This window comes from Aeribacillus sp. FSL k6-2211, from assembly GCF_037966125.1.
Classification (GTDB): Bacteria; Bacillota; Bacilli; order Bacillales; family Aeribacillaceae; genus Aeribacillus; species Aeribacillus composti.
On sequence record NZ_CP150190.1, the window covers coordinates 2,694,865 to 2,752,535 of the forward strand.

Sequence of the window (57,671 nt, forward strand, 5' to 3'; positions counted from 1 at the left end):
TCTTCTTTCGGCAAATGCACCTCTTTTTTCGGCTGTTCTAAAGATTCAGCAGCTGGCTGCTTTGGCAAAGCTTGAATTTCAGAAGCATTGTTATAGACAACATGCTGATTAGCGCGAGCCGCAGTTTTTTTTAATTGGACCTTTGCCCCTTCGCTTTCATATGTAAATTCATCAATGGATGAATCATCGATCAATTTGATGATTTCCTTTATTTCCTTAAAATTTAACATGAAAAAACACTCCTTAAAATGAATTCCAATTTGCTAGATATTATCATCAAGTATTAAAAGTAACTATCATTTATGATACGATAACTTTTTGCTAAAATTCAATAACTATTAAAAATATGAGCAAACAATTCAAAGCAGCTTTTTCTTCACATGAAAAAATCCCCGATTTTTCTCGGGGAGTCATGTTACTTTGCTATTTCAAATGTTACGGCAACATCCTGCATGGACTGGATTTCATCCTTCACCAATTGAATCAGTTCGTTTGCTTGCTGCGGGGAGTGTTCTTTCGCTTTTACGGTAATTCTCACCTTGTCTCCATCAGCGCGAACTAATGCATCTTCGTAGCCTTTTGTTTTGATAAGTGTTTCTAATACCTTCTCTTTCTCTGACAGCTTGGATAATTCGCGCATCTCCTCATATGCATTGTTTTTTTCCTCAGATGAGACATCATTGGACCCAATAATTGTCTCCAGCTCCTGCTTGCGTTCACTTCTTTCATCTTCCACTTCCATTCTCAGCGCAGTAAATAAATCATTGTCCGTTATTGTGGAGACTACCGATCCATCTTCTGAGCTGGACTGCTTGCTCGATTGTTCTTTTTCTTGCTGCTTCGCATCAGTTTTTTGTTGCTCTGTTTGTTCTTTATTATTGTCATTTCCGCTTTCTTTTTCATTCGAATTCGTCTCTGTATCCGTCAACACCACATCAGGGGAAGATCCTCCTTCAGGAGATGTAATGTAATAAACGGACAGCACAACAACTAAACTTAACATGGTTAATAACCAAACAGTTTGTTTTTTTAACATGTCAAGCATCCTCCTTTACTTTTTTGGCAATACGGCTACTCTATGACTATCGACATCAAGCACCCTTGTAACTGCATCGGTGATCATTTTTTTTATTTGAACGTTTTCAGCACCTTTTGCTACTACTAACACTCCGCGTATTTTCGGCTTTTCGGTTTTTACAACGATGGGTGATTCTTGATCCCCTTTTCGAATGATTACCACTTGTTCTTCAACAGATTTATCTTCCACCTGCCGCTTTCCGCCTTCACGGTCCGTCTCATCTGTCGTTTGGTTTTGAATCGAGCGATTTTTTTCCAACACACTTTCAGATGAAGAGTCAACATTGACAATAACTTCTACCTCACCTACGCCTGAAATGGACTGAAGCGCTCCTTTTAGCTCATTTGCATACTGCTGTTCATAACGTTCAATTGTTCCTTTTTCACTTGTTGTTTGTTTAAATGCGGGCTCAACATCCTCTTCTTCTGCAGCGGTGTTTATCGTTTCTACTGTTTTGCTTTCGCCGGATAAAAAACTGCCGATCAGCATAAAAGCGATTCCAAGCGTCAAAAGTATAAGCATGAATGGATAGGTGGCTGATTTTTTGAGCATATCTCGTCCGGGAAGAAGAGAGGCTAGTCGCTGCAAAAAATTTTTCCTATCATTCACTTAGGCCGCCTCCTTCCATTTCAATCGAAATTTTTTCTTTCGATACTCCCCATGTTTCTGCAAGCTGGGCAATTATTTCGTTTTCATTTGCGAGCATTTTTTTGTCTTCTTCGTTCATGTTGATTTCAACCGGTTTAACCGTTTCAACCGTGTGGGGAAGATCTTTTTCTTCCACGAAAACTGTAACTTGCTTTAAATCGTTTTCTGATTCAATCTTCTCTTTTGTTTCATCAACCGAAAGATGAATTTTTTGAACCTTTAAACCATAGTTTTCTACCAGCTCCTCTTCCGCTAAATTTTTCATTTGGACAGCCATTTGTTCTAAAATATATGCACGGTTGTTAGCTTGTATTTCATTTTTCTTAAATTCTATTGATTTTTTTATTGAATCTTCTTTTGCTTCCGAGTTCAGCAGCTCCTCGGATAACAAGTTCGGAAAATCATAGGAAAATATTTTTAAAATCGGCGTAAGAATGACAGACACTAATAATAAACTAACAACGACTTTTACATATTTTTGCATTGCGGATCTCGGCAGCAGCATATCTAAAATAATGGCAATAAAAATAAATAATATGATATTAGTGACCCATTCGGTGATGAATGACATATACCACCACTCCTATCGAACCATCATGGTGACATTGCTCGCTGCGATAATAACTGTAATGCTTAAAAAAAACATGAACGATACAAGGATCAGTGCCGCTAGTATATAGATGATGCTCTTGGAGATGATGTCTAAACAGGAGATAATCTCTCCCGGCCCTAAAGGCTGCAAAACGGCAGCAGCAAATTTATAGATGAAGGCAATCGCCAGTACTTTCATTGCCGGAAAAATGGTGATCAAAAAGAGAATGGCAACACCAATGACGCCAATTGTGTTTTTTAACAGCATCGATGCGCTGAAGAGCGTATCAGCCGCTTCCGTAAACATTTTTCCAAGCACAGGTATAAAGTTTCCCGTTATAAACTTTGTCGTCCGCAAGGCGATCCCGTCTGTCACAGCTGCCGTCGCCCCCTGGACAGAAATCACTCCTAAAAAAATGGTTAAGAAAATGCCTAAAAGCCAGATGCTAATGCTTCTGAACAGCTGAGCAAGCTGAGTAACTTTATATTGATCCGTCATCGTGCTGATTAAAAATAACAAAGAAGACAAAAACAGCAGAGGGAGAACAATTTTTTCAATCAACAAACCGCTTCCGTTCATCAAGAAAATGGTAATGGGGTGAAAAAATGCAGCCGAAGCAACTCCTCCAGATGACGCCATTAAAGCTATTAACATCGGAATTAAGGCTAGAAGAAAGCTTGTCATCCCTTTAATCGCATTCGTTGCATAGGAAATGGCTACGTGAAAACTGTTTAAAGCTAAAATGACAAGCACCATATAAACAATGGAGTAAGCAACTTTGCTTACATTTTTTTCTTCAAAAGCGTTTTGTAAATGCTGGAGAAGAACGCTAAATATCGTTAAAATAATAATGGTTCCAAGAAGCTTTCCGTTTGCCAAGATTTCATGTAAAAGAAATTTCAAAATGCCAACGGCCCACTCTTTTATAGAAAATTGTTTTTCACCTTTAATAAAATCCATCAAACTTCCCTTCTGGCTTTCCGGAAGAAGTCCTCCGTATGTCGTCATAATGTCATTCCAAAAATTTTTAATTTCCTCAATCCCAAGTTCGTCCATTTGTTCTGCCATATATTCTTGTTGAATCGCTTCTTCTTTTGGAGGATCTGCCGATGAATTTTGCTCTTGAGAGGCTTGTACCATGTTTGGCACAGCGAAAGCAAAAAACGCCAAAAAAAGGATGCCGCGAAAAAATGATGACTGAATCCCCATCACCCCCTTAAACTTATATATTTGGGAGAAGCTTAATCATCGTTTGTATAATCACCGTCATGATCGGAATTGCCATAGATAAGATTAAAATTTTCCCTGCCAATTCAATTTTGGATGCAATGGAGCCTTGTCCGGCATCTTTCGTAATTTGCGCACCAAATTCAGCAATATAGGCAATTCCGATGATTTTTAAAATGGTTTCGACATAAATCAAATCAATGCTTGCTTCATTCGCAATTCTTTCGACCATTCGAATCAATTCATAAATTTGATCCACTAAAAAAAGAAAAATGGAGACACCGGTAAAGACGATTAATAGAAAGGCAAAGGTCGGCTTTTGTTCTTTTATGACAAGAGCGAGCAAAGTTGCAATCAATCCTAGCCCGACAATTTGAAAAATTTCAATCTCCAAAACCTCCTATCCTTGAAAAAGAAAAACCGCTTTAATTTTTTGGAACAAATCGTTGACAATGGAAGCAACCATAAAAAGTATGTAAATAAATCCCAACAATGTAACCCATTGGGCGTACTCTTTCTTCCCCATTTGATCTAAAATGGTATGAAGAAACGCAACGATAATTCCGATTCCTGCGATTTGGAAAATTGTGTTGACGTCAACACCCATGTCCCTTTCTCCTCCCAGCTTATATCGCTACATCAAAAGAATGATAATGAGCAATCCCGCTAAAAATCCTAAGCTTTTCGTCATTTTTCCGTAATGCTCTTGATTAAACAGCGCTTCTTTTTCTTCTTTTTCCAAATGAGCCATTGTCAATTTAATATGCTTTTGCTGGCTGATTAAATCATGCTGCCCCAATGTTTCTCCAAATTGCTTTAAAACTTCCAATTCCCCTTCCTTCAGCGATGTATAAGGCCATATTTCAAGCAGACTGCTTTCCCATGCGCTTTTCACATCCATGTCGCCTTGCGATAATTTCTCAGAAAATAATGTAAATAGATTAGAAAGCGGAGGGGCTGACTGTTTGGCAATATGAAGCGATGCATCCTGCAATGGTGTGTGGCCGTACATGATCTCAGCTTCCAAGCTTTGCAAAGAAACCTTTAATTGCCGCAATTGTCTTGTCCGCTCTGTCAATCGTTTAGCCGAATCAAACCCAATCCATGTTGTTGCTAATAAGATGAATAAAGACCCTAGCAATTTCATCGCTATTTCACACCTGCTTTATACACAATCTCTTTTTCTTTTTTTCCAAATATACGGGAAACCATCCCTGGAGTACCTTTTTTCTCCAATTCCATGTATCGGTCAAAAATGCCTAATTGAATAAGTTCTCTTAAAGTCGGACGGTGCAGCAAATCTTCAAAGCATTCGCCATGAGCGCTCACAAACAGCTGAACACCGCTGTTCACAGCTTCCATTAATGCATCGGTATCTTCCTTACGCCCTATTTCATCAGCAATAATGATGTCAGGGCTCATCGAACGGATCAACATCATCATCCCTTCTGCTTTCGGGCATCCGTCCAATACATCAATGCGAAGACCAAAAGTAAATTGCGGAATTCCTTTTACACTGCCGGCTATTTCTGATCTTTCATCCACAATGCCGACCTTTTGAGGCGGGATCGTTTTAACCCCAGTACTTATGATCCGGGCAAAATCGCGCAGCAGCGTCGTTTTTCCTGATTGGGGAGGTCCAAAAACAAGCGTATTTAACCATTTTTTTTCATATACATAAGGAATATATTGCTCAGCCAGGCCTATTTTCTCCCTTGCTATCCGGATATTAAAAGATGTAACGTGCCGTATGGCTTTGACATTGCCGTTTTCTGTAATCACTTTTCCAGCAAGGCCGATCCGGTGCCCTCCTCCAATCGTAATAAAACCTCTCTTTAATTCTTCCTCCAGTGTGTAAATCGAATATTGGCTGATCTTGTTTAAAATCATCATCCCGTCTTCTTTTGTCGCCTCGTAGTGAAGAAAGTGCGGTTTGCCGAATGCGATGATTTCAATCGGCTTGTACAAACGTATGCGAATTTCTTCCATCTGTTCAAAAAAAGAAGAAGGAAGCTGCTTTAATTCATTTGCAATTGTTTCGGGAAAAATTGAGATGATTTCTTTCAATCTTCCTTCCCCCTTTAATACCTTATTTATTTTCAATGTATGCAAGCTTGGCCACTTTATGACTACCGTTTCTCTTATTCCTTTTTTTTGCATTTATCATTTCAATAGAATTTGATAGAATTTTCTGATTTTAACAGTTATAATGGAGTTAGGGGGTGGTGATTGAATGTTGGTTCAAATTTATGATGGACTTGTATGGCTTCTTGCGGCTTTTATTTATATTGTTATACCTTTTGCCGTTTTCAGTGAATTGAGGAAAAAGAAAAAAGCGTGGATGGATCATTAAAGGTGGACAAGCTGTAATTGAATCCTGTTCAAAAAAAGGCCAGGTTGGAAAGCTTGTGTATTCTGGTCTTTTATAAACGATTGCGAAAATAGCTATAACTTTCTTTTCAAAAAAAATAACCCACAGAAATCAGTTATGAATTCTGCGGGTCTTTTCGTTTTCTTTGACTTTTTTCATTATTTTTTAAGAATAATTACGCACGGGAAACATAAGAACCGTCAGAAGTATTGACGATAATAATGTCCCCTTCATTAACGAAAAACGGCACTTGCACGACAAGCCCTGTTTCAAGCGTAGCCGGTTTAGAGCCGCCTGATGCAGTGTCCCCTTTAATGCCAGGTTCTGTTTCCGTAACAGTTAATTCAACCGTGTTCGGAAGCTCAATTCCGATTGTTTCGCCTTGATACATCATGATGTATACTTCCATATTTTCTTTCAAAAACTTCAACTCATATTCAATTTGTTTTGAAGTAAGCTCAATTTGTTCATACGATTCTGTGTCCATGAAAACGTGCTGATCGCCATTTGCATACAAATATTGCATTTTCCGGGTGTCAATTTGAGCACGTGCTACTTTTTCGCCAGCCCGAAACGTTTTTTCTTGGATGGCACCTGTCCGAAGGTTGCGCAATTTTGAACGAACGAACGCCGCCCCTTTACCAGGCTTTACATGCTGGAATTCAAGAACGCGCCAAATCCCCCCATCGACTTCAATCGTTAAACCTGTACGAAAATCATTTACAGAAATCATATTTGGTCCTCCTATTACATTTTCTTTAACAACATTGATTGGGGCACTCGCTAGAGAATGATGAGCTCTTTCTTCGAATGAGTCAACACTTCATTTCCGTGCTCAGTGATCAAAATATCATCCTCAATTCTTACCCCGCCTTTTCCTGGAAGGTATATACCGGGTTCAACCGTGACCACCATGCCTGGCTGAAGAACGGTATCAGAGCGAGCGGACAGTGTCGGTCCTTCATGGATTTCAAGTCCGATTCCATGTCCAGTTGAATGACCGAAATATTCCCCGTATCCTTTATCCTCAATGTAGGTACGTGTGACAGCATCCGCTTCCCTTCCAGTCATTCCAGACTTGATTTCGCGCACGCCTTTCTTTTGCGCTTCAAGCACGATGTTATAAATTTCTTTCATTTCATCTCCAGGATCTCCAACAGCAATTGTCCGCGTCATATCTGAACAGTATCCTTTATAATAGGCGCCAAAGTCAAACGTTACAAGCTCTCCCTTTTCAATTGGTTTTTCACTTGCTACACCATGGGGAAGGGCTGACCGATAACCTGACGCGACAATCGTATCGAAAGATGAGGAAGCTGCTCCTTTTTTTCGCATAAAAAATTCGAGCTCATTCGCTAGTTCAATCTCTCTCACACCTGGACGGATCATATGTAAAATGTGTGTAAAGGCAGCATCAACGATTTCAGCGGCTTCCTTTAATATCTTAATCTCTTCATCAGTCTTTATCAAGCGCAACTTTTCCACAATATTTGAGACAGGAACGAATTCAATCCCTTTTAAAACATCCTTGTACGATGTGTATGTTGAATAAGAAAGATGATCCTGCTCAAACCCGAGCGTTTTGATCCCCATTTTCTTCGCCTGCGTAGCGACTTCTTCAAAAATCGATCCTGAATGCTGCACGATTCTAAAATGCTTTACTTGTTTTTTTGACTGTTCTACATACCGGAAATCGGTAATAAAGCATGCATCCTCTTTTGCCACCAGTGCGACCCCGGCCGTACCTGTAAATCCCGTCAAATAGCGGCGGTTATATTCGTTTGTAATGAGCATGCCGTCAATATTTAACTGTTCCATTTGTGAACGAACTTTTTCAAGCTTCATGTGTTTCCTCCCTGATCAAATGTAGTAAAGATAAAGCTGCCAATTGATAGCCGTAAAACCCTAAGCCAATTATTTGCCCTTGTGTCACCGGCGCTGTGACAGAATGATGCCGGAACGGTTCCCGTTGATTTGTATTGGAGATATGGACTTCAATTACCGGTTTTGAAATGCTGGCAATTGCATCCCGTATCGCATAGCTGTAATGAGTAAAAGCTCCTGGATTTAAAATCACTCCATCAAATTGTTGATCGGCTTCATAAAGCTTATCGATAATCTCTCCTTCATGATTCGATTGAAAAAAAGAAAATTGAACTTGTTTTTTTTCACCGAGAGATTTCAATTCATTTTCCAAATCTGCCAATGTTTTTTTTCCGTAAATATGCGGCTCCCTCACGCCTAAATAATTTAAATTCGGGCCATTGATCACAAGTATTCTCTCCATCGATTACACCTTTCTATCATGTATTAAAAAAGAATGTCCAGTATTATGAACATTCTACCATAAGATTCTTGATCTCTCATCATTTAGTTTATGATTGACGCTCCCCATATTCGTAGGAAATGGAATACCCGACAAAAACGCCAAACAGCACATACAAGCAGATGGAGGTGACAATGGTATTTGTACCAAGCCGACCGAGCGGATCGATTTTTAGAAAAGCCGGTCCCAGCCAGCAAAAAACAACGGCCCACAGCGCGACTCCGAAAACAATGCCTCCCCATATTGACCGAACTTTTTTGAACAGAACATAATATAAAAATGCAGTAAGTATAGAAATGATGCCTATGAAGGCAGCTCCCGCAAAATGCCCAGCGACTCCGTTCTTCCAATTATCAAAGGCAAATAACATGAGAGCTCGATTTGGCCCGATTTTCGTAAAGTTCAACACATACGCTAAATATCCTATCAAACTCCATAATACTCCGCCAGTAAAACCAATGACAACAATTTTCAGAAAAAAGGATCGGAATGGTTCTTTTTTCTTTTCCTTACCAGTAGAATTCTTTTTTTCGCTGTTAAGCATCCGTCCACCTCCCTTTTTTAATATGTCCACTTTTCTTTTCTTGATGAATTTTTCATGAAAAGTTTATTTTTTGTATAAAAAAATTTATTTCATTCATACTAAATAATGATAAAGTTTTTCACGCCGCCCTATTGGAAAAAAGACACATCCAACCTAGAGGTTTCATCTAATTTTTTGTAGAATAGTAATAAATAAAACTTTTCAATAGCTTTTTTATTATATAGATAGGCAGGTTGGTGCGTCATGAAAAACGAAAAGACTATGTATGGCGGGCAAGCGGTAATTGAAGGAGTTATGTTTGGAGGGAAGCATCATTTCGTCACAGCGATCAGGAGAAAAGACAATTCAATTGATTTTTTTCAATTGCCGCGAAAAAAACATCCTATATTATCCCGCTTCAAAAAAATTCCTTTTATTCGCGGAATTGCCGCCATTATTGAAGCAAGCGCAAACGGCTCCAAGCATTTAAGCTATTCTTCAGATCGATACGATGTTGATCCAGCCGATGATGAAAAATTATTGTCAGAAGAAAAAAAAGAGTCGAAGCTTTCACTCATTTTAGGAGCTGCTGCTGTCGGAGTGCTGTCATTTTTGCTTGGCAAATTTATCTTTACTTTAATTCCAGTGTTTATCGCAGAATGGTTCAGGCCGATCATCTCATCGGATGTGGGGCAAATTTTGCTCGAAGGCTTTTTTAAGCTTTTGCTGTTGCTTGCTTATATTTATTTCATCTCGATGACTCCTTTAGTAAAGCGTGTTTTTCAATACCATGGGGCTGAGCATAAAGTGATTAACGCCTATGAAAACGGGCTCGCTTTAACTGTTGAAAATGTACAAAAACAATCAAGACTTCATTATCGATGCGGTTCCAGTTTCATTTTGTTTACGGTTATTGTTGGAGTATTTGTGTATCTGCTCGTTCCGACAGACCCGCTTTGGCTTCGCGTTGTTGACCGAATCGCTCTTATACCGGTTGTTCTCGGCATTTCATTTGAAGTATTGCAGTTTACAAATAAGCTGCGGCATAAGCCTGTTTTAAAATATCTTGGTTATCCAGGACTATGGCTTCAGCTGCTGACGACAAAAGAACCTACAGACGATCAAGTGGAAGTAGCGATTGCAAGCTTTCAAAAGCTGCTTTTATTGGAAGAAGAGACGGAAAAAATGGAGCGTATTGGTTGATTTGATAAACGAGAGCTTTTCTTTTTCTTGAAAACGACTGATGGAGGTGGCCTTTAGATGAACCGTTTTCCCGTCCATCCCGTATTCGCCGTTATCGCTACTTTAGGAGGTTTAGGGCTTATTTATATGCTCTTTTTCAATCCAAAGACTTTTTTCAAATTGTTTATTTGGGCGGTTGTCATCGGGATCATCATCCTCATTTATCGCTTAGTGATGAAAAAACGTACAAATAATGAGTATTCACAGTTTTTAAAAGCTGCGAAAAGATCGAAAAAAAGATTTAAAGATAAAAAGATACATTATGCTCAAAAGCACGTACTCCACAAAAAAAACAAAACGGCTATCTCTGCTAAAAGGCGGAGAGAAAACAATCATTTGACAGTCATCGAAGGTAAAAAAGGAAAAAAGAAAAATAGAGCTCTTTTCTAATAGGACCACTTTTTTAAAAAGGTTTCCGTTTTTTCTTTGCCGAGCTGAATTAATTCCTGTTTCTTCTCATTCGTAATTTTAAATTCCGTCGTTAAAATATTTTCAACCGGAATAAAAACGATGCTGCGTTCATGCCTTGTGGCAATATGCCTTGCATCGTGCGCTTCCTTCATCGTTTCAAATAACGCATGAAACATTGATAAAGCGTTTTTTATTTCATTTTTTGGCCTTTCCTCTATATGCGCGCTAAGCTGAAAACCGAGGATCGGTCTTTTTTTTATTTTTCCATCAAAAAGCCAAATCGGGAAATTGCTGAGCACTCCTCCATCGACAACAATACTGACGCCATCCTTCGTCCATAGTTTGACAGGTTCAAAAAAATACGGGAGGCATGAGCTCATTCTGACTGCCTTTGCAACAGAAAATCTATTAGGATTGATTCCATATTTGCTTAAATCGTCCGGCAATACAACAATTTTTCCGTTCGTAAGGTCGGAGGCAATCACACGAAGCTTTCCTTTCGGCAAATCTGCAAATGTTGAAACTCCTTTTGCTTTTAATTTTTCTTCCATCCATTCTTCTAAAAATTGTCCTTTATATAGTCCCATCCGCCAATAAACACTGATCCATTTCATGAGCATAAATGACATAATTCCTTTTCTTTTATCTAAAAACTTTCGCAGCTCTAAGCTGTCCATTAAAGAAAGGATTTCATCACTTTTGTAGCCGGCTGCAATGAGAGCGGCAATGATCGAACCGGCGCTCGTGCCAGCAACCCTGGCGAATTCAAATCCTTTTTCCTCCAAGGCCTTGTATGCTCCAATAAAAGCGAAGCCTTTGATCCCTCCACCAGAAAAAACACCGTCAATTTTCAAAGCATTCCCTCCTTACTATTCCGTTACTACATTTTAAGAAGGGAAAACGATGTTTAGAAGTTTGTTTTCAATAAATCGAGTAGGAGGGAGCGATTAACTCCCGTCCTCTCACACCACCGTACGTACGGTTCCGTATACGGCGGTTCAATTAAGATAATTGACGCAAGTCTTTATAACTTCCGTGAATAGCTGTTCTCTTTATGCCAGTGGTCACTCCACCCTCCAAGAGATCTCCCACGGGATTCACCGCTTCCTCCCTCAAGTGAGGTACTACGTTTTCTGTGTTCATCATGACTCACTGAATGCCAAGGGCTATTCTCTCTTAATTGTTCGGTCCTTCTTAGTTGTTCTAGACCAACTAATACTATGACCTCTGCTGACTTCTGACTGTTCAGCTATCTATCACTAGATAGGTTACCAAGGTTACTTGGCGTGCCAGCCAGACCTCCCCGGGTAAGAGTGTAATCTTTCCTTCCATCCATCTGCTTCATTTACTCTGTATCACCTTCGGCAGAAAGGGCTTTGTTTTGTCTTGCAAACTCACCCAGTGATACCTAGCCTCATATGAAGTTCGTGTTCCTCAGACCGGAAGTTTGCCGCTCGCTTCCTTCAGATTCCGCGTCACCACGGACACCCTTGCGTTAAGCTAACTGCTACTTCTGCCTTCGCAGCTCGGGACTTTCACCCTATAGATTACACCCATGCCGGGCGCACAAGAATAAAGCAGCAGAACAAGTCTGCCGCTTTATTATAATCCACATTTCAATTGGGCACCGCATTTTGTACAAGTATTGCAGCCGCCGATTTCTTGAACCTTTCCTTCCCGGCAAACAGGACATGTATTGCCGACTTCGTTGCCATATGTGACATCAGTTGAGCGCAAATCTTGAACAGTGTTCATTAACACAACTTTGCCTTCATTTTCTTTCGTCGATTCCGGAATGTCGTCATTCAATACATTTTCTTCCGCTTTTAATGTCAGGACTTGGGTATCACGGCTTCCGTCTACATAAACAGTTCCGCCTTTTGCTCCGCCCTTCCATAGGCGCTCATATACTTTTTGCACTTGATCAACTGTATAGCCTTTCGGCGCATTTACTGTTTTGGAAAGGCTTGAATCGACCCATCGTTGAATGATGCATTGCACATCGGCATGAGCTTCAGGCGACAAGTCCATCGCTGACACAAACCAATGCGGTAAATGATTCGGATCAGCTTCCGGATGTTCGTTTAAATATTCTTGAACGATATCCGCTTTTACTTCAATAAATTTGCCAAGACGCCCGCTTCGGTAGTACGAGAAGGAGAAATATGGCTCAAGACCTGTAGAAACGCCAACCATAGTGCCAGTTGATCCTGTCGGTGCTACCGTCAGCAAATGCGAGTTGCGAATACCATATTTTAAAATGTTTTCGCGAATATCTTCCGGCATTTTTTTCATATATCCTGTATTAATGAAGGCTTGTCTTAATTTTTGCGTCTCTTCCTCCGTTTCGCCGACTAGGAACGGGAAGCTGCCTTTTTCTTTTGCCAGTTCTATTGATGCCCGGTATGCGGTCGTTGCGATTACCTTAAACACTTCATCAACAAGCTTGTTGCCGTCCTCTGCTCCATATTCTTTTTCGCAGTAGATAAGCAAGTCCGCCAAACCCATAACGCCTAAGCCGATGCGCCGTTCACCCAGCGCTTGCTTTTTGTTTTCTTCGAGAAAATAAGGCGTAGCATCAATGACATTATCTTGCATTCTGACGCCGATTTCCACAGTTCGTTTGAGCTTTTCATAGTCAACAGCTTTCTTTTCCTTGTCGACCATCTTCGCCAAGTTTACTGCTGCTAAGTTGCAGACGGAATATGGTGCAAGAGGCTGTTCACCGCACGGATTTGTTGCAACAACCTTTTGACCGTATGCTCTTGCGTTCGTCATATCATTGGCATTGTCAATGAAGAAAATACCTGGCTCCGCTGAATAGGTTGCACAAATGTTAATCAGCTTCCAAAGCTCTCTTGCGCGAATTTTGCGGTACACGCGCACGCGATGCCCCATTTTCTCCCACTCGCGCACATCGCCAACTTTATGCCATTCTTCATTGTAAATCTTCATTTCTTCATCATTGTAGCTTTCCACATCTGGGAAGCGAAGCTCATACTCCCGATCTTCTTCCACTGCTTCCATAAACTCTTTCGTCAAGCAGACAGAAATGTTAGCGCCTGTTAAAAATTCCGGATTATGAACAGTATATGTTCCTCCGACTCGAAGCTTTAATTCCGCCTCTCTAATAACAGCGTCTGAAAAGCCTCCTTTGCCCGGAACATTTTTAAAGTTGACAATTCCTTGATACATGTCGCGCTCTTGCTGTGTAAGAGGAACAAATTTGAGCTTGTCTTCAGCCGCCTTCTTAATTCCTTCATCATTTGTATTTTCAATTAAGTAGCGCAAAATGCGCGGGTTTTGCATTTTGGAAACGATAAATTCAATGATGTCAGGATGCCAGTCGGCCAGCATAATCATTTGGGCTCCTCGCCGTGAGCCACCTTGTTCAACAAGATGGGTTAATTTTGCAATGTCATCCAGCCACGACACAGATCCTGATGATTTGCCGTTTACACCACGAGCTAATGTGTTTCTTGGTCTCAATGTTGAACCGTTCGTGCCGACACCGCCTCCGCGGCTCATAATTTCCATTACTTGTTTGCGGTGTTCAGAGATCCCTTCACGGGAATCTTTTACAAAGGGCATGACATAGCAGTTAAAATACGTCACTTCGGTTCCTGCTCCTGCGCCGTAAAGAACCCGGCCAGCCGGAATAAAATGCAGATTGACGAGCTCTTGATAAAATTTTTCAAACCATTCTTTTCTTTTTTCTTCTGTTTTTTCAACAGCAGCAAGACCTGTTGCATTTCTTTTGGCAATTTGTTCATAAAAAATTTCAAGCGGTTTTTCGATGACATCTAAAGAACGAACGATGATTCCCGTCTCCCGTTCTTCAGGCTTTTCAAGAGTATGACGAAACTCTTCTTCGACCTGAACCTTTGCCTTTTTATTTTCCCAATCAATTTCTTTAATGTAGCCTAGCCCTCTTGCAGGAAATTTTGGATCTTCCTTGATCGTCAGCACTACAAAATCGCCTTCAGATAGCGTAATTTTTTCAGTGTCTTTAAATGAATACCTGTCCAGCATTACAAGGCGCGAAACACCTTTGTGCGTGATTTTCATATCTTCCGTAATCGGATGCACCTGCGGGAAAAGGCTGATATCTTTATTCAGCTTCTCCACATCAATTTTCATTTTCTCATTCAGCGCCACTGTCATATTCACAACTCCCTTAAAAATATCGTACTTGATATACGTTACCACATTTAGATGATATTATCAACGAAAAAATTACAATATATTGTGCTAAAGAACATTTGTTTGCTCTATATATTGTATGATATACGCTATATTATGAAAATGTCAAATGTAAAACTAACCAAAAAAAGAAGCAAGGAAAAGAAAATCAATGATCTTAGAATCATTCCGGCGGTATTTGAAGAAATTTGTCAGTTGCAGTTTTTGAAAACACATCGGCACCTTAATTTACAAGCAACGATCCATTTCATTTTGATCATACAAAAAACGGCATGTTCGCCGCTTTATCTTCTAAAATTCCATTCTTCTGTTTCATATTTCTCTTTAGCCAGTTTTTTCACATACTCTTCTTGTTCGCTAGACAATTGGTACGGTCTCAGCTCAATATCAAGCCCGTATTCAAACCCTTTTTTAAAGGCGCTCCATGCCTCTTCCATTGTGACGGGAGTTTCTCTAAGGTCGTTGATCGCCACCGCTTTATTTTTAAAGTTTTTCTCTAATCTTTCCCTGACTCGCTCATTAGGATATTTAAACAAGTCGAACAGCAGCTTTTCATCTAAATCTAGCAATATCGAGCCGTGCTGCAGGATAACGCCTTTCTGGCGAGTTTGGGCACTCCCGGCAACTTTTCTTCCTTCAACTACCAGCTCATACCAAGACGGTGCATCAAAGCATACAGATGACCGCGGATTTTTCAAATGCTGTTTTTCTTCATCCGTTCTTGGAATTGCAAAATGAGCGTCTAAGCCTAACAAGCGAAATCCATGCAAAATTCCTTCCGAAATTACACGATAAGCCTCTGTCACGGTTTTGGGCATTCGCGGATGATCTTCGGATACGATGACGCTATATGTAAGCTCCTTGTCATGCAGCACGCCCCTTCCGCCTGTTGGTCTTCGTACAAAGCCAAGGCGGTGCCGTCTTACAGCATCCATATCAATTTCTTTTTCAACCTTTTGAAAATAGCCGATGGATAATGTCGGCGGATTCCATCCGTAAAAACGAATCGTCGGAGCGATTTTTCCTTCACTGTGCCAGTCCAATAAAGCTTCATCAAGAGCCATATTGTAAAAAGGGGATGAAAAGCCAGAATCAATATAATTCCATATTTCTTTTCCCATATCGCAACCCTCTTTATTTTATATTTGCTTTTTTAGTCTATCAAATGAAGAGGATATTGTTAAATAAAACGCCCGAAAAGAAATGACATTTCCATTCTTGTTTTATATAATAAATGTTGTCCAACAATCGTATGTATGTTCACATGAACTTCAAACAAATAAATTCAAACAAAGAAAAAGGAGTCGAACAAGCGTGGAATGGTCATTGCTCATTCTTGCAGCTATTATCATTTATTTTTTGGCCACATTTTTATATCAAAAAAAGATTATGAAAGGATTAACGGAGGAAGAATTTAAAGCCGGCTATCGGAAAGCGCAGCTCATCGATGTGCGGGAGCCGAATGAATTTGAAGGTGGCCACATTTTAGGAGCAAGAAATATTCCCCTTTCCCAATTGAGACAGCGCTATAAAGAAATCCGCCCAGACAAACCGGTTTATTTATATTGCCAGTCAAGTGCAAGAAGCGGGCGAGCCGCACAAATGCTGAAGAAAAAAGGCTATCAGGAGCTCTATTATTTAAAGGGCGGCTTTAAAAAGTGGACTGGAAAAATTAAAAAGGGGAAATAAAATCAAGTATAAAAGATAAGGATTCGCAAAACGCGAATCCTTACTTTTTTTCATATTTTAATATCGGATTTCTTGCTGCGAGTGTTTCATCGAGCCTTTTGACGACTGTTGTATGAGGAGCTTCTTGAACGATTTCCGGTTCTTCCTCCGCTTCTTTAGCAATTTGAATCATCGCTTCGATAAAGGCATCCAATGTTTCCTTCGATTCCGTTTCAGTCGGTTCAATCATCATGCATTCTTCAACATTGAGCGGAAAATAAATTGTCGGCGGATGATACCCGAAATCGAGAAGCCTTTTTGCAATATCAAGCGCACGGACACCGAGCTTCTTTTGCCGTTTCGCAGATAAGACAAATTCGTGTTTACAAATGCGGTCATACGGCATTTCGTAATAAGGCGCTAATTTTTTCAGCATATAATTCGCATTTAATACCGCATTTTCAGAAACCGCCTTTAAACCGTCCGGACCCATGGAGCGGATGTATGTGTATGCCCGCACATTGATTCCAAAATTTCCATAAAATGATTTTACTCGTCCGATCGATTGCGGCCTGTCTTCGTCGAAACGAAATCCATTTTCATCCTTGACGAGCACAGGCTTCGGCAAAAAAGGAATTAACTCTTTTTTCACACCGACAGGTCCTGAACCGGGACCCCCTCCCCCGTGGGGGCCTGTAAACGTTTTATGAAGATTTAAATGAACGACATCAAAGCCCATATCCCCTGGTCTCGCTTTGCCTAAAATTGCATTTAAATTCGCTCCGTCATAATACAATTTTCCTCCAACTGAATGAACAATCTCCGCCATCTCTACAATATGCTCTTCAAACAAACCGAGCGTATTTGGGTTTGTTAACATAAGAGCAGCTGTATTTTCTCCTACCACTCTCTTTAAGTCGTCTAAGTCGACAAGTCCGTTTTGATCAGATCGCACCGTGACAGTTTCAAAACCGGCAACGGTCGCTGAAGCAGGATTTGTTCCATGGGCTGAATCAGGTACAATCACTTGTGTTCGATGTTTTTCTCCATTTGCCTCATGGTAGGCGCGAATCATCATGAGCCCCGTCCACTCTCCGTGCGCCCCTGCAGACGGCTGCAATGTAACAGCATCCATACCTGTAATTTCTTTTAAATGTTCTGATAAATCATACATTAATTCCATTGCTCCTTGAACCGTCGCTTCATCCTGTAATGGATGAATATAAGAAAAGCCAGTTAATCTTGCCACATTTTCATTTATTTTCGGATTATATTTCATTGTACAGGAACCAAGCGGATAAAAACCGGAATCCACACCGTGGTTCCGCTTCGACAAAGCAGTATAATGGCGCATAATGTCAAGTTCTGATACTTCCGGCAGCTCGGCATCTTCTGTCCGCAAATAGTCACTAGGAATCAGCTGATCAATATTTTCCTCCGGTACGTCTAAATCAGGCAAGCTGTATCCGATCCGTCCCGGTTTTGATATTTCAAAAATTAACGGTTGATCCTTCATTGCCATCCCTCCAACTCGTTCACAAATAAATCGATTTCTTCTTTCGAACGAAGCTCTGTTACCGCTACAAGCATATGTTTTTCAAGTTCCGGATACGTTCTGCCAAGGTCGTAGCCGCCGATGATTCCCTTTTCGAGCAGCTTTTTATTGGCCAAAGAAACTGGTTTGGACAGCTTCACGACAAACTCATTAAACATTGGACCTTGAAACGGAATGGAAAAACCTTTCTTCTCAAACATCTTTTTCGCATAGTTTGCTTTTTGGATATTTTGATAAGCCATTTCTTTTACACCTGTTTTTCCAAGAGCAGTCATGGCAACAGAAGAGGCAAGAGCATTTAACGCTTGGTTGGAGCAAATGTTTGATGTAGCTTTATCCCTTCTGATATGCTGCTCCCTTGCCTGCAGAGTGAGAACAAAGCCTCTTTTCCCCTCTTCATCTACTGTTTGACCGACGAGTCGCCCAGGAATTTTTCTCATCAGCTCTTTTTTTACGGCGAAATATCCACAAGTTGGACCGCCAAAAGACATTGGAATTCCAAACGGTTGAACATCGCCTACTACGATATCCGCACCAAATGAACCAGGCGGTGAAAGCACACCTAAAGCAAGAGGATTGCTTGAAACAATCAATAAGCTTTTCTCGGAATGGGAGATCTCTTCGATTTGGTGAAGCGGTTCAAGTTGGCCGAAAAAATTTGGATGCTGTACAATGACTGATGCTACTTCGGCGTTCATCATTTCTTTTAATGCCTCTACATCGGTCACTCCGTTTCGGTAAGGGATTTCCACTACCTCAACGTTTTGTCCTTTTGCATAAGTTTTTAGCACATCTCTCGTTTCAGGATGCACCGTTTGCGAAACGAGCACCTTTTTCTTTTTTGTTTGACCTGCAGCTAATAATGCAGCTTCTGCTAAAGCTGTCCCTCCGTCGTACATCGACGAGTTGGCGACATCCATTCCTGTCAATTCACAAATCATTGTTTGAAATTCGAATATTGCTTGGAGCTCGCCTTGAGAAATTTCTGGCTGGTATGGCGTATAAGCCGTATAAAACTCTGATCGGGAAATGACATGATCGACAATTGCCGGAATATAATGGTCATACACTCCAGCTCCTAAAAAGGAAACGTTTGTTTTTACATCTTTATTTTTGGCAGCAAGTTGAGATAGCTCGCGAAACAGCTCGGTTTCCGGTTTCGCAGCCTTTATGTTGTATTTTCCTTTAAACCGTACACTTTCTGGAATGTCGGCAAACAGGTCATCGATCGATTCGACTCCGATCGCCTCCAACATCTCTTTTCGATCAGTTTCTGTCATCGGTAAATAGCGATGCTTCATCAAAAGCTTCTCCTTTCTTTATTTTCCATTTTTTGTTGGTCGTTTATAAAATGGAGTTGGTACTACTCTTGCTTTTAATCGTTTTGTCCGAACTTCCACCTCGATTTCATTCCCGATCTCCGAAAATTCTTTCTTGACGAGAGCGATCCCGATGCTTTTATTCAAAGTAGGAGAGTGCGTCCCTGATGTAACAACTCCAATTTGTTGATTTCCAGAAAACAATTTATAGCCTAAACGGGGAATGCCTTTTTCGATCATTTCCAAGCCGACCGCCAGCCTCGATACCCCTTGTTCTTTTTGTATTTGCAATACATCTTTTCCGATAAAATTCTCTTTTTTCGTAAGCTTCACTGCAAATCCGACTCCTGCTTCTATCGGAGTAATGTCTTCCGAAAGATCTTGACCGTACAACGGCAAAGCTGCTTCCAGCCGCAAAGTATCACGAGCGCCCAATCCGCATGGAACAACTTTTTCTTTATCTCCTGCTTGCAAAATCTTCTCCCATAAATAAACGGCGTCCTCACTTTGGCAATAGATTTCAAAGCCGTCTTCCCCGGTATAACCAGTTCGGGCAATGAGCGCTTTTTTACCTGCGATCTCAGCACTTTCAATAAATTCAAAAAATTTCAACTCAGATAAGTGTACGTCTGTTAAAGTTTGCAGCACCTTTTCCGCTTTCTGGCCTTGCAATGCAAGGAGAGCACAGCTTTCAGAAATATTTTGCAATTCAACATCTCCGTGTTTTTGAGACATGAGCCATTGAAAATCTTTTTGAATATTCGCTGCATTGACTACTAAAAGATATTTTTCCTCGTTTAGCCGATAAACGATTAAATCGTCTACACAGCCTCCATCTTCATAACACATAATTGTGTATTGAGCCTTTCCATCCCGAAGCTTTGAAACATCATTAGTTAATACCTTTTGCAAAAACTGAAGACTGTCTTTCCCTTTTACAATGATTTCTCCCATATGAGAAACATCAAATAGACCTGCATTGGTGCGGACAGCGTAATGCTCCTCTTTAATGGAAGTAAATTGCACAGGTAATTCCCATCCTCCAAAATTGATCGTCTTTGCTCGATATTGTTTATACACTTCAAAAAGAGGAGTGCGTTTTAATTCATTCATCATTTCCCCTCCTGATCTATTTTTTGCATCTAATTTCTCTCAAAATTTTTCAGCTTAAAAAGCAGAAAAAAGGACAGAAAACGGCCTAGTATCGTCTTGTCTATTCCAATCGACAAGATTTTGCTACACCGTCTCTGTCCTTTCACCTGAAAGTTTACCTTATAAAGGCTTTCCCCTTTGGTGGTTTGCACAATATGCAAACACTCTCCAGAGCTGCGTCAAACAAGAGTCTTTTTGCCTGAGAGATTCACATATGCTTGCTCCTTCGGCGCCTCACAAAGGAGGTCTCTCCCCTTGCTCTCATCCGCACATATTTTCTTGTAAATTGTGAAAAAATAACAAATGACATATTCGACAAAAAGGAAAAAGATGAGTAGAAAACAAAAGAAAAAGACTTCAAACGTATTTTAATGGTATCATCTTTAAACGGTTTCAGCAATACCTTTCCCAAATAATTTTAAAAAATCATTGTTAATTGTTCGTGTTTATAAAAATTTATAATCAAAAAACGGGACGGTTTTTGAATTAGCGATAAAAAAAATGAACATTTCACTTTGAATATAAAAATAAAGGATAGGGTGTGGGCAATGAATATAAACATCCGCTATAAAACAACATGGGAAGAAGAATTTTTGCAAAGATTAAAGGAAGACGGTCCGTGGGCAAACTGGGAATTATACAAATTAGCTTATGAAGTTACGAATTATTTGACCATTCCATCATTTGAAGGTTTAGTAGCTCCTTTGCATCTTGATCATGTAACCCCTCTTCCCCACCAATTGGAGGTCGCACAAACAGTAGTAGAAAAATTAAACGGAAAAGCAATATTAGCTGATGAAGTCGGTCTCGGCAAAACAATTGAAGCCGGATTAATATTAAAAGAATATATGATTCGCGGACTTGTCAAAAAAGTGCTCATCTTAGTTCCAGCTTCACTCGTCTCCCAATGGGTGAGGGAATTAAATGAAAAATTTTACATTCCTGCCGTTGAGCAAAAGAAAAGCTATGTTTGGGAGCAATGCGATGTTGTCGTATCTTCCCTTGATACAGCAAAAAGAAGCCCCCATAAAGAAATTATTCACGGATTGGATTATGACATGGTCATCATTGATGAAGCGCATAAATTAAAAAATAACAAAACAAAAAACTATGAGTTTGTTCAAAATTTAAAGAAAAAATTTTGTTTATTATTGACGGCAACGCCTATTCAAAATCGCATTGAAGAAATTTTCAACCTTGTTTCTCTTTTAAAACCTGGACATCTCGGCAATGAACAGCTCTTTCACGATATGTTTAAGAAAAAAGGACGGAATATTCGTGACGATGAGCATTTACGAGAACTTGTCAATAAAGTTATGATACGAAACCGCCGCATTGATACAGGAATTGAATGGTCAAAAAGACATGTGGAAACGATTTGGATTCAATTTTCGAAAGCTGAACAGGCTTTATATGATGCCATCAGCCAAATTCGGTCGTCATTCTCTATTCCGACAAGCAGTTTCTCCATTTTAACGCTTCAGCGTGAAGCATGTTCGAGCAGAGAAGCAGTGTACATAACATTAAAAAAAATGCTTGATAAAAAGGATGAAGCTCCACAATTGCCTGAAAAGATCATTCGCAATCTAATGGGCTATATCGATCAAGTAACAAAAAATTCGAAAGCAGAAAAAACGGTCGAACTCATTCAAAACATTAACGATAAAGTGATTATTTTTACCGAATACCGGGCAACACAATTATATTTACAATGGTTTTTAAAACAGCACGGCATAACATCTGTTCCGTTCCGCGGCGGATTTAAACGCGGCAAAAAGGATTGGATGAAGGATTTATTTAAAAATAGAGCGCAAGTACTGATCGCGACAGAGGCAGGAGGGGAAGGGATAAATTTGCAGTTTTGCAATCATATTATTAATTATGATCTGCCTTGGAACCCGATGCGTTTGGAGCAGCGAATCGGGCGCATCCACCGTCTCGGACAAGAACGGGATGTGTTCATTTATAACATGGCGACAAAAAATACAGTAGAGGAGCATATCTTAAAGCTATTATATGAAAAAATAAATCTGTTTGAACGTGTTATTGGGGAATTGGACAGTATTTTAGCAAAACTTGACCTCCGCAATATTCATGAACATATAGAAGATATTATGATTCAGTCGAGTTCGGAAGGAGAAATGAAAATTAAAATGGAAAATTTAGCGGCTATTCTTAACTTTGGTGAACAATTACAACAGGCCGAGAATAACTGATTTCTTTATTTTCATAGCTGCTTGCAAAATTTTTAAATAGGAGGCGGAATGATGCAGCAGGCTCAAATTTCCACATTTTTAAAACGCTTTTTTCAGGCGACCAATTGTCCAATTATTGAAGAAAAAAACGGATATTTTACCGTTCAATTAACTGTTGAAATGGATAAAGAATTAATGAACCGGCCTTTTTACTGGCATTATTTAGAAAAAACCGGCGGAACTCCAAATCCGATGAAACTTACTTTCATCACGGATTCAAAGGAGGCTCCGGAAGATGTAAAAGGTGAATGGATTCATTTCGGATCGCCGAGACTGCACCAAATTTTTGCGGCAACGAAGAAAATGTCTTCTTATATTCGGTTATATGAACAGACAGCAGCTTCCAAAGCAAACGTGCCGCTGCACCCTTGGATTGGGATGAATGTAACGATTTCGTATATTTGTGACAAAAAGAAGGATCAAACTTATTCATTAGGACTGCATTTAATCAACGGAAGGATTGTTGAAAATTTTCAGGAGCAGCTAGAAAAAATTCATTTGACACCGAAAATTCCTGATTTTTGTTTTACCATTACGCCATTAATTACACCAAAAAGCGGATTAACTCGATTGAAGCATTACGTGATAAAAAAAATTGAAGAAGATGACCATCGGTGGGCGGAAGAAGCGAGAGAACGAATGAATGCCGATTTAGCATTGTTGGAGCATTTTTATGAAGATCTAGATGAAAAACCTTCTGTTTATTGGACAGAAAAGAAGGCGATTCAAGAGCTGTATGAACCGCGCATTGAAATAGAAGTCCACAATGGAGGAATTTTTTATTTATCATCGGATTCTATAATTCATTAAAATAAAATCAAGACGCAGAAAATACGCTCGAAATTGAATGATCTCATCACTTTTCAATAAAAAAGGAGCTGGTAAACGGCTCCTTTTCCTTTATTTCTTTTTCTTGATCAAAATTAAAAACGCCATCGGCAAAAATCCAAACCATCTCATTGATAATGGAAGACGATCTTTTTTCCGTTCCTCACGCCTTTGTTTCCTTGCTTCTTTTGGGGTGTCGATAAACTTTACAAACTGTTCGGTTACATATTTCACATAATCATTACCAGACATAAGTGGGCACCTCGAAATAAAATTTTTTTATATTATTTCCTAAACTCTGTTCATTTAAACAGACATTCTGGCAAATAAACGATTGGTTGAAGCTTTGATAAGGCGCTGAACGATGAAAGCTATGAATATTCATTCCAGCTCATAATCTGTTGATTGTTCAAATCATAATGAAAGTTTGCCGTATACTCGGTTCCTTTTATCGTCTTGCATGTAATGGAAATATTGACGATTCCTTTTTCTTTTTTCGTTCGTTTATACGAAATGGTTCCATTTGGGAGTTCAAGTATTTCCTGGGTATCAGAATAGTCAGCTTTTTTCAGCGAATATTGAACACCGGCAAGCATTAACGTTTCCTGCAAATAAAACTCTTTCGCATCATGCCGAAATCTTTGCTCTTGAATATATGAGGAAGCATATGCGGTAAGAATCATTATGCAAAGCAGAAATATGCCGATCGTCATTGGAAAAATATGACCATCTTCATTTTTCAATCAGGAATCACTCCTTTCACATCGCGAATGGTTCCTTCAAACCGCTTACCTTCTAAGCTTGTGATTTCAATTTTCACACCATGTGTTATTGGAATAAAATGAGAGGCTTGAACACCGCGCAGCACAATAACATGTCCTTTTCCGTCAACCTGATAGCGCAGCAAATCATTATATTGGCTGAGTGTGACTACTTCTCCTTTTTGATTTTTATATTGTAAAACATTTTGCTTCACCATTATTTGTTGAGATGTTTTGATTTCACGATGAAGCTCAATTAGAAATAAATTCCACTCGCTTGGATGTAAATCTTGCTGTCTCGTATTCAATTTGAGAAAAAATGAGAGCATGGGTGCAAAGGAAGAGATGATAATGGTTGTCGCTAGAAAGGCTATCAGCATGTTTGCTGCCGTATATCCTTTATTGTTCATAAATGTAGCCGCAAACCTTTTGTTCTGCATTTTCATCCGAAAGAACACATAATTCAGCAAATTGCCCCTCCTTTCCCCACACCAGTTCGAACATCATCCCTTGCCGCTCAACTTGGCCATTTGTTTTTTTCTTTTCAAATACAAAACGTTCAAGTTCTTCTTTGAGCAGTTGATAAGCCAGCACAGATGCTGCTGCTTCTTTTTGCTGTTTCAATAAGGCTGTTGACACAGGGACCAGCGTCAGCGAAAGCAAACACCATATGGAAAATGCTATTAATATTTCTGTGATCGTATATCCGCTATAATTTTTCCACACGGAACCTTCCTCTCCCTAAATTAAAAATGATTTTGTACGTTTTTTTATCATACGAAATGAAGATTGTTCCAGCTTGATAAAAATAGCCGGAAGGAGAGTACTCGATTGGAAATTTTATGTTTCCTGATTCGACTTTTATGTTTTGATCGTATGCTCTTTCAAACAGTTCCCCTTTAAAGCCGGATCGTTCAGCTTCGTAGTAATGTTTGTCAGGATACCAAAACAAATAAATTTTTTCTTTATTAACGAATGCGTGCTGTTGTACATATAGCAAATCTTTTTCCAGTTGAACGAAAAATTGATCGATGACTTTTTCTCTGTAAATATTTGTTGCTCCAATCCATATAAAAGAGCTGATCAATAAAAAGATCGAAAGAACAAGAAGCATCTCCAGAACAGTAAAACCACTTTGCCTAGTTGCTCTTAATGACGTTTCCATTTGCATCAATTTCAATCTCATCACCATTTGGACATTTTCCAGAATTATTCGGCAAGTACCCTTTAGTGATTAAATCATTAATTGTTGGTGTTTGATGAAACTCCATTTCATATGCGACGACTTGCCCCTGCACCATATCAATTAAACCTTCGCACCCTTTATTTTGAATATTTTTATTATGAGCCATAACATTCGGAATCGTTATAATAAGCAAAATCGAGATCACTAACAGTACAACCAGCATTTCCACCAATGTAAATCCATGTTCATTTTTCACTATTTTCATCCTCCTATACTTGACCCATCATTTGGTACATTGGAAGCAAAATCGATAAATAAATGATCAATACGAAGACCCCGATCATCAGAAAAACGACCGGCTGAATATAACTAATGATTCTCATTATTTTTTGTTCCATCCGCTCCAATACGAACCGGCTGTACATATACAACTCTTTAGACAATTGACCGACGGCTTGTCCATGTTGAACAACAGAGGAAAGTTCCTGTTCAAAAAATGGACTTTCAGCAAATATTATCTCTAGCGATTCTCCTTTCTTTAATTTCTCGATAAAGAGATTGGCCTCTTCCCTATAAAAATGGAGAAAATGTTGTTCTTGAAACAGAGTAAAGCATTCAAAAACGGACAATCCTCCCTTCAACAAATTGCTCATTTGCAAAGAAAAATAGTAGCTGTGAAATAACCGCAAACCTTTTGACACGATCGGAATTTTCATAAGCAGCTTCTGTTTTTCAAGCGGAGGCTTTTTTCGGAAAGAGACCCAATAGTAGAAAAAAAGGAGCAATAAGAAACTAAACAAAATGAAAAAAAACGTTTTGATGCCTTTAATGGTAAACATGACAAATGTCAGAAAGAAGGAGGCGTTCAAATCAACTGCTTCATACATATACGAAAATTGCGGGGTAACAACTGCTTGGATGACAAATAAAATAATTAAAAGAAGAGCAATTAAAAAGAGCGGATAGCGGAGAACTTGAATAAATTTTTCCAAATGGAGGAGTTGTTTTTCCAGCATTACTGAGCTTTCTTTTAAAGCAAAATGTATATCACCATGCTTTTCAGCAAAGAAAAGATAGCTTAGTACATCTCGATGAAATCCAAGCTTCTCAAAAGCCGTGTATAGTGAATTTCCTTTCGTCAACATCTGTATACAAGTCTCAATATCTTGTCGGTATTTTTCTTTTACATGAAAACTCATAAAGCGAATAGCTTCATTTAATGCATATCCTTCTGAAAGCAGCTCACTCACTTTCTTCAAAAATTGTGCCTGCATCTTTTTGTTCCATCGATGCCTATTCATATTCAAACACCCAACGATCATATATGTCCGGATATAAATACCCAAGAGCGATTCCTTTTTTAATTACATCTTTTAACTTCATATAATCTAACTCACTCTGCTCCTCTCCTTTTGCTTCCCGAATAGCGGCGGTTAAATTTTTGCCGTAAAGAAGTTCATAGACCCCAATTCTCCTAATTTCCTTTAATTTTTTGCAATAAGGCGGGCAATTCCCTTTGCAAAACGGGCATATTAAATGAACGAGACGCTGCGCAGCAACAGCGATCAAAGTTTGCTCAATTTCGGAAAAGGTTACACCAAATTCTAATAATCGATAAATAGCTCCCTTTGCATCCCGCGTATGCATGGTGGTCAGTACTAAATGTCCGCTAAGCCCAGCCCGGACCGCAATCCTTGCTGTCTCATGATCCCGAATTTCACCGACCATAATGACATCGGGATCGTGTCTTAATATTGCTTTTAACCCATTTGCATACGTAATTCCAGCTTTTTCATTGATCTGCACTTGAAGCATTTCATCGCTTTTCGTTTCCACAGGATCTTCAAGTGTGATGATGTTTCTTTTAAAATGTTTTTTTGCATAATGGAGAAGCGAATAAAGAGTGGTCGTTTTTCCCGAACCGGTCGGACCGGTAAGGATCAGGAGACCGTGAGAATGCTTTAAAAATGAAAGCATTTTTTTGGATTCTGACGGGAACAATGAAAGTTTTTCAGGCGATTGAATCGATTGCTCTAGCAATATTCGGATGACTAGACTTTCATCGAATACTGTAGGCAATGTCGATAAACGAAGATGCACCTCTCCGTAAATCGTATGGAAGGAGTAAGCACCGTTTTGCGGACGCCTTTTTTCGCCAATATCCATTTGGGCCATAAATTTAAAATGAGAAATTAAGCGTTCACAAATAGCTTTAGGCAGATGAAATATTTCTTTGATGTCATCGTCAATTCGAAATTGAATAACTGCTTTTTTCTTTTTCGGAACAATATGGATGTCTGAGGCACTAAATGAACACGCCAGTTCAATCAGTTTTTCGCTAAGCTTTTCAATTTCAATCATTCCATATCCCCCCTTTCTTTTCTTAGGATTCATCTTAACGAATTGAAGAGAAAAATGCGAACGTAGATAATGGATTTTTCTTTTCCCTTTCCTTTTGCAAAATTTAATTGAGCATAACCGAAAAATAACAATTGTTTGCAAAGACTGTTTAGAAAACAATTTTTTGCTATAAACTCATAATTTTTGAACATTTTTTTACAACATGTTTGAAAACAAAGTGGATACAATAACAATTGGAAACGGTATATTTACAATGTATCAAGCTGTACATTATAATATAAAAAGCGACCGATTGAGGGAAAAGGAGGGAAACACAATGGATCGCATGTTCCGTGTACTCGGTTTTTGGACAGGTATTTTTGCTATTATGTTTTATTTAGGCGATATGAAGACGACGTCTTTACTTTTCTTTGGTCAAACTGGATTTTTTGTTTTACTATCTTATTTAAAATTAACTGAACGTATGTATATTTATATTTTCGGAGCATATTTGACCATTTTCTTCGTCGGGTTTACATATTGGACGACGTTTATGATGGTCCCTGGACAAGGCGGCCATTAATAAAAACAGGCAATTCCGCAATGGAATTGCCTGTTTTTTGACCTTCTTCAATTTTTACGAAAGCGAAAATCCATTTAAAAAAGGATTTGTTTCCATTTCTTCTATAATGGTTGTTTCTGAACCGTGGCCAGGCAACACAATGGTTTCTTCCGGCAGCACTAGCAGTTTTTCATGAATGCTTTTCAGCAGTTCTTCATGATTCCCTCCAAGCAAATCCGTACGGCCAATGCTTCCTTTAAATAATACGTCGCCTGAAAAAACAGCATTTGCTTCTTCTAAATAGTAGGAGATGCTTCCAGGAGAATGCCCCGGTGTTTCAAATAAAGAGAACTGGAAAGAACCAATTGTCAAGCTTCCTTCTTCCCGAATGATTTCGTCCGCTTCCTCTACCATTACATTTTTTCCATTCATAAAATGACCAGATCCATTTAAAGAAGGATCGCCAAGCCATTTTTGTTCTTTTTCGTGGACATATACTGGAATATTCCAAACTTTTCGAACATCATCAATCGCTCCGATGTGATCAAAATGTGCATGTGTCAACAAAATGGCAAGGGGAGTCAACTGATGTTTGCGCAATACTTCAATTAGCTTTTCTCCTTCATCGCCTGGATCAAATAAAATACACGCATTTTTGTCATTTGTTAAAATATACGCATTTGTTTGCAGCAATCCGAGCGGGATTCTCATCCATTTCATGCTCTCACCTCAGGTCATTTTCTTTTCATTTCCATCATACAAAACATTCTTTTTTGGCGCAAAAGGAATAGTTAGAAAATTTTTGGCCAAACCTAAAATGTGCAGGACATACCGTTCATAAAATTGACATAGTCATTTTATGCAAACGTACCGTTCCTACCTCGACAAATCTAGTAAAAGAGATTAAAATATGAAGGGGAAGATATTTGCCGCACTTCAACGTATAAAAGATTGGGGGCTATACAATGGGTACTGTCATTATCTTTACTTTAGTAACTTTGCTTGGTATCTATGCTATTTTCCGTTCTTTAAAACAAAAAAACATATTGGGAATTTTGTTTGCGCTTGGAACAGTCGCTGTTTTTGGATGGTTTACCTATAAAACGATTGTTCACCACGGTATACCAGTGCCACACTAAAAAAGAAAGAATGGCGGGGCCATTCTTTTTTTTATGAATAAATAAACATTCAGTTGTCACACACCCGTCTTTTAACCTCCGCTTCATATTGCCAAAAAAGATGCTTTCACTCCTGTTTATTTTACAATCTCCTGAATCTTTTCCTTACTTAAATCCATGATTTTTTCCAATCTCGGCCCATACAAAGCATAATGACCGGATGGCGAAATGAGGATAGGATCGTTTGTCACGTTTTTGAAGATGGTTTCTTTTTTCTTAGTGATAAGGTTAAATCTTTGCAGTTCAAAGGAACCGTCCTGGGATTTGGCAACGGGCACAAATGTATAAAACTGCTGATTTTGAGCATTGAAGTCATAGTAGGGAAAAATCCATTGAGAGTAATCGGAAGCCAAAGGGACACGAAATGTAGACAACACTTTTTTTGATGAAGAATTTATAAAAACATATTGACCGAATCCTTTTTCCTGTTGATTTTCCTGCAAATACATGACAATCGATGAAAAATTTCCATTTCCGATGACATGATCAGCGATTTTTTTTTCGTGATGTTTCATTAAGTTCGCTTCATAAAGCGGAGCGCTTAACTCAGGCTCATCGTTATTCCATTTTACATATGTAATGCGATCTTCATCTGTCCATTGAAAAAAAGGTATTTGATAGGGACTATCCACAACTTTTTTCTCTTTCAAATCAAGCAAATAAGTCTTATATGACCAATCTTCAGCAAATGCTGTAACCATCAGCTCTTTTTCATTATAGGGATTCCATGTGTATTGAAGTTCAAACGCATTGATTTCCCAATGAAATAATTCCTCTCCTTCGGTGTTTACAAATGTCAGGATGGCTTGATTGGTTTCAGGGCTTGAATGAATGAGAAAAATTGTTCGGCGATCATTGGGCACTGTTTGAATAATCGGATGCTTTGTCTGAAAAAATAGTTCATCTTTTCCGCTTTGAAGATCGTGACAAATAACTTCCGAACGGTCTTCAAGATTTTTAATGTAAAGCACAGCCGTTTCATGAAACCATCCAGTAATATTTTGAAAGGTATTTTCCTCTGCTTCAATCGGTTGAATGTTCTCTAAAAGATTCTGTTCTGCTTTAAAGTTTTCAAACTCATTTTCCATTTTTTTCTCTTTTGTCACTTGTTTCTTTTCATTCGTAAGCTGATGAAATTCACAAGACGACAAAAGGAGAATCGGAAAGCACATGACGAAAAAAAAGGCTGCCCTCATCACCCTCATCCTTCTCATCCAATTTTCACTTATAATTTACGAATTTTTCAAAAAAATGTTTCAAAAAATTTATTTGCACAGCAAATAAAGCGACGCCCAAAATATTCCCTTTGCTTTCCGATAAATTTCATCAAATTGGTCAAGCGGCAAAGGGTTCCTTCCTCTGCCTAATTCAACGGTAAATCCCGGCTTTCTGTATTCTTTAATAAACCAATCGCGAAAACCGGCATGACTATCAATCATTCGGATTCCTTTATATCCGCTTAACAACTCATACTCTTTTACGATTTCTTCCGACTTCTCTGGTTCATAGTTTAAATACCCCCAATATATTTCTTCTCCTTGTGTGTGGAAGGCTACGATGAGTTCAAATTGAGACTGCTTGACTAGTTCACTCATAGCAATTGCTTCCGGCTCTGAGAGAGGATAATCACCTGGATAATCACGAGGAGCCGGGGATTTAGGGCTTTTTCTTTCTTTTTCAATTTCCCAAAAGGCAGGAAATTGATTGTTCAGATCAACGCCGCGAATATTTGCTTTCCAATCGGAAAAATCTTCACAGTTATTATTTAACTTGACGGCCTGTTCTTTCACTTGAGGATCGAACGATTCAGCTGCTAAAACAAGATTCACTCCATCCGGATTCACCATCGGGACAAACGATAAAGTAATCTGCTCATAAAGCTGTCTTACAGAAATTCCATTAATCGATTCGTTTAAAATAAGCTTCCGAACATACTCATTGAGCCATTTCATCATAATGGCTGTCGTAATCCACTCATTTGCATGAAACGAACCGTTCATATGAACTTTTTTCGTTCCGGAACCGATAAGAAGTTCAACTAAAGGATTCCCTAGAACACTGCGGCCGATAATCCTCTCTTTAATAAATGGGTAATTTTTTTTTAACACCGCAATATCGCTTGTCAAAGCAAAAAAATGATAGGGCCGTTTTGGATCAATTACAGGCCATGAAATTGGGACAGCATTGTATGTATTTTTAGTCAAGCTTGGTGAAGGATGAAACGGATTATTTTGTACGAAACCCCATCCGGGAATGACGATTTTTTCCCCTTTAAAGATTTTTTCGTTTTCGAAGAAGGGATTTGAATCCAACAACAATCGTTTCGAAAGTTGATATTTTTTTCCCAAGTACTCCAAATCCGCTGTTTCATTCATACAGATTTCCATAAAAAAACCCCTCTCCCCTTTTTATTCAGTACATAACATATTATATGAACGACATCATGTTTCATTAATAAAACGTATAAAAAAGCTCTGACCTAATGGCCAGAGCCTTTTACTGTTTTTTTGCAGCTTGCTGCTCGGTTGAATTCGGAGATGGTTCATCCTCTTTGTCAAAAAACCGCAGCAGGTCACCATAAATAATTTCATCCGAATAATCAAGCTCATTTTTCGCTTTTTCCATATATGGTTCACATGCATTTTTATCCTCAACAGCTTCGCCTGTTGATTTGTCATAGCATATTCCTCTTGTATACACATATTGATCCGTAATAAAGCTGCCGTCCCTTAACACAACAAACGGAATACGGTCTTTTGAAAAAATATCTGTACCAAATTCGATATCGTTTTTCGTATCAATGCCTAGCAGGTTTAAAATAGTTGGCTTCAAGTCAATTTGCCCGGCGACTTGATGGAACACTTTCGGATTTTTATCGGTAACCCCTGGAATATGGATAATTAACGGAACTTTTTGCAGCTGAATCGTATCAAGCGGCGTAATTTCCTCTTTCCCTAAAAATTGTGCCATCGCTTTGTTATGGTTTTCGGAAATACCGTAATGGTCGCCGTACAATATAATAATTGAATTTTCATATAGTCCAGCTTTTTTTAGATCTTCGATGAACACTTTCAAGGCTTCATCTGTATAACGAACCGTCGTAAAATAGCGATTCACGACTCCATCTTCGGAATCAAATTCATCAATCAATTTATCTTCTTCACCCAACTCAAACGGAAAATGGTTCGTTAATGTAATATATTTCGTATAAAAAGGCTGAGGAACATTTTTCAATAATTGTACCGACTGCTTAAAGAAGTCAATATCCTTCAATCCCCATCCTACCGAATTTTCTTCCGTCACATTATAATCTCTGACATCAAAGAAACGGTCGTATCCAAGAGAATTATACATCACATCGCGATTCCAGAATGTGCGGTTATTTGCATGAAATACAGCTGTGTAATAACCGTAATCCTTTAAAATTTCCGGAGTTGCATTGTACTCATTGTTCGCATTTGTAAAGAAGACTGAGCCTCTTCCCAACGGATACAAAGAATTTTCCAATAAAAATTCTGAATCTGACGTTTTGCCTTGTCCTGTTTGATGGTAAAAATTATCAAAATAGTAGCTTTGTTTAATAAAATCATTTAAAAACGGGGTAATTTCTTGTCCGTTCAATTTCTGATTGATAACAAAGTTTTGGAACGACTCCATAGAGACGATAATGACATTTCTACCTTTTGCAATTCCATTCATTTCTTTACTAGGTTCTTTTTTGTTCGCATTTAAATAATTTTGAATTTCGACCAAGTTATTGCTGTCAGCTAACGCACGTTGTGCAGACGTTTTGGACTGCAGCAAAGAATCGTAAATATGAAAATTGTATACACCAATATTTTTGACGAGCATCTCCCTGTCAAACGTTCTTGTTAAAAGCTGCGGACGCTCTGTTTCAGCCAATCCAAGATTAAAGAAAAACACAGCTGCAACCATTAAATAATATGCTGTTTTTTCTTTGCGCATTAATTTTTCCTGTTTGCGGAAAACAGGTCTCCGTGAAAGCCAAATTAAAATGGCTATATCAACAAACATTAATATATCGACAGGTTGAATCAGCTCGGTTATGCTGCTTCCCAAATCTCCCATATTGCTAGCTTGGAAGAGCACGGGAATAGTCAAAAAGTCGTTATAAAACCGATAAAAAACAACATTAGCTAATAAGAGAAAGGTCATCACAATGCTGGCACCGATCACCCAGCGATTCCGGTTTTTGTCTTTCATAAATAATCCAATACCAAAAACAAACAGCAAAAAGCTCAGCGGATTGATGAATAAAATAATCTCTTGCTTGAAATTTTCTATTTTTATATCAAAGCTAGTTTTGTAGACAATGTACGTTTTAATCCACATAAAAAATGTCGCTAATAACAAAAAAGAAATTTTTGAAAATGTGCTTTTACGCATTTTTTTACCTCCTCAAACGGTGGACCTGCGCATTTCTACACTTAAGTGTTTTTTTCCATTTTTTAGGCATCTTAGTGAATAACTAAAGATTATCTTAATACTTCTTCCAAAAAAAATCAATGTTTTTTTACAATATATTTACAATAAGATGCTAGCTTTTTATATATTATTTTATCTCAGTACCTATTATGTTTAGACGGACAAAAATTAAAAAAGTTTCATATAAACAGAATTTGTTATAATCCAAATTTAGCTGCCAAAAAAATAGCGCCTTTTTTAAAAGCGCTATCAGATTTTCTTTGCTGGACCTCGACAAGGTACATGTCGAGTTTGGGATTGTGGCTTTAGCGCACACATACTGAAAGGAGCCGGCATCCGCCAGCTACTTTCAGATGAAAATCGAACAAATATAAAAGCAAGTGGAGAGAAACACATTGTTTTTCTCCACTTGCTTCATTTTAGGGGCTTATCGGACAATTCCTTTTTAGTCTTCCTCAATTTTCAAGTATGTACGTTTTAACCAGCCATGCGCCGCCAATTACACCTGCATCATTGCCAAGCGTTGCAAGAGCAATATCTGCTGCGGAAGCTTCATGAAAAACGAACTGTTGAAAAACATTTTTAACTCTTTTTATTAAAAATTCCCCAGCCTTTGATACTCCACCGCCAATGATAATTTTGGCAGGATTTAAAGCAGTAGCCAAGTTGGCAAGAGCAAGACCAAGATGCATCGTCATGTCGTCGACAACCTGCAATGCCATCTCATCGCCGTTTTTCGCAGCATCAAACACATCTTTTGCAGTGATCGATCCTTTTCTTTCCAATTCCCGATTCAGCGTTGATCTCCCATTAAACTCTTCCATTTTGGCTATAGCCATTCGAACTATTCCAGTTGCAGAGGCGACCGTTTCCAGGCAGCCCGTTTTTCCGCAGTTGCACGGAAAACCTCCATGCAAAACGGAAGTTATATGGCCGATTTCTCCGCCTGCGCTATTTTTCCCATGGATTATTTCTCCATTTGCAATGATTCCTCCGCCGACTCCCGTTCCGAGTGTGACGCATATTAAATCCCTTTCTCCATTCCCCGCTCCTTTCCACATTTCACCAAGAGCTGCAAGGTTGGCATCATTATCAACGATTACTTGCAAACCAGTTTCTTTTTCAAGATTTTTCTTAAGCGGATAATTATTTTCCCATCCAATATTGACAGTTCTAGAAATGATTCCCTCTGTTAAATCGACAGGGCCAGGCGCCCCCATGCCGATTCCAATCAGCTTTTGCTTCGATTCACCAAGTTCTTTCAACTTTTCGTATATAGATTGAGAAATATCACTAACAATATTTTTTCCTGATTTATCGGTAGGGATTTCCCATTTTTCAATAATCTCTCCATTTATATTGATAAATGCAATTTTTATCGTAGTTCCCCCTAAGTCCACACCAACTAGCCAATTATCGATCATATTTTTCATCCTTTACTCTTTTTCTCTTATCTTTTTCTATCATTATTTCTCGTCTTAACAATAGCATGGCCATTTCAAATTCTTTTGCGTCAATCAGCTGCGACTCAAACAGCTGCTTCACCTCCTCCTCCATTAATTCAAGATCAGCCACACGATCCCCGATGTATATGATAGTACCGAAACGTTTTAAAAGCTGTTGTATGTCGTAAATCGTTTTCAAAAACATCACCTTCTAAATAAAAATGCGGATAAGCTGCACATATTGCTAAAGTTCTTTTTTTGAAAACTTCCGAACAAGTCATCGAGCTATAGATTGTCAAGCTGTTGTTTTAGCTGCTGATATTCCGCTTTTCCCGGATCAAGCTTCAATGCCTTATCAATCGCTTCTTGTGCTTTCACAACATCATTCTGTTCTGCATATATTAGGCTAAGTACATAATAAGCTTGATGAAATGTCGGATCTTTTTCCAATACATTGTTTAAATATTCAATTGAGCTTGCCACATTGTTCAAACGATATTCCGTATAAGCAAGTAAATAGATGATTTCAACTTTTGCATCATCAAGCTCCTTCGCTTCCGAAAGCACTTCGGAAGCCTTTTGGAACTCCTTGTTCTCAATTAGTGCCTGCGCCCTTGCTAAAGCCATTTCCGAATTGCGCTTAGGGGCTATTTCATATCCATAATACCCAAGACCGAAAACGAAGATGATCGATAAAATAAGCCCCACTGCTCTCGTGAAAAATTTGGACATCCTTGGAATCTGCAGAACAAAAGCTGCCAGAAATCCGCCAATTAAACCGCCTATATGACCAGCGTTGTCCACATTCGGAATCGCCCAGCCAAGCATTAAGTTAATTAAAACTACAATCAAGATGTTGGGTCCTATTGTACGGAAAAACAATTTAGGGTTTAACACACCTAAAAACAAGAGCGCACCGAACAAGCCGAATATCGCACCTGATGCACCTGCGGACAAAAAGGGGCTGAAAGCAAAGCTTGCAAGCGAACCAGTAAATCCGGCAAACAAGTATATAAGCAAAAATCGAATCGAACCATACATTTTTTCAACAGTCATTCCAATATAATAAAGGGCTAAAGAGTTCATAATCAAATGCAAAAAACCGATATGCAATAAAATTGGTGAAAAAAATCTCCACCATTCGCCATCGTAAATGGCAGGATTGTATTTCGCTCCAAATTTTATAAGAGTATCAGAATTTGTGCTTCCCCCGTACCATTCAAGAAGAAAAAACATCACAATTTGTGCTGTTAAAAAAACATATGTAAAGAAAGGCCTGCCATTTTCAAAAAAGGAGCGTTCCAGCCTTTCCTGCCTTTTTATATAAGAAAATATTTCTTCTTTTATTCGTTCAACTGATTCAAAATTTGATTCTTCTGCTGCATAATCAAGTTTTTTCAACGAAGCCGAAAGAGCATCTTCCAAATCACCTGTTTTTTCCATTATATGCTCTTGATCCAGCAGCATTGTTTTGACGACTGTTTTCCCATGCGCAAAAGGTTCTTTAATCCGAAATTCCCAATCATCAACAGGAGGAAATGTGGTCACATAAATGTTAAGAATATTTAAGTCCCTTCTCATAGATTGTTTTCGGATCGTTTCAAAAATATGCGCCGTATGTTCAATGTCTTGAGAGATCCAATTTCCCCAGTCAATATCTTTTCTGACAAATCGTACAAGCTGAAAATATTTGTTGCGAAACGGCTCAAGCCAAACCTCCGAATGATCGCCGGATATATTGATTAGCCTGTAATTATGCTCCACCACAAGACTTCGCAAAATTTTCCAAAAAATAAAATCTAGCTGAGTCCCCATTTAAAATCTCTCCGCATGTTTTTCCTTTATTATACCAATGTGGAAGGGCAGTTTGAAGAAAAAAGCTGAATCAAAAACGATTCAGCTTTCCATTTCCACCTATTTAAAAGCACCTTGGAGAAATTTCCTGCCAATTAGCGGTATCTGCATTGTCAGTTGAATAAATTTCTCACGCATCCATTTGCTTTTTAGGCATACGTTCATAATTTTGTATCGATTTGAATATATGAAGAAAATGCCGAATACTAGAAGAATTCTTTTTAATCGCTTCATAATTTAATCCCTCCATTAATTAAAATAAACTTTTTGCTCAATTTTTATCCAAAATAAAATACGCAATTACTGTTGCAATGAAAATTGATAAAAAATTAACTGCGTCATTATTCATCCAGACAAAACCTTTCGTCTTTACCGTATATTCCCCGCAATGTATTCTTTTTTCCGTTTCAGCATGGCAGACGAGACATTTATTTTTTCGTTGAAAAAAGCATCCGAACAGCGTGTCAATCAAAGCTCCAATAAATCCAAATAATATAATGAAAGGTAAAATTTGAGCATCATTTTTTATAAAAAAAGAACTCCCCAGCGCAACAAACGAAGAACCGAGGATGGAAGCAAAAGTTCCGAGAACGGTAACAGCACCTGATGTTCCTTTTTCGACAAATTTTGGAGGAAATAAAAGAATCGGTTTTATTCGGCTTAAGCTGCCAATTTCGGAAGCCCATGTGTCCGCGTTGGCGCAAGCGAATGAAATGGTTAAAAGAATGAACCAAAAATTGCGGTCATCATGATCCACTATATTGAAAATGCTGATCAATACTGGAATCCCGCCATTTGCCAGCACTTGAACATAGTCGCGTCTTTCCCCTTTTTCAAGAATTGATGCCATTTGCGCTTTTCGTTCCTTCTTCCATTTACTGATCATGCTTGATGACGCAAAAAATAATCCAAGGGGGACCAGCCCTGGAAAACCAAAACTAAAATAGATGCTAGCGCCGACAAATACGGAGCTTATTGCTCCAGAAATCGACAAAGCTTTTGACTTATAGGAAATATAAGCGATAGTCGCAATAAAAATAATGAACAATAAAGGAATGATCATTTCCTGCACTCCACCAATTCTTTTTCAGTAATGATGATATCAACCGGAATATCATGGGATTCAATCGGCACTTCCTCAACTATTTGAAAGGAAAAAGCAAGCGCAATAGTTACATTTGCGTATTTATGTAAATAACGATCAAAATAACCCCCGCCATATCCGATCCTGTGCCCACGCCGGTCGAAGCAGATGCCAGGGACGATGAGCAAGTCAATTTCTTTTGGCGTTATGAGTGTTGTTTGCTCAAAGATCGGCTCCTGTAAATCTAAATAAACATTCTCTAATTGATCAAACGATTTTATTTCCCTGAACTCCATTTCTTTTATATTTGGGTCGCATTTAGGCACAGCTGTTTTTTTCTTTTCCTGCCAGCAGCGAAAAAATAAACTTTTTGTATCGACCTCGAAGCCTTTGGATACTGTAAGGCCAATGGTATTCGCCTCCTGCCAATAGTCTGTTTCAAAAAGAGTTTCAGCAATTTTGTTTGACCAGTCCGCATGCAATTCATGCCCCATGTTTTTTAACATCCGTTTCACTTCATTTCTGATTTCAAATTTTTTTTCCAACTTAAAAATTCCTCCCATTTACCTTTTTTATAATAAAAAAACAGCAGGAAATATCTTCCCACTGCTTTTACTTCGTTTCACGATGCAAAGCATGACTTTTGCATCTTGGACAATATTTTTTCAATTCGATGCGTTCTGTGTTTGTACGTTTATTTTTTGTAGAGATATAATTTCTATCGCCGCATTCTGTGCAAGCAAGAGTAATATTTACGCGCATATCTTTCCCTCCAAACTATTTCATGTTCAAATTCAGACTTTTATATAATATCATTTTTGCATTGTAAAATCTACATTATGTTTATTTTTGAACACAAAGTTTCAAGTCGTTTCAAATTACATTTTTTTTAAGTTAACATGAAATTTCGTTAAAAGCCGTTTTGTTCTATTAAAATATATGATATAACAATAAAGGGACAACTAATGGAAGGTGAGATGCATGGAAATTGTGATTATTATTCTTTTCCTTGTCAGCATTGCTTTATTAGGAATTGCTTATACTCAGCGTGACGATATAAAAGAGTTGGAACAAGAAGTTGAGCATTTATCCGTTTCTGCGATGCAAGAAATATACAAAATGAAAAAGAAAATGAGGGTATTGGAAGAAGAATTGCTGCAAGGAACAAACACAAAGCCTGTTTCGCAAGACACACAGTCCGTTATACACTTTGATTATTACACGAAAAACAAAATTTTATCAAAATATCAGCAAGGCATGTCAATTGCTGAAATTGCAAAATCGGAAAATGCCACAACCGATGAAGTAAAGCTAATAATCGAACAAAATAAGAGGGAACTATCATGAATAAACGAATTTTACAAGCATTCTCAGCAGGGATGATCGTTTCCACCTCAATTTTGACCCTCACTTTTTATTTAGGGAACTATGATCAAAAGGTTGTGGCTGAAAAAGAGTTGACGGACAAATCAGTTAACGAGTATTTAGCTCAAAATAATAAAATTGCTGTATCCAATAAAGAATATGAAGAATTTCTTTCTTACAAAGATACAAAAGTGAAAAATCTGAATAAAACACCTCAACAAAATGAACAGCAGCAGAAGCAGCAAAATCAAAATGCACAAAACCAAAATGCACAAAATCAAAACCAAGAACAAAAGAACAATAACCAACAAACTGAGGTAAAACCTGTAAAAGTAAATATTAAAGAAGGCATGACGACAAGCGACGTATCAAAAATACTTGAACAATCGGGCATTATTGATTCCGCCTCCAAATTTAATCAATACTTAATTAAACACGATTATCATAAGCGTGTACAAATTGGAACTTTTGAAGTAAAAAAAGGGATGAGCTACTACGAGATCGCAGAAGCCCTTACAAGATAAAAGGGGCTGCGATCCGTTTTTTTATAAATAAGATTTGAAACCAGCCGTTTGCAAAAAAAGGAAGTTTTTCAAAACTCAAAATGGTGAAGTTCAGAACCACAAAAAGATTGCCCTTATCATTTTTCTCCCATTCCCGACCGTCCGTGTTGATTATTGTCATTCCAAGATCATTGTCCCAGCCTCAATTTTGTGCTTTTCTCGGCTTTTAAATTGTCTTTTTTAATCAATAGTACTTATAAAAGCCCACCAAAATTCCATGCCTTTTCTTTCACAAAATTGCCTTATGGTCTGCCCGAAATTTTTCCATAACACTTGTCTCTTATATTTCAGACATAGACACGATATAATACTTACAATTCCATTTTATATGCGATAAACTATTTAAATCGAAAGACATAAAAAGTTCCCTTCCTATTTAGATAAATTTGGGCGGCGAACCAAAATTTATTTTAGCACTAGGAGGGGCTTTTTAGTATCGCGGAACCATTTACGAATAACATAGCGATTTTATTTATATAAAAAAGGTTTGCCTGAAAACGGCAAACCTTTAATCATTTAAAGCATAATGGCGGCCTTTAACTAAATATAAAACATTTTCCGCGATATTCGTTGCATGGTCAGCAGTACGTTCAATAAATCTTGCTACAAGAGAGAGCTGGGTAATTTGATTCATATACTCTAAGTTCTCAGGAATAATTTGCAAAAGCTCCTTAATTGCTTCACCATATAAATCATCTACTTCATCGTCTATTTCGGCTATTTTTCTTGCTAATGCAACATCTTCCTCATGGTAAGCTTTCAGCGATAAAGACAGCATTTCCGATGCCAGCTTGTGCATTTTTGTGATTTGTTCAAGCGGTTTTATAAGCGGTTCATTTCCAATTCGAATTGCTGATTTTGCGATGTTGACTGCGTTATCTGCCATTCGTTCGATATCAGCAGCTATTTTAATGGAAACAATGATTCTTCTTAGATCAATCGCAACGGGCTGCTGCTTTGCAATTAAAAGAATTGCAAAGTCATTAATTTCCTCTTCGAGCTGATCGACATTCACATCTTGCTCTAATACTTCAATAGCCAAATCGATATCCTGCTTTTCTAATGCGCGGATTGATTTGCCTAATGCAACTTCCGTCAAACTGCCGATTTCAATTAACTTGGTGTGTAACGTGTTCAAGTCAAGTTCGAATTTTTCTCTCATTTTTTTTCCTCCAACATGAACCGTGTTATTCAAAACAATTATTATCCGAAGCGTCCTGTAATATAATCTTCCGTCCGCTTATCTGACGGATTAGAAAAGATTTGGTCGGTTTCGCCAAATTCGATAACTTCTCCGTTTAAGAAAAAGGCAGTTTTATCAGATATACGTGCAGCTTGCTGCATGTTATGCGTTACAATAATAATGCTGTAATCTTTCTTTAATTCTTGAACCAATTCCTCAATTTTCAACGTAGAAATCGGATCAAGCGCTGACGTTGGTTCGTCCATCAAAATCACATCAGGTTCAATTGCTAAACAACGCGCAATACATAAACGCTGCTGTTGTCCTCCTGACAGGCCATACGCGTTTTCCTTCAACCGATCTTTTACTTCATCCCATATAGCCGCGCCTCTTAAACTTTTTTCGACGATTTCATCCAATATTTTTTTATCACGGATGCCGTGTATTCTCGGTCCATACGCAATATTGTCATAAATAGATTTCGGAAACGGGTTCGGCTTTTGGAAAACCATGCCGACTTGAGTGCGCAGTTCTTCAACACGATAAGATTTATCAAATATATTTTTTCCGCGATATAATATTTCACCGTTGATTCGAACGGATGGAATCAGCTCGACCATTCGATTCAATGTTTTGATATAAGTCGACTTTCCGCACCCAGAAGGACCGATGATTGCAGTTACTTCATTTTCATAAATGTCTAAATCAATGTTTTTTAGAGCTTGATCATCACCGTACCATAAATTTAAGCCGTTCGTTTTATAGACGATTTTCTTTTCATTCTTGTCTTCGCTATTTTGTTCATAAACAATTTCTTGTTCTTTTTTCAGTTCAGTTTTTTTCAATTCAGTAATTGCCAAAATAAAAACCTCCTTCATCCTTTTAGGAAAACCCATTTAATAACGCTTTTGAAATTTGTTTCGAATCAACACCGCAACCGAATTCATTACTATTAAGAAAATAAACAACACAATGATTCCGGCAGCTGCTACATTTTGAAATTCTGCTTGAGGTCGCGACGCCCAATTGTAAATTTGAATCGGCATAACCGTATAGGAGCTTAATAAATTCTCTGGTAAATAGTTAACAAATACAAATGCACCCGCCACAAGAAGAGGGGCTGTTTCTCCAATAGCTCGTGAAAAAGCTAAAATGCTTCCGGTAAGAATTCCAGGAATTGCAGCTGGAAGAACAATTCGATAAATTGTTTGCCATTTCGTTGCTCCCATTCCATAAGAAGCTTCACGTAACTCTTTCGGAACCGAACGGATCGCTTCTTGTGCCGCCACGACAATAACTGGCAATATTAATAAACTCATCGTTAAACCGCCTGCCAAAATGCTTCTGCCTAAATCCATTCCCCGAACAAATACTGTAAGCCCCAACAAACCAAAAACAATAGATGGGACACCCGCCAAATTCGAAATATTCGCCTGAATAAAATTTGTAAGTTTATTTTTTTTCGCATATTCCTCTAAATAGATAGCTGTTCCTACACCAAGCAGGAGGGAAATTGGAATGACCACTCCCATAACCCAAATTGAGCCGACCAGGGCTGCTTTTATTCCTGATGCAGAAGCTCTTCTAGAGGCAAAATTTTGGAAAAACTCCGGTGTTACATAACTAATTCCTTGAGTGAATATTCGGTATAACAGAATAGCAAGGACTACTAAAGCGAAGATGGTAGATACAAAAAACAGTGTTTGAAAAAAACGATTTTTCATGGCCCTTTTGCCCATCATTTTTCGAACAACCGTTTGATCAATGTACTTCATGTTAATATTCCTCCCTGAATCGGCGCGAGATAAATTGAGCTAATAAATTCATCAGCATTGTAAAGACAAAAAGCGTGGCCCCGACAGCATAAATGCTGTAATAGATTGTTGTTCCGTATCCCGCATCGCCCGTGCTGACTTGAACGATATAAGCCGTCATCGTTTGAATAGATTCAGTTGGATCAAACGTTAATTTTGGAGTGGCTCCTCCAGCCAATGTGACAATCATTGTTTCGCCAATCGCACGGGAAATTCCTAGTACGAACGAGGCAACGACTCCCGATGTGGCAGCAGGAAGTACTACTTTTAAAGCCACCTCAAATTTTGTCGCACCTAAAGCAAGTGCGCCTTCTCGAATGGAATTCGGAACAGAGCTCATCGCATCTTCTGAAAGGGAAGCAATCATCGGAATAATCATAATTCCAACAACAATGCCCGGGCTTAATGCATTGAAAAAGCCAATATCAGGGATCAATTTTTGCAAGAGAGGAGTAACAAACGTCAGAGCAAAAAAACCATATACAATAGTTGGAATTCCTGCCAAAACCTCTAAAATCGGTTTGATAATCCTTCTTGTCCGATCTGACGCATACTCACTCAAAAAAATAGCAGATGCAAGACCGACTGGAAGCGCAACAATCATGGCAATAACCGTTACTAAAAGCGTGCCAGAAACAAGAGCCATGATTCCATATGAGGCATCATCTTTTAAAAACGGATACCATTCTTTTTCAGTGATAAATTCAAAAAAAGAAACTCGTGAAAAAAACATGATTGTTTCTGTAGCAAGAGTAGCAATGATTCCGATAGTTGTTAAGATGGAAATAGCTGCTGCAACAAATAAAACGGCTGGGACCATTTTTTCCATAAAATCGCGCGTGGATTTTTTTGTTTTTTTCTCTTTGATCATTTCCCGAACCGATTTTCCTGCAGATAAAGCCATCATGAAAACCCCTTTCATGCCCATAGGAAGATGAGAAGCAAGGATGCTTCTCATCCAACCAGTCTATTTATTTTTATTTTAAACCTTCAAGCGTTTTTAACTGTTCATCATATTGCTCTTGCGGAAGTTTTACATAGCCAACTTCCTCTGCCAATTGCCCAGCGTTTTCCAAGGCAAACTTCACGTATTCATACACTTGCGGCTTTTCTTTTAATGATTTGTTGTTCACATAAAAGAATAGCGGACGGGAAAGCGGTTCATAAGTTCCTTTTTCAATCGTTTCATTTGTCGGCTCGACTGCTTCCCCTTTAGAGTTTACAATCGGTACAACTTTCAACTGGTCTTTATTTTCTAAATAGTATGCATAGCCGAAATAACCTATTGCATTTTTATCGTTAGCGACTCCTTTTACAAGTACGTTATCGTCTTCGGACAATGTCGCATCTTTTACAATCGGCTCACCGCCTAAAACAACTTCATCAAAATAATCATACGTACCGGAATCTGTACCAGGCGAGAAGTATTTAATTTTTTCATCCGGCCACTCAGGGTTGATGTCAGACCATTTTTTCGGCTCGCCTTTCCAAATTTTTGCTAAATCTTCGATCGTAAGTTTATCGACCCAGTCATTTTCTTTGTTTACAACAACGGATAAACCGTCAAAAGCAATTTTGAATTCTGTATATTCAATACCATTTTCTTCAGCAACTTTTTTCTCTTCGTCTTTAATTGGGCGAGATGCGTTAGAAATATCAGTTTCACCAGCTGTAAATTTTTCAAAGCCTCCGCCTGTTCCTGAAATTCCAATTGGAGCTTTTACATCAGGATGTTCTGCAGCAAATTCTTCAGAAACAGCTTCCATTATCGGACCAACAGTTGATGATCCATCAATAGCGATTTCACCTTCTAATTTTTGCTCGCTTGATCCGCTTTCTGAAGATGATTGCTGTCCGGAGTTTGAACCATTTGTGTTTGCATCATCCGAATTACCGCAGGCTGCTGTAAAAGCTAATACAGAACTGATCATAATGGATGACGCCAAAAATTTAAAATTTTTCATTCGGTTACTTCCCCCTATTATTTCGTGATCTCATCTTACGTATATAAGATTAACTTTCAAGTATTAAACAAGTTTTAATAGAATGTAAAGCTTTTGTAAAGCTTGTTTTTTGTGTGTATAAAGAACAGCTGATGCTGCGTAAACGGCATTCCGCATTTATTTTATCCCTTCTCTCCATCCGCTAGATTTGGCCTGTGTATGCGCTTTTCTTGTTTTAACGGGCGGTTGCTTTCTTTCAGCCTAATTTGTTTAACAAACAGATATATGAACGCATGGCCTGAACCTATTAAGAGCAATAAAAAAGGAATGGTTTTTGTTTCATTTGTCAAAGCAACTGTAAAAATAAAAAAGAGGATCGATAGGATTCTTCCTGCATTTAAAAAAATTTCTCGAACAACAATATATTCGATCCTTGCTTGCGCAATATTCCACCCTTTTCCAATCACATCATACGTGATCGAAGAGTACGGAACAAGCAAAATTGGATAGGCAATTCCGATTGCAATAGCATATATTAACAATCTTTCATAGGAAATTTGAAATAAAATGAGAAACAAGGAAAAGTATAGCATAAGCCCGCCGGCTAGAATAGCTTTTTTCCTCATTTTTTTCGTGATCCACCGAGAAGCCACAATATAAGTGAAAAAGGCTACGAAAGAATTTAGAAAACTAAATGTACCTAAAGCCATCTCACTTTTGGTCACGATGTATACAAACACATTAATGAAAAATGTAAATGTTCCTTCACGCAATCCTTGAAACACATGAGCGTTTGTAATTAATCTCCAATTTTTGTTTCTTTTTCTTTCTTGAATGATTTTCAATAAAATGTAATCTCCATGAGCTTTTCTAGACGTAAAAAAGAAGCTCAACATGACAGCAACAGTAAATAACATTAACGAAACTGCAAAAATCACTTTATACCCAATAGTATTTGTAAGTCTTGAAATAATCAGACCGGCTAACATCGGTCCAACCATCCCTGAAAGGGAAGTTAATATCCCAAGAAAGCCATTAAAAAAGTCCCGTGTTTCCGGTTCAGTAATTTCAAATGTCAACACATTAAAGGCCAGCCAATAAAAACCGTAGCCGATGCCAATGATTGCACCTAACAAATACATGTAGTTGACAGCTTGATCTTTTAAAACTAAAACGGTTAGAAAAAATGCGGCTAAAAAGGACACTCCTAGGCGAAGTACAACGACTCGATCAATTTTTTTGGATACTTTCCCAGCAATAATGAAAGCAAGCGGCTGAAAAATGACAATAAATAAATTGTATAATCCTAAATCAATCAATTCCCCTGACTGTTTCCATAAATAAACATTTACGAACGTATTCGAAAGTGCAATGCTTAATGAATAAAAACCGCCGATCATCAACAGCAGCATTAAATCATGGTCTGTTTTTCTTGATCCAATCCATTTTTTGACGTTTATCATATAAAACTCCCCTTTACTTGCTACTACTATTTTTCCTAGCTAAAGGGGAGTTATGTATAAAGAAAGGTGTTTTCGTTACCTTTCAGTGATCAGACTCAAAAAAAATGCACAGAAACCGCTGAAACGCGAATTATGTCAGTCATTTCCAAAAAATAGTAGAGTAGAAAACTGATTTCAAGGGGCTGTCCAGAAAGTCAAATCCGTTTGTGTCGTCCCATAGGTTGACCAGTTTGGATCTCTGTGTTGATTTCAAGGTCTAGTTTCTCCACCAGTTGCCTGTCAGCTACCGAACGTCCTGCCATTTACTTGGGTTGGACTTACACCAACTAGCAGATAACAGCTTAGCTGGGCGCGACAAATAAAAAAAGGCTGAGATTCGAATATCTCAGCCTCTTGTAACAGTTTATTTTGCAGCGCTGTAGCGTTTTGCCACTTCATCCCAATTCACAACATTCCAAAACGCTGCAATATATTCAGGACGACGGTTTTGGTATTTTAAGTAATAAGCATGCTCCCAAACATCAAGGCCTAAAATTGGAGTTTTCCCTTCCATAAGAGGATTGTCTTGGTTTGGAGTGCTTGTAATTTCAAGCTCGCCGTTGTTTACAACCAACCATGCCCAGCCGGAGCCAAAACGACCAGCAGCAGCTTTAGCAAATTCTTCTTTAAAAGCTTCAAAACTTCCAAATTTTTTGTTAATTGCGTCTGCTAATTCTCCAGTTGGCTCGCCGCCTCCATTCGGTGAGAGGATGGTCCAGAACAAGCTGTGATTTGCATGTCCTCCTCCATTATTTCGAACAGCTGTACGAACAGATTCAGGAACAGCGTCTAAATTAGAGATTAAGTCTTCTACACTTTTAGATAAAAGTTCAGTCTGACCTTCCAAAGCAGCGTTCAAGTTCGTCACATATGTGTTATGATGTTTTGTGTGGTGAATCGTCATTGTTTCTTTGTCAATATGAGGTTCCAATGCATCATAGTCGTATGGCAATTTAGGTAATTCATAAGCCATAATGAATCTCCTCCTTAATGATTAATATGTACTAAATGCTTTCTGCCTTGAAGCTTTCATATTCAGATTACCAAACTTATTAAAATGATGCAATTAATGTGCAATTAAAAAAGCGGTTACATTATTCGACTAATTTTATGGACCCTGCAGGATTCGAACCTGCGACCGGACGGTTATGAGCCGTCTGCTCTAACCAGCTGAGCTAAGGGTCCTTTTTCAAACACATAAGTAAATTATCACTAAATAGCTGTTGAAGTCAATGGCTAATTTAGAATATTGTATAAAGAAAATGAATGATCATCAACAGCTGAATCAGCCCTTTTGCTACTGTGCTCGCCAACAACCCCAATAAAGAACCGACTCCAACCTTTACAGCCTCGCTAAATGTTTTGCGGTGTACGAGAAGCTCTGCCGCAACAGCCCCTAAAAAAGGTCCTAAAATAATGCCAACAAACGGGATGATAAATGGCCCGGCAATTAAACCAATCGTACTTCCCCATCCGGCTGCTTTACTTCCACCAAACCGTTTAACTCCTACCATATTTGCCAAATAATCCGATAGGAATAAAAGAATGATGAACATACTTTCAACAACCCAAAATGAAATGGTTAACTGGCTGAAGCTAAAACAAATTCCATAGATAAAAAAGGCTGCTACAATCAATAACGCTGACGGTAAAATGGGGAAAAGCAGCCCGACAAAAGATAAGATAAAAAGAGCAATGATCAAAATCCAAATGATTACATCCATTTGCTTATCCTCCTAGAAATTAGAAATCAATGAACAATTTAATCCACTTGAAACGATTATTGACGGTATCCTAAAACAGCTTCCGCAATATTCACCGAGTGGTCGCCAATTCGTTCTAAGTTGCTGATAATATCTACATATACTATTCCGCCTTGTCCGGTACAAATCCCTTCATTAATGCGGATAATATGTTTTTTGCGTAAAGTGCGTTCCATTCTATCGATTTTTTCTTCAGATTTCAATACTTTTTTTGCTAATACAACATCGTTATCATCTAAAGCGTTGATCGCATCCTTCACATTTTGCAAGGTAATTTCAAACATTTCCAATAAATCTTCCAATGCCTGCTCAGTAATGGTGACTTTATTATTATTTTTATAATCAATAAGCTCCACTATATTTTCAAAATGGTCGCCGATTCGTTCAATATCTCGAACAGTATCCATTAAAATGGAATGTCGACGCGAATCATTTTGCGACATATCTTTTCCAGAAATCAATACGAGATAATCTGTTATTTTCCTATCTAAATTATTGATCGCCTCTTCAAGCTGCATCGCCATTTGTGCGTGCTTCTGCTGATTTGTCATCAAAAATTGTCTCGTTTCCTCTAGCCCTAATGATGCATATTGACCCATCCGAAGCACTTCTTCCTTCGCTTGCCCTAAAGCAATGGTTGGTGACTGTTCAATAAAAATTGGATCCAAATGCTTCGCTTTATACTCTATCGCTAAATCTTCACCAGGTATAACTTTTGTGACAAGCAGTGCAAGTGCACCGATGAACGGCGCTTGAACGATCGTATTGACAACATTAAATATTCCATGAGCAAAGGCAATGGTCATTTCAGGATTTAAATACAAATGGGCTTGCAATGATTCGATAAAATATTTGAAAATTGGTAAAATAATTAGAAAAATTGCCGTTCCGATTAAATTAAACATTACATGCGTCAAAGCAGCCCGTTTAGCAGCAATCGATGCTCCAATTGATGCCAAAACTGCTGTGATGGTTGTTCCGATATTATCACCGAATAATAAAGGCAGCGCAGCGTTGAGATCAATTAACCCTTGTGAAAACATCATTTGCAAAATCCCAATCGTCGCACTTGAACTTTGAACGATGATTGTAAAAACGGTTCCAATTACAACGCCAAGCAGCGGATTTGCACTTATGCTGACAGTCAAGTCATGAAAAATTTCTAATGATCTTAACGGCTTCATGCCGTCTCCCATCAATTCAAGCCCAAAAAACAAAGCGCCAAATCCAAAGATCACCTGCCCGATGCTGTTTATTTTTTTGTTTTTAGAAAAAAATAAAAGAACAGAACCTATAAATAAAATTGGCAAGGCATAAGCTTCGATATCGAATCCGATAATAAATGCCGTAACAGTCGTTCCGATATTTGCTCCCATGATCACGCCTATTGCTTGCTTTAAGCTCATGAAGCCGGCAGAAACGAGACCAACCGTTAAAACAGTTGTACCGCTGCTTGATTGAATTAACATTGTCACAAACATCCCAGCAAAAATACCCATAATAGGGTTTGTCGTAAACTTATCCAAAATATCTCGTAATTTATCTCCGGAGAATTTTTGCATACCTTCTCCCATACTTTTAATCGCAAATAAAAAAATTCCAATCCCGCCAAGAAATTCAAATAATATTTTTTGAACATCTACATCCACTCGTTTCACCTCCTTATTTTTCCAAATGTATTAACAGTTGAATCATTTTTGAAAAAGAAACGTTTATATTTCCCATTACCAAATTCCTTCAAATCCACTTTTTTTATTTTGCAATCGGTGCAGGCTCCTGCAGCTTCTATCTATAATAATGGATGAAGCCGATATGCCCCGCAAACAAAATTAATTTTTAACATGTTCCTCCCACACATGTTACTTTTATATTTTAAATTTAACAAAAAAATTTTACATTTTGTTCACAATTGTTATTCTTATTGCCGAATCGCCTATATAACTTATTTTCATTATTTTTGTTTCATTGGTACAATCAAATAGAAATGTTATAAAAGGAAGTGTTTCGATCAATGAATTTATTTGTCCTCCTTTTTAAAAGCATATACTCTCCAAAAACAATCGCTCTTACTAGATTTCAAAAAATCGGCAAACCTATTCTTTATGGATTTTTATTGGCCTTTCTTGCCGCCCTGCCCAATTGCATATATTTAAACTTAGCTATTGTAAATGCTATAAACGGGCTTGACCAAACGATAAATGAAAAAATCCCTGAATTCACCATTCATAACGGAACTTTAAAATCCGAGGAAAATGCGGTTGTGAAAGCAAAGCATGATCAATATACAATTATTTTTGACCCAAAAGGAACTTTCACAAGGGATGACTTGAAATGGCAGGAAAACGTCATCGGCATCTTATCGAATGAATTTGTTTTCGTTTCCAATGGCACAATGCAGCAGCTCGAGTATAACTTTTTTCAGGAAACAGAGATAACAAAAGAGGATTTGACAGCTGCCATCAAACAGCTGTCTGAAGTTGCTCCGATTATCATTCCCGTGATATCTGTCACACTATTTGCGATGTCAGCCACTTCTAAATTTGTGGAAATTACGTTTTTAGCTATTGTCGGGCTGTTGTTTAAAAAGAGGATGGGAAAAAGATTAAATTTTAAACAGCTTTGGACTATTTCAGCCTACAGCGTCACGCTTGCAACCGTGTTTTTTGCCATTATGAACTTTTTTCTCATCGATATATCCTTTGCTCTTTATATAAACTGGTTTGTACATATAACTGTTTTATATCTTGTATTAAAAGAAATCCCGAACCCGAAACAACCAGTAAAAGCTGCATAAAATAAAAAACCCCTTAAGGCAGAATTTCCAACTCTGCCTTAAGGGGGTTATGAGCACTATGATTTAAACTGAAATTTGTTTGTAGTGGACTTTAGAGATTCGGACAGTTCCATTAAAGTTAGTCCAATAGCATGGGTTTCGCGAATTTGTTCCATCTGTACTTTTGCGACAGATTGCATTTGCTCTGCACTGGCGAACGTTTCTTGAGAGACTGATAAAAAATTTTCAGCAGATTGCTCCATTTTAGGGAGCCAATCATCTAAAGTATGTAAGCTGTGTCTTGTTTCAGACAATATTTCATTCACTTTTCCAATCTCATCTACTAGTTGATCAAATGAAAGCCGCGATTTACCTGCAACTTCTAAATGGTTTTGCACAAGCTCCAAAATTAGCTTAAACTGCTGATAAGCGCTCTGAGAAATATCATGCATCATTTTTACAGACTGTGCTATGTCTTCCGTCGCTTTGGATGACTGTTCAGCCAATTTTCGGACTTCCTCAGCAACGATAGCAAATCCTTTGCCTTCTTCTCCAGCTCTTGCTGCTTCAATTGTTGCATTTAATGACAATAGCTTTGTTTTCTCAGATATTGCATATATCATTTCCACAACCTTTTCAATCGCCGTCGAATGATCTCGAACACTTTGGATCGTTTTAGACATAGTTTTGCACTCTTTTTCAAAGCGATTTAACGATTCGATCATCTGTCTCATATTTTGTTCTCCCGTGTTGGCTGATCGGTTCATGCCTTGTGCGCTTGAGAAAAGGCGCTCTATTCTCTCCAGCACAGTTTGAACTGTATTTTTCATGGAATGAAATACTTTTGCGCTTTCTTCAGAGCTTGAAGCTGTTTGCTGCGCACCGTTTTTCACCATTTCAATCGCTTCAACAAGATTCGTATGTAATGTTAATACGTCATCAGAAGAGTGTTTAAGCTTCCGGCCTGTCGAAAACAAATTTTCTGTTGTGGTATTAATCCTTTGAATCATCATCCCCAAATAGCCTGCCAATTGCTTAAAGCTTTTGATGAGCGAAAGGATTTCTGGAAGATTTGTATTTATGTTTAAATCAAGCTGAATATCTCCTTCACGCATTTTTCTCATTTTTTCCCTCAAAATCGTCAACGGTTTTGTCATACTTCTGACAGCTAAAAACAATATTCCCATCATAAAAAAGACGCTGATTATTCCAATCCAGATTGTATTGTAAGCTAGTTCATGCACAGGCTTTATAAAACTTTCTGTCGGAACGGCAAGCAAAAAAATTCCTTTCAATTCCTGCATTTCTTTAAAGGCCAACGTATAATCTTGTCCATTGAAAGATTTATGAATAATTCCGCTATTTTTTTTCGTTATTTCCTTTACAATTGCAGTTGGGATTTGAGTTTTTGTTTTAACGCTAACCGAAAATGGTGTGGCCTTTTCATTTCGAACGAAAAAAAAGTCAGCATTTAAACCGTCCTGAATCAGCTGGGAGGATTGCCTTTGAACGACTTCTTTATCAAATCTTTCGAAAAAATCATCAGAGCTATTTACATAAGCATACAGAAGATTGCTGGCAGCAATCTCTGTCATATATACTTCCCTTTTTAATCGATCCTCTATCAAATTAAAAGTTGTTTCACTTGCTTTTTGGTAAGCAGTATAACCGACAACAGTTATCGAACTAATAAGAAGTATGAGCGCAAACAAAATCAATCTTACAGATAGAGGTATTCGCTCTCCTATCGACATGTTCTTTCTCTTCTTTTTCACTATTATGATTTCCCCCTTTATAAGCTTAACAGCATTATGACAAAAGATTATTAAGGGAATTTAAAGTTTTTTTATTTTTATTGTAAATTCCTCCACATTTTGCTACATACTATTTTCCAATCATTTTTAAATACGTATAGGAGTAAACATTGAACGAGCGACAACATAAAAAATAAAAGCTTAAACAACAACTGTTCATTGCCAATCCACAAGCTAAAAACAACCGGTCCGAGCGCAACCCCTAAAAAGCGCGCCATCCCGTATAAGCTAACTACAATCCCTCTTTCTGCATCATCAACACTTGATATGATCAACGAATTAATAACCGGCAGCACAAAACCTAAGCCGCCAAATGAAATAGTGATAAAAAACAAAAATAGCGAAAACTGTTGAAAAATCAAAAAACTGAAAAATGATAAAAACGTCATGAACATCCCTACCAATAAAAAAAGAAAACGGTTTTTTACATAGTCCAATCGCTTTCCTGTCCAATAAGACGATATAGATAATGCGCCTAACGGAAAAGAGTATACAAATCCTTTAAAGAATCCATCGATATGATATAACTCTTCAATTAAATAGGCTAAATAATACAGCAGCCCAAAAAGCAAAAACATACTTGTACCGCCATACAGGTAAAGAGATAACAATCGCGCTTTTTGCACCTTTAACACATCAGCTATTCTTTGCACATATTCGTGAAGCGATATTTTTTCCTCGCCTGATGGAGAAGTCTTTATAAAAAAAAGAATGAAAAAAAGCAAGAGAGTTCCAATAATAGGGAAAAGAATGAATGGAAAATACCATGCTACAAGGGCTAACAAAGCCCCTAAAATGGGAGCGGCTACTTTTGCAGTTCCGTTGAACACTTCTAAAACGGCAAGAGCTCGATCCCGTTTTTCGTCCGTAAACATGTCTCCTGCTAATGACATGGCTAGAGACGATATTCCTCCTGTGCCAAGCCCTTGCACCAAACGTCCAGCTAACAATGTCCAAAAAGCAATAGATTTGTTGACAAAACCGCTGAAAAAACAGATAGCCCCCCCTATGATCAGCAATAAAAGCGACCATAAAATAAATGTTTTTCGGCCGTAACGGTCGGAAAGGAAACCTACGATTGGGATGATGATCGCTGCAGGTATATTAAATATGCTTAAAATAAAGCTCGTCTGTGCAGCTGTAATTTCAAGCGCTTGTCCAAACTCCGGCAATATCGGGATCAGCATCGAATTCCCTAGCACCATCATAAACGGAAGCATCCCTAATAACATAATGATGATATGCTCTCTCATATTTATCTCCCTTCGTTTACTCGAATTTCGAATTGATGCATGAATTCATTGTTGACAGCAGGGAATGCGTTAAACCGAAGAATATCTTGGACGTTTTCAAAATGCTCTTCGATCGTAAAGCAGCCCCTTCTACCCTTTAGGTTTAACTGAGCTTCCCTCTCGCATTAATTCAGGCACTGGCTTCAGCTTGAACATATTTTCGGAAAGAATAGCTGGAAAGGATCTGAATTCATAAATTTGAGCCCGCATTGCCTGAAAGCTTTAATCTGTATAAATTTTCCATTTGAGAAGGAAGAAAGATCGAAAAAAGCAGCGAACTCGCTTTGCAACAGCTTCAGCAGCTTGTCTCAAGCGAGAAAAGAGATGTTGATTTCTCCCCAGGTCCTCCGAACTTGCTAACTTTTCACTTGTGTATGCCAGCAAAGACATAATTGGTATGTTTGTACATAAAAAAACATATATGTTAATAAAGAACAAAACGGGGGAACATAGAGATGAAACGTTTATTTTCCGCTTTACTAGTTATCTTTTTCAGTTTTGTTATTTATTATGATTTAAAAAACGGTACATTACCTGTATCTTCCATACAAAATGAACAGCATGCTGAAGAACAATTTATGGAGGTAAAAGTGAAGGAAGGAGATACGGTTCTTTCCATTGTTGAAAAAATACACAATAAGCCTGTTCCAGCAAGCATTGAAGAGATTATTAAAGATTTTGGGGAATTAAATTCAAATGAAGATGTGTACAGTATACAAGCAGGAAAAACATACAAATTCCCCTTATATAACAATTAGTTAAAGTTTTTAATTCTTGTCATTGCTTGGCTATGATTGGTACAATATCATAGGATGGCAAATGTTCCATCAAACGTATTTATATTTAAGGAGCGATAAACGTGGGCGAAATCACACATCGTACGAAAACACGTCCAGTCAAAGTAGGCAACATCCAAATTGGCGGAAATAATGAAGTAGTCATTCAAAGCATGACCACAACGAAAACGCATGATGTTGAAGCCACAGTAAAAGAAATTCACAGACTGGAAGAAGCAGGTTGTCAAATCGTTCGTGTTGCTTGTCCTGATGAACGGGCTGCAAATGCAATTCCAGAAATCAAAAAACGCATTAACATTCCTCTAGTTGTCGATATACATTTCGATTACCGGCTCGCTTTAAAAGCGATTGAAGGCGGAGCAGATAAAATACGGATTAACCCGGGGAACATCGGGCGAAGGGAAAAAGTAGAAGCCGTTGTGAAGGCTGCGAAAGAAAGAAACATTCCAATCAGAATTGGAGTAAACGCCGGTTCACTTGAAAAAAGGATTTTAGAAAAGTACGGCTATCCTACTGCTGACGGAATGGTTGAAAGTGCATTGCATCACATAAAAATTTTAGAGGATCTTGATTTTCACGATATTATCGTTTCTTTAAAAGCGTCTGATGTACGGCTTTCAATCGAAGCATATGAAAAAGCTGCAAAAGCGTTTGATTATCCTCTCCATTTAGGGATTACCGAATCTGGCACTTTGTTTGCGGGGACAATCAAAAGCGCTGCCGGCCTTGGAGCCATTTTAAGCAAAGGCATCGGCAATACTTTGCGTATATCATTAAGCGCTGATCCCGTCGAAGAGGTGAAGGTTGCCCGAGAATTGCTGAAATCATTCGGCCTGGCTGCCAATGCAGCAACACTTATTTCATGCCCTACATGCGGAAGAATTGAAATAGATCTCATTAAAATCGCGAATGAAGTCGAAGAATATATTTCAAAAATTCGTGCGCCAATCAAAGTAGCTGTTTTAGGATGCGCAGTAAACGGTCCAGGCGAAGCGAGAGAAGCCGATATTGGAATTGCTGGTGCACGAGGCGAAGGATTGCTTTTTAGAAAAGGAAAAATTGTTCGGAAAGTTCCGGAAGAAACAATGGTCGAAGAATTAAAAAAAGAAGTGGATTTAATCGCTGAAGAATATTTCAAAAAACAAGAAAAGGAAAAAGTTTAAAGCTTGGAGCGGATGCCCCAAGCTTTTTGTTTTTGTTAAAAAAACGGTAATACGAAAATTCCAAGCAGCAAGGAAACGATACCTATTCCGATCGCCCATGCTCCCAGATTTTCCGCACCGCGCCGACGGGCGATAAACCCTATAATGATACCCGATGCTCCTAATAAAACGGGCAAAACAAATAAAGAAATAATCGATAGTGCCAGCGCCAGCCATCCTAAATTGCGGCCGCCAGCTTCATCGGCGTCATTATTATAATTATATGTTTCATTTGTATTTCTAGATTCAACTGCTCCAGCTTCTGCTGCGGTTTCTTCTAGATAATCTCGGTTTTCATTATTCCGGTTTTCAAAATTTCGGTTTTCCTGAATGGCATTTATTTCAGTTGATTTGCCGGCATGTGGGAAATTTTTGTTTGCCATTGCCATATCCCTCGCTTTCAAAAGATAGGAGCATTTATAGTATAAGCAAATCAATTCCCATTATTATGGAAATGTTTTCAAATAGGATCTAATGTTGGATCAGAGGACGGGAAGCAATATGTTGATCCTTTATTTTTTTACTATTTGTGAAATTTTATTCTTTTTTTAAGAAATGACAAAACTCGAGTTCATCCCTTCTTATCATGAATTCCCATAAAAAAACAAACCTTGTGATCAAATTTCACAAGGTTTGTTCATGGCAATTCGGGCATAACCCATAAATTTCAAATTTATGTCCATTAATTTTATATCCGTCCAAATACTCCTCTATCGTATTCATTGGGCATGATTCGATCTCTTTCGTTTTACCGCATTCCATACAAATAAAATGGTGGTGATGATGTCCTAAATCACAATGAAAGCGAAAGTGCTTTTCACCTGAAAGCTCTGTCGTTTCCAATATACCCAACTCTGCAAACAATGATAAATTCCGATAAATCGTATCAAAACTTAAACCGGGATAGCGCTTATTCATTTTTTCCAAAACATCTTTAGCTGTCAAATATTTATCAGAATCGGCAATTAGTTGAAGCATTTCTTTCCTTTTGGATGTATATTTATATCCCTTTTCTTTTAAATATTGTAAAGCTTGTTCGACATTCATATTTTGCCCCTCCTAGCTTTTGACAAAATAATGGAAAAAATCAAAGCCAATACCTCTAAAATGACAATTGTTCCTCCCGGAGCAATATCTAAATAATAAGATAATACTAAACCGATTAAAACGGAAGCTTCTCCTATTATAACGGAAAGAAAAATTGTCTTTTTAAAACCGGTTGCTATTCTAATACTTGCAGCAACAGGAAGGGTCATAAGCGAGGAAACTAACAAAATTCCAACAACTCTCATGGAAACGCTTATCACTAGGGCAACTGTTAAAATAAACAAAAGATGCAAGCCTTTTGCCGGCAGCCCTAAAGCAGATGCATATTCTTCATCAAACGACAGTAAAAACAATTCTTT

Annotated in this window: 63 protein-coding genes, 1 tRNA gene and 1 riboswitch (2 of these 65 only partly in view); of the genes, 12 read left to right on the forward strand and 52 right to left on the reverse strand. The window is 38.2% G+C overall.

Going from position 1 to position 57,671, the window contains the following annotated elements:
- The 13 genes from accB to NSU19_RS13035 form a co-directional block, all read right to left on the reverse strand.
- Window positions 1-230, reverse strand: the 5' end (the start) of a protein-coding gene (accB, locus tag NSU19_RS12975; protein ID WP_094246189.1) for an acetyl-CoA carboxylase biotin carboxyl carrier protein. 262 nt of this gene lie to the left of the window's left edge; only the first 230 of its 492 coding nucleotides appear in the window; the start codon lies at window positions 228-230; its stop codon lies off the left edge, out of view.
- A 185-nt stretch (window positions 231-415) separates the two neighbouring features.
- A complete protein-coding gene (locus tag NSU19_RS12980) occupies window positions 416-1,036 on the reverse strand; it encodes a SpoIIIAH-like family protein (RefSeq protein ID WP_094246190.1) in 621 nt (206 codons plus the stop codon).
- 15 nt (window positions 1,037-1,051) lie between these two features.
- Entirely contained in the window at window positions 1,052-1,687 is a 636-nt protein-coding gene (spoIIIAG, locus tag NSU19_RS12985) for a stage III sporulation protein AG (RefSeq protein ID WP_235600445.1), read from the reverse strand.
- Window positions 1,680-2,297 carry a stage III sporulation protein AF gene (spoIIIAF, locus tag NSU19_RS12990; RefSeq protein WP_063388120.1) on the reverse strand — a complete coding sequence of 206 codons (618 nt, stop codon included), beginning with the start codon at window positions 2,295-2,297 and terminating at the stop codon, window positions 1,680-1,682. Before spoIIIAF ends, spoIIIAG begins: the two co-directional genes overlap by 8 nt.
- A gap of 12 nt (window positions 2,298-2,309) precedes the next feature.
- Window positions 2,310-3,458 carry a stage III sporulation protein AE gene (gene spoIIIAE, locus NSU19_RS12995; RefSeq protein ID WP_339200026.1) on the reverse strand — a complete coding sequence of 383 codons (1,149 nt, stop codon included), beginning with the start codon at window positions 3,456-3,458 and terminating at the stop codon, window positions 2,310-2,312.
- Window positions 3,459-3,540: 82 nt separating this feature from the next.
- Entirely contained in the window at window positions 3,541-3,939 is a 399-nt protein-coding gene (spoIIIAD, locus tag NSU19_RS13000) for a stage III sporulation protein AD (protein ID WP_094246193.1), read from the reverse strand.
- Window positions 3,940-3,945: 6 nt separating this feature from the next.
- The gene (gene spoIIIAC / locus NSU19_RS13005; protein WP_063388118.1) at window positions 3,946-4,152 is read right to left on the reverse strand and encodes a stage III sporulation protein AC; all 207 of its coding nucleotides are present in this window, start codon (window positions 4,150-4,152) and stop codon (window positions 3,946-3,948) included.
- A 27-nt stretch (window positions 4,153-4,179) separates the two neighbouring features.
- Entirely contained in the window at window positions 4,180-4,692 is a 513-nt protein-coding gene (gene spoIIIAB, locus NSU19_RS13010; protein ID WP_339196817.1) for a stage III sporulation protein SpoIIIAB, read from the reverse strand.
- 2 nt (window positions 4,693-4,694) lie between these two features.
- Window positions 4,695-5,612, reverse strand: coding sequence for a stage III sporulation protein AA (gene spoIIIAA / locus NSU19_RS13015; RefSeq protein WP_339196819.1), 918 nt, complete (start codon window positions 5,610-5,612; stop codon window positions 4,695-4,697).
- Window positions 5,613-6,091: 479 nt separating this feature from the next.
- The gene (gene efp, locus NSU19_RS13020; protein WP_339196821.1) at window positions 6,092-6,649 is read right to left on the reverse strand and encodes an elongation factor P; all 558 of its coding nucleotides are present in this window, start codon (window positions 6,647-6,649) and stop codon (window positions 6,092-6,094) included.
- Between the two features lie 50 nt (window positions 6,650-6,699).
- Window positions 6,700-7,761, reverse strand: a complete 1,062-nt coding sequence (locus tag NSU19_RS13025; protein WP_339196823.1) for a Xaa-Pro peptidase family protein — start codon at window positions 7,759-7,761, stop codon at window positions 6,700-6,702.
- On the reverse strand, window positions 7,751-8,203 hold the full coding sequence (gene aroQ / locus NSU19_RS13030) for a type II 3-dehydroquinate dehydratase (RefSeq protein WP_063388113.1): 453 nt from the start codon (window positions 8,201-8,203) through the stop codon (window positions 7,751-7,753). Before aroQ ends, NSU19_RS13025 begins: the two co-directional genes overlap by 11 nt.
- 88 nt (window positions 8,204-8,291) lie before the next feature.
- Window positions 8,292-8,786 (reverse strand): YqhR family membrane protein, encoded by a 495-nt coding sequence (locus NSU19_RS13035; protein WP_063388112.1) that lies wholly within the window; start codon window positions 8,784-8,786, stop codon window positions 8,292-8,294.
- Between the two features lie 243 nt (window positions 8,787-9,029).
- On the opposite strand from NSU19_RS13035, the gene NSU19_RS13040 reads away from it, so the two are divergent.
- The gene (locus NSU19_RS13040) at window positions 9,030-9,968 is read left to right on the forward strand and encodes a DUF1385 domain-containing protein (protein ID WP_066247604.1); all 939 of its coding nucleotides are present in this window, start codon (window positions 9,030-9,032) and stop codon (window positions 9,966-9,968) included.
- Window positions 9,969-10,025: 57 nt separating this feature from the next.
- A complete protein-coding gene (locus NSU19_RS13045) occupies window positions 10,026-10,397 on the forward strand; it encodes an SA1362 family protein (protein WP_066247602.1) in 372 nt (123 codons plus the stop codon).
- On the opposite strand, the gene NSU19_RS13050 is transcribed toward NSU19_RS13045, so the two are convergent.
- From NSU19_RS13050 to NSU19_RS13060, 3 genes are all read right to left on the reverse strand, one after another.
- The gene (locus NSU19_RS13050) at window positions 10,394-11,272 is read right to left on the reverse strand and encodes a patatin-like phospholipase family protein (protein ID WP_063388109.1); all 879 of its coding nucleotides are present in this window, start codon (window positions 11,270-11,272) and stop codon (window positions 10,394-10,396) included. The two genes, NSU19_RS13045 and NSU19_RS13050, sit on opposite strands and share 4 nt — an antisense overlap.
- A gap of 748 nt (window positions 11,273-12,020) precedes the next feature.
- Window positions 12,021-14,582, reverse strand: coding sequence for a vitamin B12-dependent ribonucleotide reductase (locus NSU19_RS13055; RefSeq protein ID WP_063388108.1), 2,562 nt, complete (start codon window positions 14,580-14,582; stop codon window positions 12,021-12,023).
- A gap of 323 nt (window positions 14,583-14,905) precedes the next feature.
- Window positions 14,906-15,742, reverse strand: coding sequence for a biotin/lipoate A/B protein ligase family protein (locus NSU19_RS13060; RefSeq protein WP_339196827.1), 837 nt, complete (start codon window positions 15,740-15,742; stop codon window positions 14,906-14,908).
- Between the two features lie 193 nt (window positions 15,743-15,935).
- On the opposite strand from NSU19_RS13060, the gene NSU19_RS13065 reads away from it, so the two are divergent.
- On the forward strand, window positions 15,936-16,310 hold the full coding sequence (locus tag NSU19_RS13065) for a rhodanese-like domain-containing protein (RefSeq protein ID WP_063388106.1): 375 nt from the start codon (window positions 15,936-15,938) through the stop codon (window positions 16,308-16,310).
- Window positions 16,311-16,350: 40 nt separating this feature from the next.
- Here NSU19_RS13065 and gcvPB read toward each other — a convergent pair whose 3' ends face one another.
- The 3 genes from gcvPB to gcvT are packed head-to-tail and all read right to left on the reverse strand — an operon-like array spanning window position 16,351 to window position 20,279.
- Entirely contained in the window at window positions 16,351-17,811 is a 1,461-nt protein-coding gene (gene gcvPB / locus NSU19_RS13070; protein ID WP_130156377.1) for an aminomethyl-transferring glycine dehydrogenase subunit GcvPB, read from the reverse strand.
- A complete protein-coding gene (gene gcvPA / locus NSU19_RS13075) occupies window positions 17,802-19,145 on the reverse strand; it encodes an aminomethyl-transferring glycine dehydrogenase subunit GcvPA (RefSeq protein ID WP_327848016.1) in 1,344 nt (447 codons plus the stop codon). The genes gcvPB and gcvPA overlap by 10 nt, the downstream gene beginning before the upstream one ends.
- Window positions 19,146-19,163: 18 nt before the next feature.
- Complete coding sequence (gene gcvT, locus NSU19_RS13080) at window positions 19,164-20,279, reverse strand: glycine cleavage system aminomethyltransferase GcvT (RefSeq protein WP_339196832.1); 1,116 nt, start codon at window positions 20,277-20,279, stop codon at window positions 19,164-19,166.
- Window positions 20,280-20,492: 213 nt separating this feature from the next.
- Window positions 20,493-20,580, reverse strand: a riboswitch (glycine riboswitch).
- Window positions 20,581-20,863: 283 nt separating this feature from the next.
- On the opposite strand from gcvT, the gene NSU19_RS13085 reads away from it, so the two are divergent.
- Together NSU19_RS13085 and NSU19_RS13090 are read left to right on the forward strand one after the other, a co-directional pair.
- A complete protein-coding gene (locus NSU19_RS13085) occupies window positions 20,864-22,531 on the forward strand; it encodes an SNF2-related protein (RefSeq protein ID WP_311066316.1) in 1,668 nt (555 codons plus the stop codon).
- A gap of 51 nt (window positions 22,532-22,582) precedes the next feature.
- Window positions 22,583-23,380: a YqhG family protein gene (locus tag NSU19_RS13090; RefSeq protein ID WP_063388101.1), complete on the forward strand. Its 798-nt coding sequence runs from the start codon at window positions 22,583-22,585 to the stop codon at window positions 23,378-23,380.
- Between the two features lie 90 nt (window positions 23,381-23,470).
- Here the strand turns inward: NSU19_RS13090 and NSU19_RS13095 are convergent, their stop codons facing one another.
- The 8 genes from NSU19_RS13095 to comGA form a co-directional block, all read right to left on the reverse strand.
- Window positions 23,471-23,650 (reverse strand): YqzE family protein, encoded by a 180-nt coding sequence (locus NSU19_RS13095; RefSeq protein WP_063388100.1) that lies wholly within the window; start codon window positions 23,648-23,650, stop codon window positions 23,471-23,473.
- 119 nt (window positions 23,651-23,769) lie between these two features.
- Window positions 23,770-24,141 carry a competence type IV pilus minor pilin ComGG gene (comGG, locus tag NSU19_RS13100; RefSeq protein ID WP_063388099.1) on the reverse strand — a complete coding sequence of 124 codons (372 nt, stop codon included), beginning with the start codon at window positions 24,139-24,141 and terminating at the stop codon, window positions 23,770-23,772.
- On the reverse strand, window positions 24,138-24,629 hold the full coding sequence (gene comGF / locus NSU19_RS13105) for a competence type IV pilus minor pilin ComGF (RefSeq protein WP_130156367.1): 492 nt from the start codon (window positions 24,627-24,629) through the stop codon (window positions 24,138-24,140). The genes comGG and comGF overlap by 4 nt, the downstream gene beginning before the upstream one ends.
- Window positions 24,559-24,885 (reverse strand): hypothetical protein, encoded by a 327-nt coding sequence (locus NSU19_RS13110; RefSeq protein ID WP_063388097.1) that lies wholly within the window; start codon window positions 24,883-24,885, stop codon window positions 24,559-24,561. Before NSU19_RS13110 ends, comGF begins: the two co-directional genes overlap by 71 nt.
- Window positions 24,869-25,330: a competence type IV pilus minor pilin ComGD gene (gene comGD, locus NSU19_RS13115; RefSeq protein WP_063388096.1), complete on the reverse strand. Its 462-nt coding sequence runs from the start codon at window positions 25,328-25,330 to the stop codon at window positions 24,869-24,871. The genes NSU19_RS13110 and comGD overlap by 17 nt, the downstream gene beginning before the upstream one ends.
- On the reverse strand, window positions 25,299-25,610 hold the full coding sequence (comGC, locus tag NSU19_RS13120) for a competence type IV pilus major pilin ComGC (protein WP_063388095.1): 312 nt from the start codon (window positions 25,608-25,610) through the stop codon (window positions 25,299-25,301). The genes comGD and comGC overlap by 32 nt, the downstream gene beginning before the upstream one ends.
- A 4-nt stretch (window positions 25,611-25,614) precedes the next feature.
- The gene (comGB, locus tag NSU19_RS13125) at window positions 25,615-26,646 is read right to left on the reverse strand and encodes a competence type IV pilus assembly protein ComGB (RefSeq protein WP_066247584.1); all 1,032 of its coding nucleotides are present in this window, start codon (window positions 26,644-26,646) and stop codon (window positions 25,615-25,617) included.
- Window positions 26,639-27,706 carry a competence type IV pilus ATPase ComGA gene (gene comGA / locus NSU19_RS13130; RefSeq protein ID WP_066247583.1) on the reverse strand — a complete coding sequence of 356 codons (1,068 nt, stop codon included), beginning with the start codon at window positions 27,704-27,706 and terminating at the stop codon, window positions 26,639-26,641. Before comGA ends, comGB begins: the two co-directional genes overlap by 8 nt.
- A gap of 316 nt (window positions 27,707-28,022) precedes the next feature.
- Between comGA and NSU19_RS13135 the strand changes: the two genes are divergently transcribed.
- Entirely contained in the window at window positions 28,023-28,268 is a 246-nt protein-coding gene (locus NSU19_RS13135; protein ID WP_063388092.1) for a DUF2626 domain-containing protein, read from the forward strand.
- 54 nt (window positions 28,269-28,322) lie between these two features.
- On the opposite strand, the gene NSU19_RS13140 is transcribed toward NSU19_RS13135, so the two are convergent.
- Entirely contained in the window at window positions 28,323-28,967 is a 645-nt protein-coding gene (locus NSU19_RS13140) for an MBL fold metallo-hydrolase (protein WP_339196837.1), read from the reverse strand.
- 245 nt (window positions 28,968-29,212) lie between these two features.
- On the opposite strand from NSU19_RS13140, the gene NSU19_RS13145 reads away from it, so the two are divergent.
- Window positions 29,213-29,386 (forward strand): DUF2759 domain-containing protein, encoded by a 174-nt coding sequence (locus NSU19_RS13145; protein WP_065095533.1) that lies wholly within the window; start codon window positions 29,213-29,215, stop codon window positions 29,384-29,386.
- A gap of 116 nt (window positions 29,387-29,502) precedes the next feature.
- Here the strand turns inward: NSU19_RS13145 and NSU19_RS13150 are convergent, their stop codons facing one another.
- The 9 genes from NSU19_RS13150 to rpmG all read right to left on the reverse strand — a co-directional run bounded on the left by NSU19_RS13150 (window position 29,503) and on the right by rpmG (window position 39,016).
- Complete coding sequence (locus NSU19_RS13150; protein ID WP_144596792.1) at window positions 29,503-30,621, reverse strand: hypothetical protein; 1,119 nt, start codon at window positions 30,619-30,621, stop codon at window positions 29,503-29,505.
- Between the two features lie 69 nt (window positions 30,622-30,690).
- Window positions 30,691-31,812, reverse strand: a complete 1,122-nt coding sequence (locus NSU19_RS13155; protein ID WP_066247575.1) for a M14 family metallocarboxypeptidase — start codon at window positions 31,810-31,812, stop codon at window positions 30,691-30,693.
- A 109-nt stretch (window positions 31,813-31,921) separates the two neighbouring features.
- A complete protein-coding gene (locus NSU19_RS13160; RefSeq protein ID WP_144596790.1) occupies window positions 31,922-33,832 on the reverse strand; it encodes an LTA synthase family protein in 1,911 nt (636 codons plus the stop codon).
- A 494-nt stretch (window positions 33,833-34,326) separates the two neighbouring features.
- Window positions 34,327-35,295: an ROK family glucokinase gene (locus NSU19_RS13165; protein WP_311066320.1), complete on the reverse strand. Its 969-nt coding sequence runs from the start codon at window positions 35,293-35,295 to the stop codon at window positions 34,327-34,329.
- Window positions 35,285-35,515: a YqgQ family protein gene (locus tag NSU19_RS13170; protein WP_066247571.1), complete on the reverse strand. Its 231-nt coding sequence runs from the start codon at window positions 35,513-35,515 to the stop codon at window positions 35,285-35,287. The genes NSU19_RS13165 and NSU19_RS13170 overlap by 11 nt, the downstream gene beginning before the upstream one ends.
- 86 nt (window positions 35,516-35,601) lie before the next feature.
- Window positions 35,602-37,131 (reverse strand): rhomboid family intramembrane serine protease, encoded by a 1,530-nt coding sequence (locus NSU19_RS13175; protein ID WP_063388085.1) that lies wholly within the window; start codon window positions 37,129-37,131, stop codon window positions 35,602-35,604.
- Between the two features lie 310 nt (window positions 37,132-37,441).
- The gene (locus NSU19_RS13180; RefSeq protein ID WP_130156347.1) at window positions 37,442-38,233 is read right to left on the reverse strand and encodes a DUF92 domain-containing protein; all 792 of its coding nucleotides are present in this window, start codon (window positions 38,231-38,233) and stop codon (window positions 37,442-37,444) included.
- Window positions 38,230-38,799 (reverse strand): 5-formyltetrahydrofolate cyclo-ligase, encoded by a 570-nt coding sequence (locus NSU19_RS13185; protein ID WP_063388083.1) that lies wholly within the window; start codon window positions 38,797-38,799, stop codon window positions 38,230-38,232. The genes NSU19_RS13180 and NSU19_RS13185 overlap by 4 nt, the downstream gene beginning before the upstream one ends.
- A 67-nt stretch (window positions 38,800-38,866) precedes the next feature.
- Entirely contained in the window at window positions 38,867-39,016 is a 150-nt protein-coding gene (gene rpmG, locus NSU19_RS13190) for a 50S ribosomal protein L33 (RefSeq protein WP_063388082.1), read from the reverse strand.
- A 219-nt stretch (window positions 39,017-39,235) separates the two neighbouring features.
- Here rpmG and NSU19_RS13195 point away from each other — a divergent pair, with 219 nt between their 5' ends.
- Together NSU19_RS13195 and NSU19_RS13200 are read left to right on the forward strand one after the other, a co-directional pair.
- A complete protein-coding gene (locus NSU19_RS13195) occupies window positions 39,236-39,601 on the forward strand; it encodes a hypothetical protein (RefSeq protein ID WP_063388081.1) in 366 nt (121 codons plus the stop codon).
- Window positions 39,598-40,143, forward strand: a complete 546-nt coding sequence (locus tag NSU19_RS13200; protein ID WP_066247568.1) for an endolytic transglycosylase MltG — start codon at window positions 39,598-39,600, stop codon at window positions 40,141-40,143. The genes NSU19_RS13195 and NSU19_RS13200 overlap by 4 nt, the downstream gene beginning before the upstream one ends.
- 547 nt (window positions 40,144-40,690) lie before the next feature.
- On the opposite strand, the gene phoU is transcribed toward NSU19_RS13200, so the two are convergent.
- The 10 genes from phoU to NSU19_RS13250 form a co-directional block, all read right to left on the reverse strand.
- A complete protein-coding gene (phoU, locus tag NSU19_RS13205; protein ID WP_063388079.1) occupies window positions 40,691-41,344 on the reverse strand; it encodes a phosphate signaling complex protein PhoU in 654 nt (217 codons plus the stop codon).
- A 41-nt stretch (window positions 41,345-41,385) separates the two neighbouring features.
- Complete coding sequence (gene pstB / locus NSU19_RS13210) at window positions 41,386-42,195, reverse strand: phosphate ABC transporter ATP-binding protein PstB (protein ID WP_063388174.1); 810 nt, start codon at window positions 42,193-42,195, stop codon at window positions 41,386-41,388.
- 66 nt (window positions 42,196-42,261) lie between these two features.
- Window positions 42,262-43,140, reverse strand: a complete 879-nt coding sequence (gene pstA / locus NSU19_RS13215; protein WP_063388078.1) for a phosphate ABC transporter permease PstA — start codon at window positions 43,138-43,140, stop codon at window positions 42,262-42,264.
- 1 nt (window position 43,141) lies between these two features.
- Entirely contained in the window at window positions 43,142-44,083 is a 942-nt protein-coding gene (pstC, locus tag NSU19_RS13220) for a phosphate ABC transporter permease subunit PstC (protein ID WP_063388077.1), read from the reverse strand.
- A 73-nt stretch (window positions 44,084-44,156) separates the two neighbouring features.
- Entirely contained in the window at window positions 44,157-45,143 is a 987-nt protein-coding gene (locus NSU19_RS13225; RefSeq protein ID WP_117016748.1) for a PstS family phosphate ABC transporter substrate-binding protein, read from the reverse strand.
- Between the two features lie 161 nt (window positions 45,144-45,304).
- Window positions 45,305-46,585: an MFS transporter gene (locus NSU19_RS13230; protein WP_311066322.1), complete on the reverse strand. Its 1,281-nt coding sequence runs from the start codon at window positions 46,583-46,585 to the stop codon at window positions 45,305-45,307.
- A 403-nt stretch (window positions 46,586-46,988) separates the two neighbouring features.
- Entirely contained in the window at window positions 46,989-47,597 is a 609-nt protein-coding gene (gene sodA, locus NSU19_RS13235) for a superoxide dismutase SodA (RefSeq protein ID WP_339196842.1), read from the reverse strand.
- A 138-nt stretch (window positions 47,598-47,735) separates the two neighbouring features.
- Window positions 47,736-47,809, reverse strand: a tRNA-Ile gene (locus NSU19_RS13240).
- Between the two features lie 56 nt (window positions 47,810-47,865).
- Entirely contained in the window at window positions 47,866-48,348 is a 483-nt protein-coding gene (locus tag NSU19_RS13245; protein WP_063388073.1) for a DUF456 domain-containing protein, read from the reverse strand.
- Window positions 48,349-48,404: 56 nt separating this feature from the next.
- Window positions 48,405-50,036: a Na/Pi cotransporter family protein gene (locus NSU19_RS13250; RefSeq protein WP_066247567.1), complete on the reverse strand. Its 1,632-nt coding sequence runs from the start codon at window positions 50,034-50,036 to the stop codon at window positions 48,405-48,407.
- 362 nt (window positions 50,037-50,398) lie between these two features.
- On the opposite strand from NSU19_RS13250, the gene NSU19_RS13255 reads away from it, so the two are divergent.
- Entirely contained in the window at window positions 50,399-51,181 is a 783-nt protein-coding gene (locus tag NSU19_RS13255) for a DUF1189 domain-containing protein (protein WP_339196844.1), read from the forward strand.
- Between the two features lie 56 nt (window positions 51,182-51,237).
- On the opposite strand, the gene NSU19_RS13260 is transcribed toward NSU19_RS13255, so the two are convergent.
- Both NSU19_RS13260 and NSU19_RS13265 read right to left on the reverse strand, forming a co-directional pair.
- The gene (locus tag NSU19_RS13260) at window positions 51,238-52,935 is read right to left on the reverse strand and encodes a methyl-accepting chemotaxis protein (protein ID WP_144596781.1); all 1,698 of its coding nucleotides are present in this window, start codon (window positions 52,933-52,935) and stop codon (window positions 51,238-51,240) included.
- A gap of 77 nt (window positions 52,936-53,012) precedes the next feature.
- On the reverse strand, window positions 53,013-54,227 hold the full coding sequence (locus NSU19_RS13265) for an MFS transporter (protein WP_339196847.1): 1,215 nt from the start codon (window positions 54,225-54,227) through the stop codon (window positions 53,013-53,015).
- A gap of 494 nt (window positions 54,228-54,721) precedes the next feature.
- Here NSU19_RS13265 and NSU19_RS13270 point away from each other — a divergent pair, with 494 nt between their 5' ends.
- Both NSU19_RS13270 and ispG read left to right on the forward strand, forming a co-directional pair.
- Window positions 54,722-55,024 (forward strand): hypothetical protein, encoded by a 303-nt coding sequence (locus NSU19_RS13270; RefSeq protein WP_063388069.1) that lies wholly within the window; start codon window positions 54,722-54,724, stop codon window positions 55,022-55,024.
- A 95-nt stretch (window positions 55,025-55,119) separates the two neighbouring features.
- Window positions 55,120-56,226 carry a flavodoxin-dependent (E)-4-hydroxy-3-methylbut-2-enyl-diphosphate synthase gene (gene ispG / locus NSU19_RS13275; RefSeq protein ID WP_094246222.1) on the forward strand — a complete coding sequence of 369 codons (1,107 nt, stop codon included), beginning with the start codon at window positions 55,120-55,122 and terminating at the stop codon, window positions 56,224-56,226.
- A gap of 35 nt (window positions 56,227-56,261) precedes the next feature.
- Here ispG and NSU19_RS13280 read toward each other — a convergent pair whose 3' ends face one another.
- From NSU19_RS13280 to NSU19_RS13290, 3 genes are all read right to left on the reverse strand, one after another.
- Window positions 56,262-56,648, reverse strand: a complete 387-nt coding sequence (locus tag NSU19_RS13280; protein WP_063388067.1) for a hypothetical protein — start codon at window positions 56,646-56,648, stop codon at window positions 56,262-56,264.
- 241 nt (window positions 56,649-56,889) lie between these two features.
- Entirely contained in the window at window positions 56,890-57,312 is a 423-nt protein-coding gene (locus tag NSU19_RS13285) for a Fur family transcriptional regulator (protein WP_063388066.1), read from the reverse strand.
- Window positions 57,309-57,671, reverse strand: partial view of a metal ABC transporter permease gene (locus NSU19_RS13290; RefSeq protein ID WP_063388065.1) — the final stretch only. Its footprint extends 477 nt past the window's final position; 363 of the gene's 840 nt are visible here — the last part of the coding sequence; its start codon lies beyond the right edge, outside the window; its stop codon occupies window positions 57,309-57,311. The genes NSU19_RS13285 and NSU19_RS13290 overlap by 4 nt, the downstream gene beginning before the upstream one ends.

Coding starts and splice junctions, on each gene's coding strand:
- NSU19_RS12980 (WP_094246190.1), bottom strand. CDS start 1,036: ATGTTAAAAAAACAAACTGTTTGGTTATTAACCATGTTAAGTTTAGTT.
- spoIIIAF (WP_063388120.1), bottom strand. CDS start 2,297: ATGTCATTCATCACCGAATGGGTCACTAATATCATATTATTTATTTTT.
- spoIIIAE (WP_339200026.1), bottom strand. CDS start 3,458: ATGGTACAAGCCTCTCAAGAGCAAAATTCATCGGCAGATCCTCCAAAA.
- spoIIIAC (WP_063388118.1), bottom strand. CDS start 4,152: ATGGGTGTTGACGTCAACACAATTTTCCAAATCGCAGGAATCGGAATT.
- spoIIIAB (WP_339196817.1), bottom strand. CDS start 4,692: ATGAAATTGCTAGGGTCTTTATTCATCTTATTAGCAACAACATGGATT.
- efp (WP_339196821.1), bottom strand. CDS start 6,649: ATGATTTCTGTAAATGATTTTCGTACAGGTTTAACGATTGAAGTCGAT.
- NSU19_RS13025 (WP_339196823.1), bottom strand. CDS start 7,761: ATGAAGCTTGAAAAAGTTCGTTCACAAATGGAACAGTTAAATATTGAC.
- aroQ (WP_063388113.1), bottom strand. CDS start 8,203: ATGGAGAGAATACTTGTGATCAATGGCCCGAATTTAAATTATTTAGGC.
- NSU19_RS13035 (WP_063388112.1), bottom strand. CDS start 8,786: ATGCTTAACAGCGAAAAAAAGAATTCTACTGGTAAGGAAAAGAAAAAA.
- NSU19_RS13040 (WP_066247604.1), top strand. CDS start 9,030: ATGAAAAACGAAAAGACTATGTATGGCGGGCAAGCGGTAATTGAAGGA.
- NSU19_RS13045 (WP_066247602.1), top strand. CDS start 10,026: ATGAACCGTTTTCCCGTCCATCCCGTATTCGCCGTTATCGCTACTTTA.
- NSU19_RS13055 (WP_063388108.1), bottom strand. CDS start 14,582: ATGACAGTGGCGCTGAATGAGAAAATGAAAATTGATGTGGAGAAGCTG.
- NSU19_RS13060 (WP_339196827.1), bottom strand. CDS start 15,742: ATGGGAAAAGAAATATGGAATTATATTGATTCTGGCTTTTCATCCCCT.
- gcvPB (WP_130156377.1), bottom strand. CDS start 17,811: ATGGCAATGAAGGATCAACCGTTAATTTTTGAAATATCAAAACCGGGA.
- gcvPA (WP_327848016.1), bottom strand. CDS start 19,145: ATGAAGCATCGCTATTTACCGATGACAGAAACTGATCGAAAAGAGATG.
- gcvT (WP_339196832.1), bottom strand. CDS start 20,279: ATGATGAATGAATTAAAACGCACTCCTCTTTTTGAAGTGTATAAACAA.
- NSU19_RS13085 (WP_311066316.1), top strand. CDS start 20,864: ATGAATATAAACATCCGCTATAAAACAACATGGGAAGAAGAATTTTTG.
- NSU19_RS13090 (WP_063388101.1), top strand. CDS start 22,583: ATGCAGCAGGCTCAAATTTCCACATTTTTAAAACGCTTTTTTCAGGCG.
- NSU19_RS13095 (WP_063388100.1), bottom strand. CDS start 23,650: ATGTCTGGTAATGATTATGTGAAATATGTAACCGAACAGTTTGTAAAG.
- comGD (WP_063388096.1), bottom strand. CDS start 25,330: ATGCAAATGGAAACGTCATTAAGAGCAACTAGGCAAAGTGGTTTTACT.
- comGC (WP_063388095.1), bottom strand. CDS start 25,610: ATGAAAATAGTGAAAAATGAACATGGATTTACATTGGTGGAAATGCTG.
- comGB (WP_066247584.1), bottom strand. CDS start 26,646: ATGAATAGGCATCGATGGAACAAAAAGATGCAGGCACAATTTTTGAAG.
- comGA (WP_066247583.1), bottom strand. CDS start 27,706: ATGATTGAAATTGAAAAGCTTAGCGAAAAACTGATTGAACTGGCGTGT.
- NSU19_RS13135 (WP_063388092.1), top strand. CDS start 28,023: ATGGATCGCATGTTCCGTGTACTCGGTTTTTGGACAGGTATTTTTGCT.
- NSU19_RS13140 (WP_339196837.1), bottom strand. CDS start 28,967: ATGAAATGGATGAGAATCCCGCTCGGATTGCTGCAAACAAATGCGTAT.
- NSU19_RS13145 (WP_065095533.1), top strand. CDS start 29,213: ATGGGTACTGTCATTATCTTTACTTTAGTAACTTTGCTTGGTATCTAT.
- NSU19_RS13150 (WP_144596792.1), bottom strand. CDS start 30,621: ATGAGGGCAGCCTTTTTTTTCGTCATGTGCTTTCCGATTCTCCTTTTG.
- NSU19_RS13155 (WP_066247575.1), bottom strand. CDS start 31,812: ATGGAAATCTGTATGAATGAAACAGCGGATTTGGAGTACTTGGGAAAA.
- NSU19_RS13160 (WP_144596790.1), bottom strand. CDS start 33,832: ATGCGTAAAAGCACATTTTCAAAAATTTCTTTTTTGTTATTAGCGACA.
- NSU19_RS13165 (WP_311066320.1), bottom strand. CDS start 35,295: ATGATCGATAATTGGCTAGTTGGTGTGGACTTAGGGGGAACTACGATA.
- NSU19_RS13175 (WP_063388085.1), bottom strand. CDS start 37,131: ATGGGGACTCAGCTAGATTTTATTTTTTGGAAAATTTTGCGAAGTCTT.
- NSU19_RS13180 (WP_130156347.1), bottom strand. CDS start 38,233: ATGATCATTCCTTTATTGTTCATTATTTTTATTGCGACTATCGCTTAT.
- rpmG (WP_063388082.1), bottom strand. CDS start 39,016: ATGCGCGTAAATATTACTCTTGCTTGCACAGAATGCGGCGATAGAAAT.
- NSU19_RS13195 (WP_063388081.1), top strand. CDS start 39,236: ATGGAAATTGTGATTATTATTCTTTTCCTTGTCAGCATTGCTTTATTA.
- NSU19_RS13200 (WP_066247568.1), top strand. CDS start 39,598: ATGAATAAACGAATTTTACAAGCATTCTCAGCAGGGATGATCGTTTCC.
- phoU (WP_063388079.1), bottom strand. CDS start 41,344: ATGAGAGAAAAATTCGAACTTGACTTGAACACGTTACACACCAAGTTA.
- pstA (WP_063388078.1), bottom strand. CDS start 43,140: ATGAAGTACATTGATCAAACGGTTGTTCGAAAAATGATGGGCAAAAGG.
- pstC (WP_063388077.1), bottom strand. CDS start 44,083: ATGGCTTTATCTGCAGGAAAATCGGTTCGGGAAATGATCAAAGAGAAA.
- NSU19_RS13225 (WP_117016748.1), bottom strand. CDS start 45,143: ATGAAAAATTTTAAATTTTTGGCGTCATCCATTATGATCAGTTCTGTA.
- NSU19_RS13230 (WP_311066322.1), bottom strand. CDS start 46,585: ATGATAAACGTCAAAAAATGGATTGGATCAAGAAAAACAGACCATGAT.
- sodA (WP_339196842.1), bottom strand. CDS start 47,597: ATGGCTTATGAATTACCTAAATTGCCATACGACTATGATGCATTGGAA.
- NSU19_RS13245 (WP_063388073.1), bottom strand. CDS start 48,348: ATGGATGTAATCATTTGGATTTTGATCATTGCTCTTTTTATCTTATCT.
- NSU19_RS13255 (WP_339196844.1), top strand. CDS start 50,399: ATGAATTTATTTGTCCTCCTTTTTAAAAGCATATACTCTCCAAAAACA.
- NSU19_RS13265 (WP_339196847.1), bottom strand. CDS start 54,227: ATGAGAGAGCATATCATCATTATGTTATTAGGGATGCTTCCGTTTATG.
- NSU19_RS13270 (WP_063388069.1), top strand. CDS start 54,722: ATGAAACGTTTATTTTCCGCTTTACTAGTTATCTTTTTCAGTTTTGTT.
- NSU19_RS13280 (WP_063388067.1), bottom strand. CDS start 56,648: ATGGCAAACAAAAATTTCCCACATGCCGGCAAATCAACTGAAATAAAT.
- NSU19_RS13285 (WP_063388066.1), bottom strand. CDS start 57,312: ATGAATGTCGAACAAGCTTTACAATATTTAAAAGAAAAGGGATATAAA.